The organism is Allobosea sp. NPDC055332 (assembly GCF_053645455.1).
The window spans coordinates 110,918-166,652 of sequence record NZ_JBSHMO010000007.1 but is presented as its reverse complement, the minus strand read 5'-3'; the positions used below and the strand labels follow the sequence as shown (position 1 = coordinate 166,652).

The window sequence follows — 55,735 nt, the reverse complement described above, 5'->3', positions numbered from 1 at the left end:
AGCAGCCCGGTAGCTCGTCAGGCTCATAACCTGAAGGTCGTCAGTTCAAATCTGGCCCCCGCAACCAAATTACCGCAAAATACAACAAAGCCCCGCTTCGCAAAGAAGCGGGGTTTTCGCGTTCAAAGGCGCGCAGCGCGAGGATCCGCGCCAAATCACCGTGCAGCTCAAGCAAGACGCGGCCGCCCCGATGGCTCGCGGGTCGGCGGCTGCGGTGCGTCAGGCCAAGCGCTTGGCCGGCTCAGCCGCATCGAAGCGGCTCGATACCGGGTCCAATCCCAGCCGCTCCCGCAATGTCCCGTCGCGATAGTCGCTGCGGAACAGTCCGCGCTTGCGCAGGAGCGGGATGACCTCGCTCGCGAAAATCTCGAACTGGGCCGACAGGATCGGCGGCATGACGTTGAAGCCGTCCGCTGCGCCGGAGGTGAACCAGTCCTCGATGATGCCGGCGATCTGCTCGGGTGTTCCGGTCGCGGTGAAATGGCCGCGTGCGCCGGCAAGGCTGTGCAGCAGGCCACGCAGTGTCGGCCGCTCGCGCGCGACGAGCGCTGTGATCGACTGGGCTCGGCTGCGGGAGGCCTGCACCTGCGCCGGATCGGGAAAGTCGTCGACGGACAGGACCTGGTCGAGCTTCAGATGCGAGAAGTCATGGCCACCGAACCGGCCCGACAGCCTGGCCAGGCCGACGCTGGGGTGTGAGAGCTCGTTGAGCTCCTCCCAGACCCGCTTGGCCTCGGCTTCGGTCGAGCCGATCGCGGCACTGAGGCCAGGCAGGATGATGATCTGGTCGGGGCTGCGGCCGAGCGTGCGCGCCTGCGTCTTGATGTCGGCATAGAAGGCGATCGCGCTCTCCTTGCTGAGATGCGCGGTGAAGATCGCCTCGGCATAACGGGCGGCAAAGGCGCGGCCATCGGCCGAGGCGCCGGCCTGAACGAAGACCGGCCGCCCCTGCGGCGAGCGCGGGATGTTGAGCGCGCCGGCGACGTTGAAATGGCTGCCGCGATGCTCGGCACGCCGGACGCGCTCGGGAAGCGCATAGATGCCGGCATCGCGGTCGTCGACGATCGCGTCCGCCGCCCAGCTGTCCCAGAGCTTGGACACCGCCTCGACGAAGTCGTGGGCGCGCGCATAGCGCTGGTCGATGCCGACCTGTGTCTCCTGGCCGAAATTGGCGGCGGCGCCCGGCGCCCAGGAGGTCACGATGTTCCAGCCGATGCGTCCGCCGCTGAGGTGGTCGAGCGAAGCGAACTGCCGGGCGAGATTGTAGGGCTCGTTATAGGTCGTGGAGGCCGTGGCGATCAGCCCGATGCGCTCCGTCAGTGCGGCGAGGGCACCAAGCAGGGTCAGTGGCTCGAGTTCGCCGCGGGCGGCGTGGGCGACCTCTTCGCCAAGTGCCAGTGCGTCAGCGAAAAAGATCGAGTCGAGCTTGGCCGCTTCGGCCGCAAGCGCAAGATCGCGATAATAGGCGAGATCGCTCAGGGCTTTCTTGGTCGAGGCGGGATGGCGCCAGGCCGTCTCATGATGACCGCGGCCATGGATGAAGAGATTGAGGTGCAGCTCGCGTGACATGGCAGGTCCAACTGTCGAAGGAAGTCTAGACGGCATCGGAGACGCCGAGCGCTGCGAGCAGATCGCCGCGCAGTACCTCGAAATGCGGATCCTTGAGACGCGGATGCACCAGTGCGACCGGCCGGTCGACGATGATGCGGCCGTCGTCCATCACCAGCACGCGGTCAGCGAGCTTGATCGCCTCGTCCACGTCATGGGTGACCAGCAGGACGGTCGGCCGGTGTTGCCGGATCAGCCGGAAGAGCAATTCGTGCATCTTGATCCGCGTCAACGCGTCGAGCGCGCCGAAGGGCTCGTCGGCCAGGAGCAGACGCGGCTGGCGCACCAGCGAACGCGCAAGGGCGACGCGCTGCTGCTCGCCGCCGGACAGGGCATTCGGCCAGGCATCCTCGCGCCCGGCCAGACCGACATCGGCGAGTGCCGCGCGGCCGCGCTCGTCGGCATCCGACACGCGCAGGCCGAAGACGGCGTTCTGCAGCGCAGTCTTCCAGGGCAACAGGCGGGAGTCCTGGAAAAGGACGGAACGATCGGCCGGAACGCTGATGCGGCCCTCACCCTCGACACCGTCATCGAGCCCGGCCATGGCGCGCAGCAGTGTGCTCTTGCCCGAGCCGCTCTTGCCGATGAGCGCGACGAACTGGCCGGGCGCGAAATCGAGCGAGACATCGCTTAGCACGCTGCGGCCCGAAAAGCGGCGCGTGACGCCGCGCAGGCTAACGGCAGCAGGTTCACCGCCCGGCGGCAGACGTAACGGATGGGCCGAAGCGTTCACGACGCCAGCGCCTTGCGATAGGAGAGCGCCCGGCGCTCCCAGGCCCTGACCGCGAAATCGGAGCCGAGCCCGAGGATGGCATAGATCGCGAGGCCGACGACGATGATGTCGGTCTGACCGAAATCACGGGCGCGATTCATCAGATAGCCGATGCCCTCGGTGGTGTTGATCTGCTCGAGCACGACGAGTGCCGTCCAGCAGGTGGTGACGGCGAGCCGGAGGCCCGTGAAGAAGCCCGGCAGAGCGCCGGGCAGGGCGACCTCGCGCAGGAAGGCGCCGCGGGAAATTCCAACGCTGCGAGCGAGCTCGACATGGCGGATGTCGATGCCACGCAGCGCCGCGTGCGTGTTGATGTAGACCGGCACGAGGACGCTGGAGGCGATCAGCGCGACCTTCATGGTTTCGCCGATGCCGAGCCAGAGGATGGCGAGCGGGATCAGCGCCAGGGTCGGCACCGCCCGCTTGATCTGCACGAGTCCGTCGAGCGAGGCTTCGCCGATCCGGCTGAGGCCGGCGGCTAGCGCCATCACGAGGCCGATCGCAACGCCGATGCCGAGCCCGAGATAGGCTCGCTTGGCCGAGGCGAGGAAATGGTCGGCCAGGGTGCCGTTGCTCAGAAGGTCGAAGCCGGTCAGCACCGCGGTCGAGGGCGCCGCCAGGAACCTGGGCGAGAGCCAGCCGAGGGCGGATGCGAGTTCCCAGATGGCGACGAGCGCGATCGGGCCGAACAGGATAGCGCCTGGCGGCAACCGGCCGGGCGCCAGTTTCGGCAGGCGGCCTGCACGCGCTTCGGCCGAGGCGGTAGCGGCCGGTTCCGTCTGAAGCCCGGGAGCGTAGGTGGTGATGCTCATGGCGGCCCTTCCGTCCGAACCGGGATATCAGTTCGTCTTGGCGGAGATGACGTCGTCGAAGCGCAGGTCGAATTCCTGGCGTGCATCGAGGCGCTTCGGCAGATCGCCGGCCTCGAAGATCACGTCGATCAGCGCTTGCTGCTTGGCGATCAGGCTGGCCAGCACGGGGAACTCGTAAGCTCCCTCCGATCCGACGATCTTGCGCCCGTCTTCCGGCTTCAGGTTCTGGCGCTTGACGTAATAGGCGTCGACCCAGGCTTCGACGTTCGCATGCGACCAGCGGCTGGCATCGATCCAGCCCGCGACGAATTCGCGGATCGCCGCGGCCTTCGCCGGATCATCGAGCGCCTTCTTGCTCGCATAGAGATAAGTCAGGCTCTTGGGCAGGCGATCATTCTGCTCCTTCGGCAGCGCGCTTGCACCACGGTCGGCGAAATCGGCGAGGTAACGCGAGAAATGCGGCTCGTTCAGTGCAGCGACATCGACCTGGCCGGTGCGGATCGCATCGGGAAAGTCGGCCGCCCGCAGAGGGATGAGCTTGACGTCCTTGCGCGTCAGCCCGGCGAGCTTGAGAGCGTTCAGAACGAAAGGCTGGCGCCCGGTGCCTTCACCATAGGCGATGCTCTTGCCCTTCAACTCCTCGAGGCTGTTGATCTTCAGGCCGGGGCGGACGGCGAGGAAGTAATCGGTTTCCGAGGAGACCCGAGCCGCGACGATCGGGATCTGCTCGCCGGCCGCGTGCGCCTGGATCGGCGGCGTGTTGCCGACGGTGGCGAGATCGAGCGCGCCGGCTCGGAACGCTTCCAGGATGGCTGGCCCGCCAAGGAAATTGGCATAGGTCACTGTGCTCGACAGCTTGGCCTGAACGCCGGAGGCTCGGATCAGTGTCTGCAGCGCCTCGTTCTGGTCGGCCGCGACCAGCTTTGTTCCAGCGGGAATCCGTGTCGGCAACGGGCTCTGCGCGTTCGCGACGCTGGCCGCAGCGACCAGCAGCGGCATCAGCAAGGCCGACGCCAAGAACGCGCGGCGGTCGGTCTCGATACGTTTCGAAGGCTCGGCCGCGTCGACCATGGTCGTCCCTTTCACCCAATTCGGCCTCGAACGGCATCGGGCCGCTGAGAAGACCAATTCTGCGAAAGGATCGTTCTTTAAGTCAAACAAACGTTCTTTTTAATATACCACGATATCGCGAAGAATCTTCTGGCCGTTCGGCTTGGCGCTAGAACGAATACATCGGCCATCCAGGATTGCGTGATAGAGGCAACCTGGGATTGGGGGCCGGCCTCTGTTCGCCACGCCAGTCGCTCTCTTCAGCCTCGAGCTAGCGAGCCGCAGCCTTAACACCGCGTTCGTAGAGGGCTTGATCGAACAACCGGTCGAGCGCCGGCGCCTGCGCAAAGTCGCCGAGCTCGACCTGATAAGCGAGCAACTCCTCGGTGGCCTGGCGAATTCGCGCGGGGTCATTGACGAAGCTCACCGCTGGAGAGGTCAGGGCTCGCGCGATCGTCGCCTCGGGCACGAGGTCGCCACCGAGGACGGCGAGAACATGAGGCGCCGCCTTCGCCGGCTCGCTGCGGACCAGCTCCGTCGCGCGATGGAACAGGCCGACGAAGCGCTCGGCCAGCTCGGGCCTGGTCTTGACGAGTTGCCCCGAGGCCGCGACCACGACACCGGGAATATTCGGAAACATCTCCGGCGAGTTGACGATGCGCTTGATGCGCGAGTCGCGCTCGGGCACCAGGGTCGCCGAAGGTTCGAGCAGCGTGCCGCCATCGATGGCGCTAGTCAGCATGGCCTGCTGCACCACCTCGATCCCCATATTGACGATCTCGACATCGGCCCGGTCGACCTTTCCGACCTTCCATAGCCAATGGTGCAGGGCGACAGTCGGTACGCCACCGGGCGGCAGCGTCCCGAGCTTGGCCTTGCGGCCGGTCGCCGCCTTGAAAGCCGCGAACGCCTTGGCCGGGTCGTTGCCGTTTTCAGCGAAGGCCTTGGCGAGGGCCGGTCCCGCCACGAAGGCGGTGCCGCCGATCGCGGCAGCGGCGATGACCGAGGCATCGAGCCCGCGAGATCGCGCGACAGCGACAGGCGCGACGCCGATGGTCAGGATGTCGATCGTGCCGGAGGCGAAGGCCTGGATGGCGTTCGGGCCAGAGTCGAATTTGCTGAGCTTCAGATCGAGGCCGGCTTCGCGCGCCGATCCGCCACCGGCGAGAACGAACAGGGCGCTTGCCCCGATCACCGGGACATAGCCGATCCGCAGGGATGAGGCCTGGGCGAAGCCGGGCCTCATCCCTGCGATGGTGCCGGCCGCCACGGCGAGCAGGCGTCTGCGATCGATCATCTCAGGCTCCAACAGCTCCGCAACCGACTAAAGGACGCGGTCGGCCGGCGTTATGGCACTGCCTCTGTAGGAAATGCTTCCAACCTTCCTGCCCGGTGGAGAGGAATCACCCTGCCGCTGACGGCAGGCTGACGCCTGTCGTCGTGACGTGCAGGCGCGGGACGGCGGCGACCAGCCGCTTCGTGTAGGGGTGACGAGGGCGCAGGAAGACATCGTCAGCCTCCCCGGTCTCGACCGCGACGCCCTCGCTCATCACGAGGACACGGTCGCTGAGATGATGCACCACGCCGAGATCATGCGAGATGAAGAGCATGGCGAGCCCAAGCCGGTGCTGAAGCTCGACCAGCAGGTCGAGCACCTGCGCCTGGGTGGTGACGTCGAGCGCCGAGACCGGCTCGTCGCAGATCAGCAACTTCGGTTCGCAGGCCAGTGCCTGCGCGATCGAGACCCGCTGGCGCTGCCCTCCGGAAAGCGTGGTCGGCCGGCGCGTGAGAATGTCCGATGGCAGGTTCACCAGCCGGACGAGCTCTTCGACGCGCGCCTGGCGCGCCGCCTTTCCGAGGCCGGTGTGGAGACGCAGCGGCTGTTCGATGATGCGCCCGACAGTATAGCGCGGGTCGAAGGAACTGAGCGGGTCCTGGACGATCGTCTGGATATGCCGGCGCAGCGGGCGCCGCGAGCGCTCGGGCAGGCTGCTCCAGGGCTGCCCCCGGAACTGCACCTCTCCGGCATCGGGGTGGCGCAAGGCGAGCGCGACCTTGCCGAGCGTGGTCTTCCCCGAGCCGGACTCGCCGACCACACCGACTGTCTCGCCCGGATCGATCGCAAGCGAGACTCCCGCCACCGCTTGGGTCGTGCTGCCGTCCCGGCCGGTGAAGCGGACGCAAATGTCGGACATCGTCAGGAGCGGCTCTTGCAGCTGGCCGGTGGTCTTTGCCTTGGCGGGCCGCAAACCGGGCGAGGACAGCCAGCGACCGCGTCTCGCCGCGCTGGGGACCGCGGCCAGCAGCCGCTGCGTGTAGCCGTGACGGGCCTGGCCAAGGACCTGGCGTGTCGGGCCGGTTTCGACGAATTCGCCATTCTGGATCACGGCAATCCGATCGGCGAACTGGGCTGCGACCGCCAAATCATGCGTTATCAGCAGGATGGCGTGGCCGGCCTGCGCGAGGGCGCTGAACACGCCTAGGACCTGCTGCTGGATGGTGACGTCTAGCGCGGTGGTCGGTTCGTCCGCGATCAGCAGGCGCGGACGGCCGGCCAAAGCCGAGGCGATCAGGGCTCGCTGTCTGAGGCCGCCAGAGAGCTCATGCGGATATTGCGCGGCCCGCTTCGCCGGATCGGGAATGCCGACGCGCGCGAGCAGGCTCTCGACTTCGCCGGCCACCTCGGCACGCGGCACCAGCTGATGCGTCAGAAGCGGCTCCGCGACCTCCCGCCCGACCGTGCGCAGCGGATCGAGCGAGACCAGCGCATCCTGAAGGACGAAACCGATCTCGCGGCCGCGCACCTTGCCCCAGTCGCGCTCCGAACAGGCGAGGAGGTCGACAACGCCACCGGCGTGACCGGTGAGCCGGAGGCTATCGGCCTCCACCCGCGCACGAGGCCCCGCCAGTCCGACGAGTGCCCGGGCCATCACGGATTTGCCCGAGCCGGACTCGCCGACGACGGCGAGGATTTCGCCGGGAGCGATCGCAAGTGAAATGCCGCGCACGACCTCGGCCCAGCCGCGCTTGCCCGGAAAGGCGACGCGCAGGTTCTCGACCTCGAGAACGGCCGCAGGGCGAGCTGGCGCGAGCCGCAGATCGCCTTCCTTCGGAACGAACTGGACGTTCACGGCACATCTCCCTGTGCGAGCAGGAGCTGGAGCCGGCGGCCGAGAAGCGTGATCGCGATCACCGAGACCGCGACGACCGTTGCCGGCAGCAGACTGATCCAGGGCGCGGTGTCGAGGAAGTTCCGGCCATCGGCCAGCAGCGCGCCCCATTCGGCAGCAGGCGGCACCACACCGAGCCCGATGAAGCTCAGCGCCGATGCCGAGAGCACAGCATTGCCGACGCCGATCGTCGCCAGCACCACCAGCGGCCTCACGGCGTTCGGGATCACATGGCGGGCGATGATCGCCGAGGCCGGCTCACCCAGCGCCACGGCATGCTCGACATAGCCGGATTGCCAGACTCGCAGGACCTGCGAACGCACCAGCCGGGCATAGCCGGCGATGCTGGAGAGCCCGACGGCGAGCAGGGTGTTCGCCGGACCGCGGCCGAGCACGGCGATGATCAGCAAGGCGAGCAGGATCTCCGGGAAGGCGAGCAGGATATCGATCAGCCGGACGAGGATGCGCTGCAGCCAGAGGGGAGCCAGCGCCGCCGCCGTCCCGAGCAGCGTGCCGCCGGCACAGCCGATCAGCGTCGCGCCGATGCCAATGCCCAGGGATTGCGCCGTGCCATGGACGACGCGCGTGAAGACGTCGCGGCCGAGCTGGTCGGTTCCGAACCAGTGGACGAAGCTCGGGGGCAGCAGGATCGCGTCGGTGTCGACTGCATCGGGCGCAAGCGTCGTGAACAAATGCGGCGCGGCGGCTGTGGCAAGCAGAAGCAACACCACGGCCAGGGGAATGAGCAGGCCCGGTGCGCGCCAGGGCCACCTTGCGCCCTTGCCGCCCCGGACCCGGGCAATGACATCGAGGACGTCGCTCATGCCCGAGCCCGCCGCAAGCGCGGGTCGATCAGCAGATAGAGCGCATCGACGAGGAGGTTGATCAGCACAGAGACCAGCGCCGACAGCATCACCAGCCCGAGCAGGAGCGGCATGTCGCGGGTCTTGATCGCCTGCAGCGTGATCTGGCCGATGCCGGCCCGCCCGAACACCGTCTCGGTCAGGATCGAGCCGCTGAGGACACCGGCGAAGAGCGTGCCGGTGAGGGTCGAGACGGCGAGCGCGGCATGGCGCAGCGCATGGCGCAGCCGCAGCGCCGTTTCGCTGACGCCGCGGGTGCGGACGGTCAGGGCAAAGGGCTGCGAGAGCGCCTCCTCCATCCCGTCCCTCAGCACCTGGGACAGCAGCGCCGCCAGCGGCAAGCTGAGCGCGATGGCCGGCAGGATCAACGCCCGGAAGCCCTCGCCCCCGATGATCGGGAACCAGCCGAGCTGGAAGCTGAAAACCGTCAGCAGCAACAGGCCGATCCAGTAGACCGGCGTGCTCAGCACGGCGAGTTCGAGGCCGGAGAGGGCGCTGCGCAGGCCCTGCCGTCGTCCGGCGGTGGCTTGTGCATTGATGAACGCCAGAACCAGCGCGAGGACCATCGCCGTGCCGGCGAGTTGCAAGGTCGGGCCCGCAGCCTCGCCGACGACCTCGATCACCGGCTGCCGGTATTGATAGCTCTGGCCGAAATCGCCAAGCATGGCCTGGCCGAGATAGCGCGCATATTGCACGGGCAGCGGCTGATCGAGACCGAACTGCCGGATCAGCGCTTCGCGCTCGGCGGCGTCGACGACATTCTCGCCGCCGGTGAGCACCGAGACGGGATCGCCCGGAATCGCCTTGACCGCGACGAAGGTGATCGTGGCCGCGCCCCAGAGCACGGCCAGGATGACGCCGAGACGCCGGAGCGCCACGGAGAGCAGGCTACGGAGCGAGCCAGGCATCGTAGAAGTTCGGCTTGGCGTTCGTCGCCCAGCTGATGCCCTTGAGCTTTTTCGACGCCCCCAGCTGATAGGCGGCGACATAGAGCGGCACGGCATAGGCCTGGCCGATGATCTCGGCCTGGACCTGGCCGTAGAGCTGCCTGCGCTGCTCGTCCGATGCGCCGATCGCCTTGGTCAGCGCCTCGTCGAGGCTCTTCACCCGCGCGATATTGGCGCCGTTGGGCGGGATATAGGCCGAATGGAAGACGGTTCGCAGGATGTCGGGCTCGGCGCGGACATAGAACAGCGAGGCGATGTCGTATTCGTTCGCACCGGTGCGGGCGGTGTAGCCGCCGGCATCGACTGGGTCGAGCTGCAGGTCGAAGCCCGCCTTCTTCACCGAGAACTGGACAGCCTGGGCGAGGGTTAGATCGGATGCCCCCCAGGCGGCAGCGTCATAGACGAAGCGGAGGGTAAGCCGCTCGCCATCCTTGGAGCGGATGCCCTCGGCATCCTTCCTGGTCCAGCCGGCCTCGTCGAGCAGCCTTGCGGCCTTCTGCGGATCGAATCCCCAGCTCGCCGCGATCTTGGCGTCATAATAGAGCGTCGACGGCCCCAGGATGTTGTCGGCCGGCTTCAGGCTGCCGAAGAAGGCGGCCTTGACGGCCGACGGAGCATCGACGGCGCTCTGGAAAGCCTGCCGGACGCGCGCATCCGCCAGAGGGCCTCGGGTCACGTTCAGGAAGAGAGAGCGGTTTACGCCCGGATTTTCCCGCGTCACGACCTGCAGGCGACTATCTGCCTGGACGGAGCGGAAATTCGCCGGAGGAATCTCGTCGATCGCCTGCGCCTGCCCACTGCTGAGCGCGCCGAGGCGGACCGAGGCTTCGGGCAGATAGCGGAAGCTGATCGCGTCGAGATAGGCCGGCCCCTGATGCGCGGCATAGCCCGGGCCCCAATTGTAGTCGGCGCGCTTGGTCAGGCGGCTGCCGCTGCCCTTGGTGAAGCTTTCGAGCAGGAAAGCACCGGAGCCAATGACGGTGTTCGTCGTGCTCTTGGCGTTGCGCAGATAGGTCGGCGACTGAATGCCGAGATAGGGCAGGCTCAAGCCCTGCAGCAGCGGCGCGAAGGGTTGACGATAGGAGATCACGACGGTCGCGGTATCGGGCGCCGCGATGTTGTCGACCGGACCGAGCAGCGATTTTGCATAGCTCGACGTCGTCTTCGGATCGAGGATGCGCTCGAAGTTGAACTTCACCGCCGCGGCGTCGAGCGGCGTGCCATCGCTGAACGTCACGCCCTGCCGCAGATGGAAGGTGTAGACGGTGTTGTCGCCGTTCACTTCCCAGCGCTCCGCCAGCCAGGGCGTGAAGTGATTGTCCTCGGCCTGGCCGACCAGGGAATCGACGAGGTTGCGGGTGATCAGGGCCGTGATCGAATTGCCGGTGATCGACGGATCGATGATCGCGGTGTCGCTGGCGAGGCCCACGGTCAGCGTGCCTCCTGCGACCGGCTTGCCCTCGGCCTGATTGTCGGCGGCGAAGCCGGGCCTCCCGACTGTGAGAAGCGAGAGAGCAACGGCCATCGCCAGAGGGCGGCCCGCATGGGCCTGGACGGCCGTTCGCGACTGCTGGGGACGAAACGCCATCGATGACTCCACGGATTGACCAGGCGTCGCTCCGGCGCACCGGCCTGGTGACAAGCGAGTGCGATCTGATCAGCCTTTCGGGGGCGGTCAAGAATAAATTATTTGTTTAGTAGATTATTTTCCTCTCGAATGCACTTGAAGTCGATTCCGATCGCCAGGCCGCCGCGCAGAAGAAATTCATTTAAGCATTGGTGAAGCGCCGTCAAAAATTGACCCTCTAAGGGCCTTTTGCGAAGGCGTTTTGGACCCACGGCAAGGAGATGGCCGCGCAAATCCGCGTCGATATAGTTGACTATTTAGATAAACTAATAGGATGAAAGGAGCCGGATCGGCATCCAGGCGGCCGAAAGCCAGCGCCGCCTCCCTCATTCCCATCCCCGAGACCGAGAAGGCTGTTTCGATGTCGCATATTTCAACCATCTCGCGCCGCATCGCGCTCGGCCTTGTGGCCGCCGCCACGCTCCTGCCGTCGCTCGCGCTGGCGCAGCAGAGCTTCGACCTCACCGCTGCGCAGAAGGACCAGCCGCGCGCCGAGGCCGTCGCCGAGGCGGTCAAGCTGCTCGGCAACGACGTGAAGCTCGTCAAGCCCGGCACGTTCACCATCGCCACCACCGGCCAGCGCCTGCCCCATGGCGTCAATGCGACCGACGATCACAAGACGATCGTCGGCTCGGAGCCTGACATCGCGCGGCTGATCGCCGACGGGCTCGGCCTCAAGCTCGAGGTCGTGCAGGTCGCCTGGGCGGACTGGCCGCTCGGCGTCGCCTCGGGCAAATACGACGCAGCGATCTCCAACATCACTGTCACCGAGCTGCGCAAGGAGAAGTTCGACTTCTCGACCTATCGCAAGGATCAGCTCGGCTTCTACGTCTCGGCCAAGAGCGCCATCAAGGAGATCGCCAAGCCGGAGGACGTCGCGGGCCTCAAGGTGATCGTCGGTGCGGGTACCAATCAGGAGCAGATTCTGCTGCGGTGGATCAAGGCCAACGAGGCCAAGGGCCTGAAGTCTACCGAGGTCCAGTATTTCGACGACGACGTCGTGCTTTACATCGCGCTGGAATCCGGCCGCGCCGATGCGTATTTCGGCCCCAACGGTACGCTCGGCTTCAAGGCGGCGCAGTCGGGCTCCACGCGCCTCGTCGGCTCCTTCTCCGGTGGCTGGCCGGAGATCGCCGAGATCGCGGTGACCACCCGCAAGGGCGGCGGCCTCGCCGAAGCGATCACCGCGGCGCTCAACGCGCAGATCAAGAACGGCAACTACCAGAAGTCGCTGGCACGCTGGGGCCTTGCAGCTGAAGGGCTCGATCTCTCGCGCACCAACCCGCCTGGCCTGCCCAAGAGCTGAGCCAATCGCCCCGTCATAGGATCGGCAATTTGTCTGACCCGCTCCGGCGCTTCATCGCACCGGGGCGGGTCAGCGCTCGCTCGCGCCGAGTGCAGTCCAGGAGTTCGCAGCCATCATGCCCCAGCAAACCGCCGACATCGTCGTCATCGGTCTCGGCGCCATGGGCTCCGCCACCCTGTTCCAGCTTGCGGCGCGCGGTGCTGATGTCCTCGGCATCGATCGGTTCAGCCCGCCGCATGAGCTGGGTTCGAGCCATGGCGAGACGCGCGTCACCCGCCTTGGTGTCGCCGAGGGAACGGCGCTCGCGCCGATGGTGCGACGCTCGCATGAGATCTGGAAGGAGCTGGAGGCCAGGACCGGAGAAGACCTGTTCGGCCAGGTCGGCTTTCTCGCCATCTCCAGCGAGCCGGCGCGATCCGACGCAGCCGGCTTTATCGAGCGCACCCTCGCCGTGGCACAGCGCAGTGGTGTCGCACATGAATTGATCGATCCGGCCGAGGCGCGCCGCCGCTATCCCTGGCTGAACCTTGCGGAAAGCGACCGGCTCTATTTCGAGCCTGAGGGCGGCTATCTCCACCCCGAGCGCTGCGTCGCGGCGCAGTTGCGGCTCGCCACCGAGGCCGGCGCCCGCCTCGCTCTGGAGACACGGGTTGGCGCGATTATTCCACGCGGCGCACATGTCGAGATCGAAACCGACCGGGGCACGATCCTCGCAGGCCGTGTCGTGGTCAGCGCCGGCGCCTGGGCGGGCAAGCTGCTCGGGCCGCAATTTTCAGCGCTGCTGCAGCCGACGCGCGAGATCCTGCACTGGTACGATCTCAAACCATCCGCTCCGAAGGAATGGGCGCAAGCGCCGGCCTATATCTGGTCCTATGGGCCGGGCGCCGAGCAAGGGTTCTACGGTTTCCCCGCCTTCGACGGTGCGGTGAAGGTCGCCCATGGCGAGAAGACGCACATGGTCGATCCGGACAGCTTCGACCGGGGCAGCGAAGAAGCGGAATCGCGTGACTTCTACGCTCGCGCGGTCGAGGGGCGGCTGAAGGGGCTGCGCATCGACGCCTCGCGCCGCAAGACCTGCCTTTACACGGTGTCGCCGGATGGCGGCTTCGTCATCGACCAATGGCTAGACAGCGAGCGCGTGCTCGTGGTCTCGCCCTGCTCGGGCCATGGCTTCAAGCATTCGGCGGCGATCGGCGAGGCGGTCAGCCAGCGTCTTCTCGACGGTGTGAGCCGCATCGATCTGTCGTCCTTCGGGCTCCACAGGTTCGACATGGCCCCGGCATCGGAGCGAGCTGCGGCCCTCAGCGAAGGCTGACGCCGCAGCTCTCCTGGCTCGTGGCCGGATCGCCGCGCGCCAGACCGAACTCGACGAGGATGTCGGGCGGGCACAGGCAGGCCGGGTCGTTCGGAGGTGGGCCGAAACCCTTTTCCCAAGCTCCGTCATCTTGCTGCCACTCAGCGACCAGGCTTCGCCAGGCCGCGCGCACGACCTGCGCCCTCTGCCTGCGCCGAACAGAGCCGGAGTTGCGCTTCGGCCTCGGTATTCTGACGCGCTGCCGCTTCTCGATCATCGGCAGGTCTTGCCAGGCCCCGTCCATCGTCGCGATTCTCCTCCTAGCTCAGGCAGCGGCAATCTGACCGCAAGACTTCATGATGCGATGCGCGCGGCCAACCCGCCTTCCCGTTTCTGAGGGAGCGGCACGGCAGGAGGTAGTCCGAGATTCGTGCGCAGGTCGCCACGCGCATAATCGCGGCGTAACACCTTGCGCTCCTGAAGGATCGGGATGACCTTCGCGGCGAACTCGTCGAAACCACCCGGCGTCAGATACGGCGCGAAGACGAAACCGTCGGCTGCATCCGCCTGAACATATTGGTCGATTTCGCTGGCGACCGCTTCCGGCGTGCCGACGAATTGCTGCCGGGCGGTGACCTTGATGATCAGCTCGCGGATGCTGAGCCCGTCGCGCTCGGCGAGCTCGCGCCAGGCCCGCGCCGTGTCGAGGCGATCATCGTACCGGGTCGCACGGCCCTGGGCCAGTTGCGCGGAGACATCGGGATCGATCGCCGGCAAGGGGCCGTCGGGATCATAGCCGGAGAGGTCGCGATTCCAGACCTGCTCCAGGAAGACGATGGCGTTCCGCGGGCTGACCTGCTGCAGGCGGGTCGCCTTCAGGTTCTCCTGCGCCTCCTCCTGCGTGTTGCCGAGGACGAAGGCGGCTCCTGGCAGGATCTTGAGCGCGTCCCGGCTGCGGCCATGTCTGGCCAGCCGGTTCTTGACGTCGGCATAGAAGGCCTGCCCTGCCTCCAGCGTGCCATGGCGGGAATAGATCAGGTCGGCATGGCTGGCCGCCAGCTCGCGGCCTTCCGCGGAATCGCCTGCCTGGGCGATGACGGGCGTGCCCTGGGGCAACGGTGCGAGACCGGTGCGGCCGGCGATGTCGAAATGCCTGGAGCGGCTGGAGAAATCGCCACCTGCCCAAATGGTCCGCGCAACCTCGATGAACTCCCGCGCCCGCTCATAGCGCTGCGGGAACGGCAGGTGGTCGCCACGCCGGAAATTCGCGCCGGTGAAGGCTCCGGGCGAGGTGACGACGTTCCAGCCAGACCGCCCGCCAGAGAGGATGTCCAGCGTCGCCAGCTGCCGGGCCAGCGGATAGGGCTCGTTGAAGGTCGTCGTCAGCGTGCCGATCAGGCCGACATGACTGGTGATCGACGCCAACGCCGTCAGGATCGCCAGCGTGTTGGGCCGGCCCGCGACATCGAGCTCGTGGAAGCGGCCCTTCTGCTCGCGGACCCGCAAACCCTCGGCCAGGAAGATGAAGTCGAACCTGCCGCGTTCCACCGTATCGGCGAAATGGCGGAAGGAGGCGAAGTCGATCTGGCTCCCTGCCGCAGGATCGCTCCAGACCGTGAAATTGTTTACGCCCGGGAACTGCGCGCCGAGGATGATCTGCTTCTTGGACATGGATCGAGAATCCTTGGCTCAGGCTGCGGCAGTGTAGCGATTGGCCGCGACCGGCAAGCTGAAGCGTTGGCGCAGCGTCCCTTCCGAAGGCTGACGGGCAAAGCCCACCTCGCGCAGGCGCGGCAGAAGTTCGTCCAGGAAGCGGCCGATCTGCACTGAGGGATCGGTGAGGACGATCCGGACGCCACGGGCGCCCAATGCCGCCGCCTGTTCAGCAACAGCGATCAATCCATCGATCGATTGGGCCTCGGGAGAAGGCACAAGGTCCGCGACGACGAGCGGCCCGCCACCGCGGCGCAGATCGGCGATGACGCTTCCGATCTCGGTCGAGCCAGCGGGCAGGAAGACGACATCCGCCTGCCGGATCAGGGACGGGTCATCGCCCTCCGCCCAAGCAAGGGCGACCGGAGGCTGGCCCTGCGGCGGGCGCGGTGTGATCGATGGGCCCAGGACCCGGAAACCGGCACCTTCGAAACCGATGTAGTGCAGCTTCGTCCCGTCGAGGAAACGCTGACTCACCGGGTCGCGGATCACCGCTCCGTCCTCCCAGCTGTCCCAAAGCCGGCGGATGACCTCAATCGCAGCCTCGGCATCCCTGTCCAGCGCCTGCCGGTCGCCTGTGGGAAAGCCGTCGAGGACGCCGATGGCCTGCTGGCCTTCGATAGCCCGCGCGCCACTGAGCCGCTGCACCAGCAACCCGGCCCGGCCCTCGCTGACATAGTCTAGCGTGGCGATCCCGGTCGAGACATGGAAGGGCTCGAGGAGGTTGAGCGGCGCGCCGACGATGATGCCGAGCTGCCGGCTGCGCGGCGCGAGCCAGCTGGCGAGGAGCACGGCATCGGGCCCGTCGGCGTCGGCTCGGGCAAAGCCATCCTCCAGCGTCACGAAATCGACCGCACCATCAAGCCTGGCGATCAGCGAGCTCCAGAAAGGACCCGGGCCGGAGCGGCCGTCAGGCGTCGATACGGCAGCGTCGAGCGCGACGCCGAGCAGCAGGCCGTCATGAGTCATCGTCTGCTTTCTTGGTCTCGACTGGGAGCGGAGACTGCTGGCGCCGGACCGCCAATGACTAGGCGGCCGCGGTGACGCCGAAGCTGGCAAGACGAGCGAGGATCGCGGCCTCCTGCTGCGCCTTGACCGCGGTCACGCGGACGGTGGCCTCTTCGAGCGAGCCTGCCGGCGGATAGACCGGCGACGTGCCGGGCTGCCCGGCTTTCTTGCCGATATGCTTCTCGAACGGCAGGGAGCGGTAACGGGTGAGCTCCGCTCCCGTGTCGAAGAGCGGGCGATAGCCGAGCAGAAGATAGAGCGCGAAGGCCTCCGGCTGGCGAAAGCCGGTGGTGAGATAAGCGCGGGTATAGCCGAGTTCCGCCGCACTCTCCTCGAGCGCGAGGACGATACGCTTGGCCAGTCCCTGGCGGCGCAAATCCGGCCTCGTCCAGATGCGCTTGAGTTCGGCCGTGTCGTCGTCATGGCTCATGAAGGCACCACCGGCGATGGTTTCGCCGTCGCGCTGCAACAGCAGGAAATCGCCAAGTGGAGGCAGGAATGCCCCACCGGGATAGCGCAGGATCTCCGAGCGTGCGCCGCCGGGCCGGCTCGCGGCGCCATATCGCCCGTCATATTCGCTGACGAGTCCCTCCAGAAGCGGCTGTGCCGCCGCATCCAGAAGGGACGATCGGACAATGAGATCGGCCACCGACTTGTCTCCGTGAATTCGGGCGCGCCCTCAGGGGATCGCGGCTTGAAGATATAGACTACTAATTATATGGATTAAAGCAACATACCGATGATCGCGGGGAATGGATGCCTTATGCCCTGAGTTTTCTCGACAAGAGCCCGCTGCATGACGGCGACGACGCCGCCGCGGCGCTGCAGCGCACGCTCGCGCTCGCCAGAAAGGCAGAGGAAGTCGGCTTCGCGCGCTTCTGGGTAGCTGAGCATCACAATGCGCCGAAGCTGGCGAGTTCCTCGCCGGAGGTGCTGATCGGCTTCCTGCTCGCCCGCACCAATCGCATCCGGATCGGCTCCGGCGGCGTGATGCTGCAGCACTACAGCGCCTACAAGGTCGCCGAGAATTTCAACCTGCTCGCCGCCCTCGCGCCGGGCCGCGTCGATCTCGGCATCGGCAAGGCCCCGGGCGGCATGCCGCTTTCGACCCGGGCCCTCCAGGGTGCCCATGATCCTGCGAGGAAGCCCTCATTCGAGACGCAGCTGACCGAGCTCGATGGTTTCCTGCGCCATGATGATAGCCAGAGGAGCGAGGCAGGGCGGGAGGAGACCGATTATCTTGCCGCCTATCCCGCACCTGCGACATCGGCCGAACGTTTCCTCCTCGGCGCGAGCCCGGACAGCGCGCGACTGGCGGCGCGGCTGGGCTGGGATTTCGTCTATGCCGGCCACATCAACGGCGATGAAACCGCCATTGCGGGGGCTGTCGCGGCCTATCGCGAGGCCGGCGGCCGGTCGGTCCTGCTGGCGGTTGGCGTTGTGACGGCCGAGACCGAGGCCGAAGCCAGCCGCCTCGCCGGCTACATTCGTCGCTTCCGGGTGGAGGTCGAGAACGGCCAGGGCGTCAATGTCGGCAGCAGGGAGCAGGCCCTGGAATATGTCCGGCAAGTCGGCGCCAGCCGCTACCGGATCGAGGAACGTACCGCGCTTGTCATCCGCGGAACGCCCGCGCTGGTTCACGCCGAGCTGAGCCGGCTGCACCGGCGGTTCGGAATCGACGAATTCGTCGTCGATTGCCCGGAGACCGAGGGCAATCGGCGGCTGCGAACCATCGAGCTGCTGGCGGCAGCGCACGTCTCGCTCGCGGCCTGAGAGCAGCACCCAGACATCAGCGCGCCGGGCATCCGATGGCCCAGACTCCGCGCCCCTCTATCGACAAGGACACCACCATGGCAGCTCCCCGTTCCCGCCGTCTCAAGACCTTGTTCGGCGCCAGCAACGTCATCGCCGCAGCCAATGACACGGACCCGGCACTCGGTGCCAAACGCGCCGTCGCGCTCGCGCAGAAGGCGGAAGCCGAGAAGATCACCGGCCTGTTCACGGCCGACCTTCTTCAGATCGATCAAGCAGGACTTGCAGGAACCGCAGGCATCCAGGAGCCGCTGATCGCGCTCGCGGCGCTCAGCCAGGCCACGACGCGGATCGGCCTCGTCGCGACCCTCTCCACCACCTTCCACCACCCCTATAATCTCGCCCGCCAGATCGGCACGCTCGACCATGCCAGCGGCGGCCGTGCTGCCTGGAACGCGGTGACATCGTCCGTGGGCGAGGAGAATTTCGGCGAAGCGCTGCTCAGCCCGGAAGAACGCTATGCGCGGGCGGCGGAATTCATCGAGGTCGTCAACGCGCTCTACGATGCGAATGAGCGCGACGCCGCGCAGCGCAAGGCATCGGGCGCGATCGCGATCGATCCTGCGAAATTCCGCCGCATCGACCATCGCGGCCGCTATTTCAGCGTGCAGGGGCCGATTAATATCCCGCCTTCACCGCAGGGCCGACCGGTCCAGTTCCAGGCCGGACAATCCGAAGCCGGCGTCGTTGTCGGCGCCCGCTATGCCGAGGTGGTCTACACCTCGCAGCCGAAGCTCGCGGACGCCATTGCCTTCGTGACCGAGCTTCACCGCCGCGCCGCCAGCTTCGGGCGCGCGCACGGTCTGCCCTTCATCATGAACTCCTTCCACTCGGTCATCGGCTCCTCCGAGGCCGATGTCGCCCGCCGCCTCAAGGACAAGCACGAGCGGATCGACTATGAGCAGGGGCGCCTGAAACTCGCCGACATGCTCGGCGGCGAACTCGACCTTTCCGGCCTACCGCTCGACGAACCGGTGCCGGAGGCCCTCCTGCCGGAGGTCACAAGTATCAACCGCCGGCGCGGGCGGGTGGAGATCTTCCGGCGTTATGCCCGGCAAGGGCTGACCTTGCGGGAGCTCATCATCGAAGCGCAGGAAACCGGCCACTGGTCGGTCGCGGGCACGCCGGAGCAGCTCGCCGACGCCATCGAGGAACGCTTTCGTGCCGGCGTCCTCGACGTCGTCACGCTGCACGGGCTGGGCAATCCCGACCAGGAGGATCTGCTGCTGAACGGCTTGCTACCGGAACTGCGTCGCCGCTCCCTGGTCGATGACGACTATGTCGGAGACAGCTTCCGCTCCAATCTCGAATTGCCACCGTTTTCCGCTGCAGATGAGTGGCTTGCGCACGCGAGGCCTGCGTGACGGCGTGGCACGACTAGTTGCCGCTTCCACCTTGGCGGATGATGGATCCGCACCAGTAGCTGACATGAGCTCGGTGCCAGAGAGCAGACATTCGGCAAAAAGAGGCCAGGGCCAGTGTCGCCTTACTCGCGTCGGGATGGCGACAGCCCGCGCGAACCAAGCCAAGGCTATTGCTGTCAGCCGTCTGTCAAATCCGCTCCACGACATCCTGCTTGAACAGAAGCGACAGCTCCGGTGTCATGCCGTCGAAGACGGGCAGCGTCGCGGCGCCCAGCGCCGGCGTATCAGGCCCCATCTCGGCAGCGATCAGGCGCGGCGTATCGGCCGCCTTGTTGAGGCTGACGCTGCGCGGAAGCGGCTCGATCCGGGCGACGAGTGCGTTCAGCACCGGTCGGGGAAGCACTCCGCCGAGGATCACCGTCTGCGGGTCGAGCATGTTCTCGATCATCACCACGGCCTGGCGCAGACTGGCCGCGGCTTCGTCGAGCCAGGTGACCAGGCGCGCGTCGCCGTCTTCGAGCGCCGTAGCGATACGGTCGAGGTCGCCGTGCCGGACGGTCGCCGCTTGAGCGTCCCCGAGCGCCTTCAGCGCAAGCGAGACCGAGGCGTAGCGTTCGAGGCAGCCGCGATTGCCGCATGGGCAGGGCCGCCCGCCGGTGTCGATGACGAGATGGCCGATCTCACCCGATTTGCCGTAGCCACCGCGATAGGGCTGGCCGCGCAGGAACAGCCCGCCGCCGATACCGGCGCCGATATAGATATAGGCGAAGTCAGTCAGCGTACGGCCAGCACCGTAGAGCCGCTCGCCGATCGCGGCCGCCGTGGCATCGTTCTCAAGCAGCACCGGCAGGCCAAGCTTGTCCTGCAGCGACTGGCGTAGCGGGAAATCCTTCCATCCGGGCAGCGCGACCTCGCCGAGCACAACGAGCCGGTCGTCCTGGAACAGGGCGGGAATGACGAGGCCGATACCCCAGACGCGCTGGCGCGCCACCTGCTGGCGCTCCAGCATCGTCGAAATCGTCGCCGCAATCTGGTCGAGAACAGCCTCGGGCGCATCGGAGGCGAGATCGAGCTCAGCGCGATCGCGCACCGTGCCGGCGACATCGGTCAGGATGACCAGCAGGACACCATGGCCGAATGAGACGCCGAAGGTGAAGCCGCCATCCGGGTTGATGTCGAGGTCTACCGCCGGTTGGCCGCGGGCGCCGCTGCGCCGGCTGACGCTGCGGACCAGCCCGGCCTCGGTGAGCTCGCCGATGATGTTGGAGATAGTCTGCGGCGCCAGGCCAGTGGCGCGGGTGATCTCGGCGCGCGAGAGAGGCGCCTGCAGCCGCACGGTCTCCAGCACGACCCGCCGGTTGAACCGGCGGGCATGATCCATGTTGGCCCCGAACAGCTTCATCTCTGCCTCTGAGTCATAGCCTCTGCCTACACCCGGGCGCTTGCCAGTCGAAGTGCTCTCTGATTAAATCACTTCATTGGAATAAATCGGGTGGCGGCGAAAGACCGCCCGAGAACAGCGGGGAACAGACCATGACGCAGCAGGGCGAATCCAAGACAGGCTTGTCCCGCCGGACGGTTCTGGGCGCGGCCGGCACGATGGCGGCAACGGCCTATGGCTTCGGCGCACGGGCGCAGGAGATGAACGTCCGCTTCGTCGGCGAGCGCTATCCGGCGCTGGAATTCTACGTGAAGAAGCTCCAGAGCGCGCTGCCGAACGTGAAGGTCACCGCCGACCTGATGCCGAATGCGCCATTGAAGGAGTTGCAGACGATCACGCTGTCGTCCGGTGCCGACTCGATCGACATCATGCTCGGCAACGATCTGACGATCGCCAACTTCGCCCAGAATGGCTGGCTAGAGCCGCTCGACGAGTACATCGCCAAGCACAGGGACGAGTACAAGCTCGACGACTTCGCCAAGACGGCCATGAGCTCGGCCTCGTTCGGCGGCAAGGTCTATGGGCTGCCGGTGCTGACCAATACCCAGCTCATGGCCTATCGACAGGATCTGTTCGAGGCCAGGGGCCTGAAGCCGCCGACCTCGTTCGAGGAGTACATCGCTGCCGCCGGTGCGCTGAATTCGCCCTCCGTCGCGGGCACGGTGATGACGCTCAAGGGCGACGGCGTCCTCAACGAGGGGCACTGGTATTTGAATGCGCTCGGCGACGGCTGGTTCGACGCCAACAAGAAGCCGGTGTTCAACAGCCCGAAGGGCATCGCGGCGATCGAGACGATGAAGTCGCTGACGCGCTTCGCTCCGCGCGGCTACACCGCCAACGGCAATGACGAATCGACCATCCTGTTCCAGCAGGGCGCCGCCGCCATGGGCATGCAGTGGCTGACGCGCACTGCCGCCATGGACCGCCAGGACCAGTCCAAGGTGATCGGCAAGATCAATTGGGCGCCGCCGCCGCGCGGCGGCCAGGTCGTCGTCGCCGACACCTTCGCCATCTCCAAGTTCTCCTCGCGCAACAAGGACACGCTGTTCCGCCTGCTTGCCGCCACTTTGTCGCCGGCGAACCAGCGCGAGGGCGCGAGCCTCGCCTGTCCGACGCGCGTCTCGGTGCTGGAGGATCCGGAGCTGCGCCAGCGCTTCCGCTATTACAGCGTGCTGGTCCCGGCACTGGATAAGGGCGCGATCTTCCCGAAATTCGCCGAGTTCAAGGAAGTCAGCGAGACGGTGACGCGTCGTGTCCTGCAGGCCGTCACCGGCGAGATGCCGGTCAAGGAGGCGCTCGACACCGGTGCCAAGGAGGCCGAGGAATTCCTGACGCGCCGCGGCGTCTACAAGTGAGCATTATAGCTCCCGGAACGGTCCGGGCCTGAACCGGGCCGCTCCAACAAGGCATGGATTGATGGCGTCGTCGTCGGCGCGGGCCTACCCCCGCGAAATATCGCTCTGGCTGTTCGTCGTGCCGAGCGCACTCATCGTGCTCGGCGTGCAGCTCTACCCGGTGCTCTACGCCGTTTACCTCAGCTTCTTCGACTACCATATCGGCCAGGCGCAACCGCGCTTCGTCGGCGCCGAGAACTATCTCGCCTTGCTCGGCCAGGACCGTGTCTGGGCCTCGCTCAGGACGACGGTGATCCTGGTCGCCTCGTCGCTCGCGATCGAGTTCGCGCTCGGCCTGCTGCTCGCGCTCGGGCTCTACAAGCTGACGCGCGGGGCGCGCATCTTCTCGACCCTGATCTTCGTGCCCTATCTGATCACGCCGGTGGTCGCGGCGCTGTTCCTGCGCTGGATCTTCGCTGCGCGCTGGGGCTTGGCCGACGCGGTCATCGCTTCCTTCGACATCTTCCCGCCGGACTGGCTGGGCTCGCCGATCTGGGCCTTCGTCACCATCATCGTCGCCGATGTCTGGCAGTTCACGCCCTTCGTCATGCTGATCCTCTATGCCGGTCTGCAGGGCATGGACGAGGCTCTGCTCGAAGCCGGCAAGATCGACGGCGCCTCCGGCCCGCGCCTGGTCTGGCACATCATCCTGCCCTCGCTACGCCCGCAGATCCTGTTCGTGCTGGCGATCCGGCTTATGGATTCCTTCCGCACCTTCGACAGCATCTATGTGCTGACCGGCGGCGGCCCCGGCACCGCGACCGAGACGCTGACCATGTACACCTACGCCATGGCCTTCAAGCAGCTCGACCTCGGCCGCGCCTCGACGCTGGGCGTCCTGACCATGCTGATCGTCACCGGGCTGACGCTGATGATCATTTCGCTGATGTATCGGCGCGAGCGGGGGGCGTTCTGATGCGCCGTTTGCTCGACCAGCCGCTGGTCGTCTTCCTCCTGTCGCTGTTTTCGCTGTTCAGCCTGACGCCGATCATCTGGGCGGTGCTGATCTCGATCAAGCAGCCGGCCGATGCCTTCGCCATCCCGCCGAAGCTGTTCTTCGAGCCGACCTTTCGCTTTCACTACGAGATCTGGGTCGAGCGCCGCTTCGTCGAGTTCTTCCTGAACAGTTCGATCATCGCGCTCGGCACCGTCTTCATCTCGGTGCCGCTCGGCACGCTCGCAGCCTACGGCCTGTCGCGGTTGGAGAGCCGGATGGCTCGCTCCTATCTGATGGGGCTGCTGGTGATGCGGATGTTCCCGCATATCCTGCTCTTGATCCCGTTCTTCATCGTGGCGCGCTCGCTCTCGATGATCGATACTTATCCGGCGATGATCGCGGCGATGGTGGCGATCAACCAGCCTTTCACCGTCTGGCTGATGCGCTCATTCTTCCTGGAGATTCCGCGCGAACTCGACGAAGCCGCGACGATCGACGGCTGCAATGCCTGGACGACCTTCACCAAGGTGATCCTGCCGCTGGCCAAGCCGGGCATCGTCGTCACCTCCCTGTTCAGCCTGCTGCTCGCCTATAACGAATTCCTGTTCGCGTTGATCCTGACCGGCAGCAACACCAAGACGCTGCCGGTCGCGATCGCCGAATATGGCGGCGAGGACCTGAATTATTGGTCGCTCTCGGCTGCCGGTGCGATCGGGATCATGCTGCCGATCCTGCTGTTCATGCTGTTCTTCCAGCGCCATCTCGTGCGCGGCCTGACGATCGGCGCGGTGAAGGGATGACCATGGTCGACGAGAGCATCATCGACGGCTTCATCCGGGCACAGGCGCAAATCGTACCGGCGACGATCGCCGCCGTGCGCCAGCGCTTCCGCGAGCTCGCTTTGCCGCGAGCCAAGCACATCGTCCTCGTCGGCTCGGGCACGTCGCTCAACGCCCTGATGGTGGCGAAGCCCGAGCTGGAGGCCGGCGGCGCCTTCGTCGAGGTGCTGAACCCGGGCGCTTTCCTGCAGCGCGAGCCCAAGCTCGATAAAGAGGCGCTGGTCGTCGCGCTGTCGCAAACCGGGACCAGCGAGACCACGGTCGCGGCGGTCAGGTGCGCGCAGGACAGCCGGCTCACCACCCTCACCATCACCGCCGAGGCCGAAAGCCCTATCGGCCAGGTGGCGACGACCAGGATCGTCATGCCGATCGGGTCCGAGCCGGTCGGTCCGAAGACCAAGGGCTATGGCGGCTCGCTCGCTGCGCTCGCCGAGCTTGCTGCGGCGCTCGCCGGACAGGCTGGCCAGGATGTCGCCGAAGCGACGATCGCTTCTCTGATCGACACGGCAACACCGCCTGCCTTTGCGCTGGCGGCGGAGTTGGACACGGTCGACGGGCTGCTCTTCACTGGCGAGGGCCGTCACGTCGGCACGGCGCTCGAAGCCTCGCTCAAGCTCGCGGAGATGACTGGCGTGCCGGCCGCGGCTTTTCCAACCGAGGAAGCGATGCATGGCCGCCTGCACGGGCTGACGGCGAGAAGCCTGTGCGTGATGATCGCGGCGGACGCAGCCGAGTGCAGACTCGCAGCCCATGCCGCCGGCGTGATGGTTGCCCTCGGCGTCCGCATCCTGGTCCTCAACCTGACCAATGAGCCGACGCCGTTCGACTGGCTACGGCTGGCCTCGCTCCCGCCGCCCTATGATGCGCTCGCCGCGATCATCCCGGTGCAGCGGCTGGCGCAGGCGATGGCGGCGCGGCGCGGGATTCCGCCGCATCTGATGCGTTTTCCGGGGTTGTCCAAGAAGCTCGGCATCAAGATCGACCGCCTGCCATGAAGACCGCCTTCGCCTTCGACATCGGCGGTACTGCCGTCAAATACGGGCTGGTGACCCAGAACGGCACCCTGCTGAAGCAGGGAGAGGTGCCGTTCGAGCGCGATCTATCCTTCGCGGCGCTCTGCGAGCGCCTGGCTCGCCTCTATGAAGATGTGATGGCAGGTACTCGAGCCGACGCCCTGGCAGTCGCAATGCCGGGCTTCGCTGCGCCTGACAGCGGCGTCGTCATCGACGGCGGCGGCAATGTTCCGGCGCTGCGTGACGGCTCGATCACGCAGGCTCTCGAACAGCGCCTCGGCCTGCCGGTCTGGTTCGGTAATGATGGAGTCGCCGCCGCGCTGGGCGAGGTCAGATATGGCGCCGGCCGAAGGTTGAATCGTTTCGTCCTGATCACGATCGGGACGGGGGTCGGAGGCGCTGTCATTATCGATGGCCAACCGATCATCGGCCGAAACGGCCATCCGCCCGAACTGGGTGCGATCGTCGTCGGCAGCGACGATGCGGGGGAACAGCTCTCACTCGAAGCATGCTCCTCGGCGCCAGCCATGCTGCAGGCCTACGCACGTCAGGCTGGCGCTGCAGCTGTCTCGGTGCGACAGCTGTTCGAGCAAGCTGAGGCTGGGGACGCGGCAGCGGAAGCGGCCATCGATGCGACCTGCCGCGGCATCGCCCAGGCGGCGGGTGCCCTCATCAATGCACTGATGCTCGAAGCGATCGTGCTCGGCGGCGGCGTGTCGGGTGCGGGCGAAGCTTTGACGCGCCGGCTTCGCCTGCTGCTGCCGGCCTATGTCTGGCCGTCTCTGGCGGCAAAAGTCGATATTCGCATCGCCGAGCTCGGCAACACGGCGGGGCTGTTGGGCGCCGCCTCGCTCGCTTTCGAGGGGCTGTCCCCATCGAAGCATGCTCGAGGGGGCCGGCAGGCGGCCAAATTCTGAACCATGACCTGGGCGGTCGGTGCTTGCGGATGCTAACGCGCACCATGAGGGGACCCTGGTTGGCTGTCCGGAAGCAGGCATCCGCGGCGGATGATGGAAGCGGTCCGGCTGTCGCGCCGGATCGGACGGACGGCGCCCTTTAGCGAAGGCTTGCGGCAGGGTGATCCCTCCGACTGTCGACTATGACGCCGGCTAGCCCATCAGCGTAGCGATGACGCGATCACGCGTCATCGGCAGGTCAAAAATGCGGGCTCCCAGCGCCGCGGCAACCGCATTTCCGATCGCGCCGGCCGTCGGTCCCAGCGCGATCTCGCCCACTCCGGTCGGTTCATTTCGCGGATCCGAGATGATCTCGACCTCGATATCCGGAATGTCGGCGAAGCCGAGGATCGGATAGTCACGCCAGCTTTCGGCCGTGGGCGTGCCGCCTTCGGTCGGAACCGCTTCCTTGAGAGCCCAGCTCGCGGCCTGAATGATGCCGCCTTCGATCTGAGCGACGATGCCGGCAGGATTGATCGCGAGGCCCGCGTCGACGACGCTCCATAGGCCACGCAGCACGATATGCTCCTCGACCTCGATGAGCGCTACGACCGCGCAGTAGCTGCCGGTGTTCTTGAAGCGTGCGAAGCCGATGCCGCGCCCATAGCCATCCGGCACCGGTTCGTTCCAGGCGGAGATGGTCGCCGCACGCTCGATCACGGCCCGGCCGCGCGGATCCGACAGATGGGCCAGGCGGAATGCGATCGGGTCGATGCCCGAAACCGCAGCCAATCGATCCATCATGCTTTCGACGGCGAAGACGTTGGCGAACGCTCCGAGCGAGCGCAGCGCCGACAGCCGAAAGGGCAATCCCGGCACGAACTGGTGGGCGACGCGCTGGGAGAAATCGTAGAGCGCCACCGCGTTCTTCGTCCCGCCATTGTGAACGGGCAGATCGCGCTGCTCCGTCGGCTGCCAGTCCGGCGAGATCGCTGCCGGTCCGAGCAGGTTGATGCCGCCATTCCACCCGGGTCGCTGGATATGCGTCCCGGAACGCGTCTCGAATTCCCAGCGGACGATGCGACCATCACTGACAGAGGCTGCGACACGCACACTCATCGGCGAGCCGAACGGCTCGCATCTGAGCTCGTCCTGCCGCGACCATTGCACGCGCACCGGACGCCCAGGGACAGAGCGCGCCAGGAGCAGCGCATCCATCGCAGCGTCATCCGCCCCATTATGCCCATAACAGCCGGCTCCGGGTACGTGACGGACCCTGACCTGCTCGACATCGCGGCCGAGCACACGTGCTGCCTGGTCGCGCAATGCAAACACCGTCTGGGAATGGCTCCACAGCTCGGCGCGATCGTCATGAACGATGGCGAGGCCGCAGGACGGCCCGATCGAGCCATGGCCGATCAGCGGTTTGGTGAAGGTCGCCTCGATCAGCTCCGGAGTTTCTCCGGTTTCGGAGGGGAGATCGTTGCGTACCAGCGTTTCGACGCAAGCGAGGCCGCGCAGGATGTCGAGCTGGGCCTCCGGAGGCACGGATTCGGGCAACGTCCACGTAGCCGCACCGGCTGCCTTCTCCATCGCCTTGTCGAGATGATGCTCGCTCGACGCCAGCACGCCGACGAAATCCCTTTCCACCACGACCGCGACGACGCCTGGGCGGCGCCTGATCAGCTCAGCATCGAAATGCTCCAGGCGTGCGCTCGGGTGCGGCTTCCGCAAGACGCGGCCGTGCAGCATGCCGGGCAGCTGGATGTCGTGGATGAACGCGGCCCCGGCGAGTTTCTCCCGCGATCCCAGGGCGGGCACGCTCGTGCCGACGACCGTGTAGCGGTCACGCGGCTTGACCGGAGCGCTGCCGTCGATCCGCGCGTTGAGATCGACATCGGCCAAGACGCTCCAGATTGTGTCCGGCAGCGGCGCTCCGCCGAGGAGAAAGGCGCCATCCTGCAGGACGACGTCCGGAGACTGTGCCCGCATCGACGCCGCCTCGACCAGCCGCTTCCTCAACTCGGCAGCCGCAGCACGCACCAAGGGCCCGGACGTCTCGATCGACATGCTGCCGACGGTGCCCGCCTCGAAAGGCGAGAGGTCGGTGTCGCCCGACAGGGCACCCATCTTCGCCAGGTCGAGATCGAGTTCCTCGGCCGCGATCTGGAGCAGGGCGGTGAGGATGCGCTGGCCGAGCTCGACCTTGCCCGTCCTGAGTCTGATCTGGCCCGGCGTCGACAGGTCGAACCAGTCTCCGAGGCGGGTGCTCGGGCTTGGCAGCGGTGAGGCGGCACGCGTCATCTCACCGCCCCTGCTCGGTGAGCAGCGTAGCGGCTCTCTCGACCCCGCGCAGAATGCTCATATGAGCCCCGCAGCGGCAGAGGTTGCGGGAGAGCGCGGAGCGGATATCCGTGCGAGAGGGGTTGGCGGAGCGGGTCAAGAGGGCATAGGCGCTGACGAATATGCCGCTCAGGCAGTAGCCGCATTGGCCGGCGCCGACTTCGATGAAGGCTTGTCTCAAGGCATCCGCGACCGGTCCGCGCAATCCCTCGACGGTCTCGACGTCCTTTCCGACAGTGTCCTCGACGAATTGCCCGCAGGCATAGTGCAGGTGGCCGTCGATCAGGACCGTGCAGGCCCCGCAATCCTCGGCGCCGCAGCCGAAGCGGGTGCCATGCAGGCAAAGCTCATTGCGCAGGGCCAACAGGAGGGTGGAACCGCCCTCGGCATCGACCGTCACCGGCATGCCATTGACTGTGAAGCTGGCAGCCATCCAGGCCCCTCCCTACCCGCAGCCGGTCTTCAGGTGGCCGTCACGCACTTGGCAGCCTGAGGGCGGCACGCGCCTCCTGCGCTGTCATGACCTGGGTGCCGATCGCCTCGACGATGCCGCGCGCCTTCTCGACCAGCGCGGCATTGGACGGTGCAAGTGTGCCGCGCGAGAGATAGACCGCGTCCTCCATGCCGACGCGCACATGCCCGCCGGCGACGAGGGATTGAGCCGCCATCGGAAAGCTCCAGCGGCCGATGCCGAAAGCCGTCCAGGTCGCTCCTGCGGGCAACAGGTTACGCGCGTAGATCGCGGTCTCCGGCGAAGGCTGGAAGCCGTAGGGAACGCCCATCACGATGGAGCAGAGCGGCGCCGGATCGATGGTGCCGTCCTTCACTAGATCCTGCAGCAACGCGATGTCGCCGGAATCGAACAGCTCGATTTCGGGCCGGACCCCGCTGTCCCGGATGATGCGCGCCATCTTGCGGACATTGCCCGGCGTGTTGATGACCACCTGCGCTCCGGAATTCATCGTGTTGAGGTCAAGCGTACAGATCTCGGGCTTGAGCATGGCGATGTGCTCGACGCGCAGCTCGGGCCGTATCAGGGTCGTGCCAGGTCCGAAGACCTTGGGATCGGCCTCGGAGGGAACGAAGCGCCCGCCCGGCCCGGTGGTGATGTTCAGGATCAGGGCGGGGTTCTTGTCGCGGATCCGGTCGACGACCTCCCGGTAGATGTCGAGCGAAGTCGACGGCTTGCCAGTCTCCGGGTCACGGACATGGATATGGGCGATAGCCGCTCCGGCATCGGCAGCCTCCAGTGCAGAGGTCGCGATCTGGCGCGGTGTGATCGGCAGATGCGGTGTCTGCTCCGGAGTGGTGAGATTGCCGGTGACGGCGCAGGTGATGAAGATCTTGTTCTGCATGCCGGGCTCTTCGCGCTGCTGTTCTGACCGGGCGATCAAGGCGTCAGAGCGCCCGCCCACCATCGACCTGGATGATGTGCCCGGTCGAGAAGCCGAGATGGGTCGCGCAGGCCGTGATCGCCGCCGCGATGTCCTCGACGCCGCCGATGCGTCGCAGCGGTGTCGATCCTGCGACCTTGTCGTTGAAGTCGGCACCGCGCCCCGGCACGAACTGCGTGTCGACCACGCCGGGCGAGACGGCGAGGACTCGAACCTCGGGCGCCATGACGCGGGCCAGCGCCTTGGTCATCACGTCGATACCGGCCTTGGCGGCACAATAGGCGATGCTCGAGCCGACGGCGGTGAAGGAGGCGATCGAGGAGATCGAGACGACGAGGCCGTCGCCTGATGCCTTGAGAAGCGGGGCGAAGGTGCGGATCGCCGCGAATTGCCCGCGCCAGTTGACCTGGAACATCTTGTCGATCAGGGCGTCGTCGAGCGCGTCGAGATCGCCATGCGCCACCGGCTTGGTGAAGCCGGCGGCATTGATCAGGATATCCAGGCGCCCATAACGATCACGAACCGCGTCGCGCACGGCGATCAGCGACGGCGTGTCGATGACATCGGCCGCGAAACAGCCATGGTCCCGGTCCTGCGGCAGCTTTGCGACGACATCGGCCGCGGTTCGGGCGAAGTCGGGCCCGGGCATATGGGTGATGACGATTGTCGCGCCCGCCGAGGCCAGCATGGCCGCTGTCGCCGCGCCGATTGCGCCGGCTCCGCCAATGATCAGCGCTACTTTTCCAGTGAGGTTCTTCGGATAGGTCATGTCGGGCTCACTTGATTGGGGGGACTGGCAGCTTGGCCTCGCCGCGTTCCATGACGAAGGTGTAGTCGAGCGTGTACCAGGGGGCCGTCACGCCGGAGGCGGGCGGAATGCCGGCGTCGTGCCGCTGGTAGTTCCCGATGAGATGGCGGGTGACGCCGAAGACGACATCGGTCTCGAGCCGCTCGTCCTCGGCGACGAACAGCTGCGTGATGAGGGTTTTGAAGCCCTCCCTGAAGCCGAGAAAGTGCAGATGCGCCGGCCGGTAGGGGTGGCGTCGCTGCGCGGCCAGAAGCATGCCGACCGGACCATCGGTCGGCACTGGATAGCCGGCCGGCCGGACCGACCGGAACGAGAAATGCCCGTCCGCACCCGTATGGAATTTGCCGCGCAGGTTCATGTCGGCCTGCTCGGCGTCCTGGTTTTCGTAAAGACCGACGGGAGAAGCCTGCCAGACGTCGACCTCGACGCCGGGGATCGGGGCGCCGTGCACGTCGACGATCCGGCAGTCGACGAAGAGTTCCGGGCCGGGCGTCGGCGAGCGCAGGATTGAGCCGCCGTTTGGGGTCGGCGGTGAATTCATCCGCCAGAACGGGCCGAGCAACGCCGCCGCAGTCTCGGTCGCTCCCTCGTTGCCGTTGTTCAACAGGCAGACCAGCGTCGAGAAACCGAGGGCGTCGGAAAACAGCACGCCTTCATTATGCGTGTCGTTCGTCGCCTGGCCGATCGCATTCAGGAATGCGATGCCCTGCTCGAACTCCTCTTCCGTCAGCTTCACTTCGCGCGCAAAGGCGTGGGCGTGGCGCACCAGGGACGCCATGATCTCGCGCAGCCTGGGATTTTCCGCTCCTGCCATCGCGTCGACGACGGCGGCAGTCACCATTTGCTCGTTTTCGATGATCATCTCGCGCCTCCTGTGGCAGGAGTATTACAATCGATTGCAGAAGGCAATGCGATTGTTAGGTGCTCGCTGCTGCCAACTGGTGGAGTTCCGCGGGCCGAACTTTGCGAGAAGGCTGTCATCCTATGATTCACGCACCTAATGACGCCGATGGTTTGCATTCTCGTCTGCCATGGGTCCCGTGCCAGCAGGCGTGTTCGGTTCCGGTGTCGAAATTGCCCGGAGTCAGGGCGCAACATCAATACGCGCTATTGACCATAATTTGCAATCGATTGTAGAACGGTATCCGAGAAAGACGAGGAGAATTCGATCATGAGCGCGCTCCAGGCCGCAGCGCAGTCCAGCCTGTCACGAGAAAGCCGGCGGTTACGGGTGACGTCCAAAGCCGAGAGCATCGCAACGCTCGAGCTTCTGCAGTCCACCGATCCTGTCGCGTGGAAAGCGGGGCAGGCTGTCATCGAAATCGCGGCCGCGGCCATCAATCCGAGCGACGTCAAGGCGACGTTGGGCATGATGCCTCATGCCAGGTGGCCGCGCACGCCCGGCCGGGATTTTGCGGGGACTGTTGTGGAGGGGCCAGCTGGCCTCATCGGCTTGGAAGTCTGGGGGTCGAGCGGTGATCTTGGCATCTCCCGGGACGGCAGCCACGGCACGCATCTCGTGGTCGAGGCTGACGAGATCCTCGCCAAGCCGAGCAACATGTCGATGGTCGAGGCCGGCGCGGTTGGCGTGCCGTTCGTGACGGCGTGGAAGGGATTCGAGCGTTCCGGTTTTCCCAAGCCGGGGATGAATGTGGTCGTCCTTGGCGCGACAGGAAAGGTCGGTCAGGCCGCTATCCAGATCGCATCGATGTCGGGAGCAAGGACGATCGGCGTCATGCGTGAGGGTGCGACCTTCGACGGCCATCACATCAACAGCATCGAGATCGTCACCGGCAACGGAACCGAGGCGGCGGCCAGGATCCGCGAGCTGACGGGCGGCCACGGTGCTGACATCGTCTTCAACACCGTCGGAAGCCCGTATTTCGACCTGTCGCGCCAGATTCTCGCGCTCCACGCCTGTCAGATCCTGATATCGACGATCGATCGGGCGGTGCCTTTCGACATCCTGCAATTCTATCGGGGCCAGCAGACCTTCGTCGGCATCGACACGCTGGCGCTCGGGACGGCTGACAGCATCGCGGTCCTCAGGCAGATGCTGCCGGGCTTCGAGAGCGGCGCGCTGAAGCCGTTCCCCGTTCTGCCCTCGTCGATCTACACACTGGACCGGGCGAAGGAGGCTTATGAGCGCGTGCTTGGCTCCTCTCGCGACCGGCTGGTTCTCGTTCCGAAAGGACAGTGAACATGAACGTTACCCGCCTGGGCAAGGCCCCGTTCTATCACCCGCCCGCTCACGACGACATGCGCTGCCTGCGGCTGCAGGGCCACGAAGCCGGTCCGTCTTCCATGCTTTGGCTCGGGCTGTCGCACCTGCTGCCTGGCGGCAAGACCTCTCTCGATGCCTCGCCGTTGGAGAAGCTCTATTTCGTCGTCGAGGGCGAGGTCACCGTCTCGACGCCGGACGAGGAGGTGGTTCTGCATCAGTGGGATTCCTGCCGGATCGCGCCGGGCGAGGCGCGGGCTCTGCGCAACGCCTCGAACAGGCCAGCCAGCATCCTGCTGGCGATGCCGCTCCCGCCCGCTGCCCCGGCGAGCGCCTAGATGGCTACGCCGCTTCGCGTCATCGCCTTTCCCGGCGCCTCCAACTGGCCTCTTTTCGCCGGGATCGAACAGGGGTTCTTTGCCCGGCGCGGACTTGCCGTGGAGGTCGGCCTCACGCCGAATTCGCGGCATATGGCGCGCGAACTGCACGAGGGTGGCGTCCAGGTCGCGCTGACCTCGATCGACAACGTCATCGCCTATGTTTCGGGGCACGGCGAGGAGCCGCTTAAGGGGCCTGTCGATTTCTTCGCCTTCATGGGCGTCGATGACGGCCTCCTCAGCGTAATGGCGCAACCCCACGTGAGAACGCTGGCCGAACTGCGCGGCGCGACGCTGGCGGTCGATGCCATGACCACGGGCTTTGCCTTCGTCCTGCGCGAACTGCTGGACCGCGCCGGGGTGCGTGACGCCGACGTCTCCTACACCAGCGTTGGCACCGGGGCGGAACGACTGGCTGCGCTCGCTGCCGGGACCTGCACTGCAACGCTTCTCAATGCGCCGCTCTGCCTTGCTGCCGAAGCGAAAGGCAAGGCCCGGCTGGTCCGGGCCCGCGATGTCCTCGGCAGCTACCAGGGTGTCGTCGGCGGTGCCTGTCGTCGCTGGGCCGAGGCAAATGGCGAGACATTGCAGGCCTTCATCGCGGGCTTTCATGATAGCGTCGGCTGGCTGGCCGATCCCGCCAACAGGCAGCTGGCGTGCGAGATTCTCGCGAGCCGCATGCCGCAGCTCAGTGCGGCGACCGGTCCCGCCTATGACGCGCTCATCACGGCAGGCGGGCTAAGCCGGTCTCTGGAGATCGACATTGCCGGTGTCGCTGAGGTCATCGCCCTGAGAGAGCGCTACAGCCCCCATACCGACAAACCCCTGCGTTCGCCGGAAGCCTATATCGACCCCGCGTTTCGGCTAGCGGCGCTTGCCTGAACTCCGCCTGGAGGCCGCGACGGGCTCTGCCAAGCTCCGTGGACCTGCAGTCGACGCCCGCAGGATCAGCTGAGACGGCAGGACGATGTTGTGGGGAGGTGTATCGTGGCCCTCGATCGCTGCTTGAAGCAGCTGAGCCGCTTGCCTGCCCATCTGCTTATGGCTGATCCGCACGGTGGTCAGGGGCGGGGAGACGAGATCCAGCATCGGCATGTCGTTGTGCCCGATCACGGAGACGTCCTCCGGGCATGCCAGACCGCGCTCGCGCAGGGCATCGTAGGCGCCGAGCGCAAGCAGATCGTTGGCGGAGGCGATCGCCGTGAGATCTGGCCGTGCATCGAGCAATCGGTGCGTGGCGGCGGCACCCTCCTCGCGGCTATAGGCGGATGCCTCTTCGCAGGGCGCGGCCTCGAGGGTGATATCGTGGGACATCACCGCAAGCTGGAAGCCCCGCCGTCTGAGATAGCCGGTCGAGTGTCGGGATGGGCCAGCGAGATGGCCGATCACGCGATGGCCGAGCTCGATCAGGTGGTCGACGGCCAATTGCATGCCCAGCGCGTCGTCGGAAATGATGGCGGGCAGCCGCGCCCGCATCTCGGCACGGTTGACCAGCACTGCCGGCAGCCTCCTGCTGAGGCAATAATCGACCAGAGGGTCGTCTCGGCTGACCGTCGCCAGGATCAGCCCATCGACGCGATGAGCGACGAGGCCCTCCGCGAGTTCGATCTGGCGATGCTCGTCGTTGCCGGCATCGGCGATGATGACCGCAAACCCCTGCGCGGCGAAGACCTCGCTCACGCCGCTGACGATCGGCCCGAAAACCGGGTTGACGATGTCCGGCACAAGTACGCCGATCAGCTTCGAGCGCCCGGTGCGGAGGCTGGCGGCCACGGGATCCCGGCGATAGCCGAGCTCCAATGCAGCCTTTTCGACACGGGCAACCACGTCGGCTACCACCATGGACCGCGTGTCGGCGTTGAGTGCGCGGGATACCGTCGACGCATGCACGCCGGCGCGCTCGGCGACCTGCTTCAGCGTCACATTCGGGCGGCGTGGTTCTTTTCGGGGCGCCATTCGACACCTGGATATCGGGAAACTCGCTTCGAGTAAGCGCATCGCCTGCTTGACCGCAAACATTATTTCTGCAATCGTTTGCAGATCATTACTCGCGCCAACAGGCGCGGCCAGCAGGGTCACAGCCATGAAGAAGACGTTCGTTCGCGGTACCTGGCAGCAGCAGCGCGCCTTTTCTCCCGCAATCGTTACGGAAGGCGGCAGGACCGTCTGGATCGCCGGACACACCGGTCAGAAGAACGATGCTGGGGAATCCCTGGCCGGCAATTTCGAAGCGCAGACCCGCCAGACCTTCAAGAATATCGAGGCGACGCTCAAGGAGGCCGGCGCAACGCTGAGCGACATCGTCACGATGACGGTCTTCCTGACAGACGCCCGCAACACCACGCGGATGACCGAAATCCGCGCCGAGGTTTTCGGCAAGGATTTTCCGGCCAGTGCGGCAGTCACGGTCACCGGCTTCGCCGACCCGAACATGCTGATCGAGATACAGGGCATCGCGCTGATCGACTGAACAGACAAAAAATGCAGGGGAAAAATCATGTCGACGGCAAGTATCGGCGCCCGCCTGGACAGGCTTCCTATCGGAAAATTTCATTGGCGACTGTTCTATATCGTCGCTGTGGGCATGTTTTTCGAAGGCTTTGATATCTACATCGCGGCCAGCGTGTTGGCCGGTACGACCAGTACGGGCTTTTCGACTCTGCCTCAGAACGGCCTATTCATCTCTGCGACGTTCGTGGGCATGACGCTCGGTGCGTTGCTGGCGGGCTTCCTCGGCGACCGATACGGGCGTCGGCGTACTTATCAGTGGAACCTGCTCCTGTTCGGCGCCGCCGCGATTGCTTCCGCTTTCGCGCCAGATATGCAGGTGCTGATCTTCCTGCGCTTCCTGATGGGCGTCGGCCTCGGCGCCGAGACGGTCGTCGGCTATTCGATCATCGCCGAATTCTTCCCAAGCAAGACGCGCGGACGATGGGCCGGAATGATCTGCACGGCCGTGACGCTCGGGCTACCGGCCTCGGCCATTGCAGCCTGGCTGCTGATCCCGATCTTCGGCTGGCGTGTCATGTTCGTGCTCGGCGGCGTCGGCGCCCTGGTCGCCTGGTTGCTGCGGACGCGACTGCCGGAATCACCGCGCTGGCTCGAGATCGTCGGCCGCGGCGCCGAAGCCGAGGCGATGGTCGCCGGCATCGAGCGCGACAGCGAACGTGAACACGGCCCATTGCCGGCCCCGGACCCAACACCGCCGCCTGCGATCTCGCACGATCCCGGCCAGCTCTTCCGCGAACCGCTGCTGTCGCGCGTCATCGTCGGCTCCGTGTCCCTGATGGTGGTCAACACTCTGATCTACGGGTTCATCGTCTGGATGCCGACCTTCTTCGTCAGCCAGGGGCAGACCATCACCAAAAGCACGGGTTTTGCGCTGCTGATGGCTCTGGGCGGGCCGCTGGGCTCGACGATCGGGGCCATGGCCTGCGACGCCTTCGGCCGCAAGACGACCATCGTCGGCTCGGCCATCATCGGCATCCTGTTGAGCCTGGCCTTTGCCCTGTCGAGCAACCTCATCGTCACGGTCTCGCTCGGCTTCCTGCTGACGATCCCGATCTATGTTCTGGTCGCGGCGCTGTTCGCCGTCTACATCCCGGAAATCTTCCCGACCGAGTTCCGCCTGCGCGGCGTCGGACTGTGCAATGCGGTCGGCCGCAGCGCGAGTATCGTCGTGCCGCTCTTCATCGCGCCGGTCTTCGCAGCCTATGGTGTCGTCGGCGTGCTGAGCGTCATGGCGACAGCGCTGCTGCTCATGGCGCTGGTCGTCGCCTTCCTCGGCGTCGAGCCCAAGCGCAGCGTGGCCGAGGACGATCTGCGGGCCGTCGCGCAGGCCTGACGCCTCCCTTTCGAAAGACAGGACGCCTTGCGGTTGCAGGCGGTTGCAGAAGGGGCCGTCGGCGTTCGCTGCCGACGGCCCGAATGAGTCAGGAAATTTGGGGATGAGCAGAATGGCCGATCGAAATGACCTGTGTTCGTGGAGCGCATTGGAGCTGGCGGCGGGAATTCGCAAGAAGCTGATCAGTTCCCGTGAGGCGACCGAAGCGGCACTGGCGCGGATCGATCGGCTGAACCCCGAGATCAACGCGGTCGTGACCGTGACGTCCGAGCTGGCGCGCAAGCAGGCGAAGGCCGCCGACGCGGCGGTGGCTCGCGGCGACGAGCTCCAGCCACTGCACGGGGTGCCCTACACGCTGAAGGACCTGACCGCCACGGCCGGCATCCGTACCTCCATGGGCTCGAAGCTCTTCGACCGCGTTCCGATAAGGGATGACATCGTCGCTGAGCGCCTGCGTGAGCGTGGCGGCGCCGTCCTGCTCGGCAAGACCAATACTCCGGACAACGGCTGCAAGGGCGTCACCGACAACATCATCTTCGGCACGACGCGCAATCCCTGGGATCCGGGCCGCACTCCGGGCGGGTCGAGCGGCGGGGCCGCTGCGGCGGTCGCTGCCGGTATGGGCTCCTTCGCCGAAGGCAGCGACTTTGCTGGTTCCGTCCGCATTCCAGCGGCGTTTTGCGGCCTTGTCGGGCTCAAGCCGTCGGCCGGCCGGATCGCAGCCATGGACCCTCTGCTGTGGCATCCGATCCGGAATAGCCACGGCCCGATCACCCGGACGGTTGCAGATGCGGCGATCGTCCTGCAGCTCATGGCCGGGCCCGATCCGCGCGATCCAAACTCGCTGGCCGATGGGCCGCATGACTTCCTCGCCGCCGCGACCGGCGATTTGTCCATCAAGGGCCTGCGGATCGGCTACAGCCCCAACCTGCACGTGGTTCCCGTCGAAGCCGAGGTCCGAAAGGCTTGTGCCGAAGCCGTGGAGGCCTTCGAGAGCCTCGGAGCCGAGGTCACCGAGATCGATGTCGACTTCAGCGACAGCATCGCGCCCTACGGACTGATCAATGCCTATCTGCGGGCGGCGCTGATCGACCATGTCGATCCGCAGCGCGAGGGCGAGATCGATCCGCTGATGAGACTGCGCGCCGAACTCGCGGCGCGGGCGACGGCGACGCAGGTCGGCCTAGCCGAAATGGCGCAATCCGCGATCTATCAGCGGGTGCGAGAGTTGTTCGAGCAATACGATGTCATCGTCACGCCGACCACGCCGGTCCCGGCCTTTCCGCTCGGCGTGAATTACCCGCCCGAGATCGACGGCGTCGCGATCAGGACGCCGTTCGAACAGCTCGGGCTCACCTCGTTGTTCAACCTGACCGGTCACCCCGCGATCTCCGTGCCTGCCGGCTGGACCGATGCCGGTCTTCCCGTCGGTCTCCAGATCGTCGGGCCCTGGCGCGACGATGAGCGCGTCCTGAAGGTTGCTGCGGCCTATGAGCAGGTGCGCCCCTGGGCCCAGCGTTGGCCTGCCATGGTCGATAACCTCTCCTGATCGCCCTTTCAGCGGGATCGTGCCCGCGCACCGCGACCAACCTCAACCCGTGCACGCATCGTTAGGTCGCGCCGGTACCTTGAGGCTCTGTCGTGCGAAGGCCCGGCAACCTTCGGATGCCGGGCCTGGCAAAGCATGCCGTCGCCTGTTCGCGCGTCTCAGTTGACCGGTGGGATACCCGCAGCCTTCACCAGCTGGCCGATCTCGGCGACCTCGGCGCGCATGCGCTTGTCGAACTGGTCGCGATTCATCGGCATCGGCTCCAGGCCGACGGTCTGGAGCCGCTCCTGCACCGCCGGGAGCTGGAGCGCCTTGTTGGCTTCATCGTAGAGTTTGGCGACGATCTGCGGTGAGGTCTTGGCCGGCGCAAACAGTCCGATCCAGAACTCGTAGGTGGAATCCGGCAAGCCAGCCTCGGTCGTGGTCGGGACATCCGGAAGCGCTGCCGCCCGTTTGGAGGTGCTGACTGCGAGCGCCGTCAGCGACCTTTCCTTCAGATGCGGGATCGCGGCTGACAAGGGCAGGAAGTAGACGTCGATCTCACCGGCGAGCAGGCCGGTGACGGCATCGGCCGGGCCTCGGTAGGGGATGTGCTGCATGTCGATGCCGGCACCGGTCAGCAGCCGCAGCGCCGCGAGATGCGAGGTACTGCCACTGCCGGCCGAAGCATAGTTCAAGGCTCCGGGCTTGGCCTTTGCGGCCGCGACGAGGTCGGCGACGGTCCTGAAGCCCTTCTTCGGCGTCGTCACCAGCACGCTCGGCTGCACGCCGAAGGGAATGACCGGAACGAGATCGCCGAGCGTGTCGTAGGGCAGCTTCGAGTAGAGTGCGGGCGCGATGGCGATTGCGGAGGAGTGTACCAGGATCGTGTAGCCGTCCGGATCGGCCTTGGCGACGGTGGCTGCCCCGATCGTACCGCCCGCGCCGATCCGGTTCTCGACGACGACCGGTTTGCCGAGCTGCTTCGCCATCTGATCGAGCACGATGCGGCCGACGACGTCGATCGCGTTGCCCGCCGTCAGCGGTACGACTGCGGTGATCGGCCGCTCGGGCCAAGCCTGCGCGCCCGCTTCGACTGGCGCTGCGCAGAGGGCAAGCGCGCCGAGGGCCACCGACAGGGCCCGCCGGCGGGAGTGAAAAATCGTGTTCCGGAAACTGCGTTCGCGCATGGAGTGCTCCCCTGTTTCGAGATGATTGGCGTGCAGCCGATCGTTGCGGTGCGCGCGCGGCCGGGCTCCGGGCCTTCAGCCCAGAGATCGTCTTTGCGTCCAATAAGTGCTCTCAAAGCGATTCTACAATCGATTGCATGACGAATAATCGTCGTCAATGACATTCTCTGCGCTAGGTCGGCGATGCCGCATCTGCAGCGGTACAGGCCGTTTCTGATCTGGGGAATCGAGATAGCCAGTGTCTGACGCAGCTGTCGGACGAGCGATACGCTGCGCTTCGTTCGATCAGCTGCATCCATAGGGGTGGGAAGGTGAGGTGGATCCGGCAGCACTGACGAGCCTGCGTGCCGATGTGACGCATTTGGTCGATCAGCTTGCGCTACGCGACCGTTCTCTAACCGATCGTCGTTCCGCCGCGGCTGGCTTGGCAGAGAAGAGTCGGAAGCTTTGGGAACGATGGATCGCCAATTGCTCGCGCCAGATCGCTCGCAAAATCAAAGGCCTCGATCCGCCCTCGCCAAAGGCCTGCCGCTGACGGACGGTCGCCGTATCGGGCGATGCGAAAGCTGCGTGGTCCAGGTCGTCCAAGGGCGCTTCGCCCATCTCGTCCCATTCGACGGCCAGCCCGGCCAGGACCTGATCTGCCAGGCCGTCCCGCTGTCCGACCCTCGTCATCTGCACATGAGCGCGAGAACGCGCCATGGACGACTGCGCAGCAGCGACTGCCCCCGTTTGTCCAAACCTACTTCCGCAGGCACTCCACATTATAGGCGACAATAATTTCTTTCGGACCGATGTGGCCCACGAACTGGAGATCGTTCAGCGCACTTTTCAGCTTCGTGCCAGCCTCCTTCAAGCTGTCCTCCAGTTTCGATTTAGCAGACCGGCAGCGGTCCTCGCTGGAAAATTCCTGAAAGATGACGTTCGGCTGAAGCCGCCATTCAGCGCGGTCAGTCGTGGCGATAGGGCTGACAGAATAAGAAAAGACGTACATCAGTACCCACATCGGCGCCCTCCTATGGCAAGTAAGCGCAGGTTTGCGGTATTGACCGGGCGTCCGAGAAGCGCCGTTCGGCCAGAACGGTGTTTCTGTACTCGTGGCGTCCAGTGATTTCCTCCCCGACCCAGGCAGGGAGCTTCACGATTTGGTCGGGGCTCTCCAACTCGACTTCCGTGAAAACCAACCCGGAATTCACGCCCCGAAACTCGTCGATATTCCAGGTCAAGCCGTCAGCTTCAATGCTATAGCGCAGCTTCTCGATCATCCGGTTCACGCATAGCGTTCGCAGCATCGCTTCAGCGTCAGCCAAGGGCACTTCATACTCGAATTCCGATCTCACGTTTCCTTCGCGCGGGCCTTTGATCGCCAGCGACGCCCTGTCGGCCGAACATCGGACGCGAATGGTTGCCGCATATCCGGCCGGCGTGAAATATCCTTGGCGGAGCAAGCATCCGGGCTTGGCTGCTACGCGCCATTCCTGCCCGGTTACCAGAAATTTCCGCTCAATTTCGATCCCCATCGCCCGATCACCGACATCAGATGCCTCAACATGGCGCCCGACCTGGACCTATCCTGCCCGGGGTATCCAGTTCCGGGCGAAATCCGTCTCTTCATAGCCAGCGGGCTTTTGGCGTTTCGGCAGTTTGATCTTCTCCCGATGCGGTGCCTCATAGGGGACCGACGCCAGGATGTGCGAGATCACGTCGAGGCGTGCGGCGCGCTTGTCGTCGGAGTGGACGGCATACCATCGCGCCCAGGCGGTGTCGGTCTTCTGGAACATCTCGTCCCGTGCACGCGAGTAGTCGTACCAGCGCGAATAGGATTTCAGATCCATCGGCGAGAGCTTCCAGATCTTCCGCGGATCGGTGATCCGCTCCTGCATGCGCTTGGTCTGCTCCTTCTGGCCGACCTCAAGCCAGTATTTCAGCAGGATCGTGCCGGATTCGACGATCGCCTTTTCCACGCTCGGAACGACCTCGAGAAAACTCTTGGCCTGTTCTTCGCTGCAGAAGCCCATCACCCGCTCGACGCCAGCGCGATTGTACCAGCTGCGATCGAAGATCACGATCTCTCCGGCCGCCGGCAGATGCGGCAGATAGCGCTGGACATACATCTGCGATTTTTCGCGCTCGGTCGGCGGCGGCAGCGCCACCACCCGGAAGACCCGGGGGCTGACCCGTTCGGTCAGCGCCTTGATGACGCCCCCTTTTCCGGCGCCATCGCGCCCCTCGAAGACGATGCAGATCTTGGCGCCTGCGTGCTTCACCCATTCCTGGAGTTCCACCAGTTCGGCGTGCAGCTCCCGGAGTTTTCGTTCGTAGCGCTTACGGTTCAGTGGCTCGCCGACATGCGCTTCCATGGCACCCCCCGCCATCAAGACCAGCTCAGGAAGAACGCGACATCTCCCGGCAGGCCGCCCGGCCAGTCGATGATCATCGCGCGCAGTTTGTATTTTGCCGGCTGCAAATGCTCTTTCCAGAATTCATAGGCCTGCCGCGGCCTGCCCGTGAGGGTATCGGGCCAGCCCGGCTCGGCATTGTTGATCGCTCTGCCCTTGTCCGCGCAGAGCGCGCTCGGGAAGCGCATGACGAGGACTTCCTGCTCGCCGCGCTCGGCTGCCGCCCGCGTCTTCGTTGCGAGACTCTGCTTGATCTCGGCGATCTTGGCAGGTGTGACGGCGATTTCCTGCTGCAGGGAAGCGACGAGCTTCTTCCTCGCCTCCTCGGCCTTGTCCATGCTTGCCAGCATCTTGGACGCCTTGGCCATCTCCAGTTCGGTCATGTAGGAGCGGAGATCATCCGCCGACATGAAGCTCTCGTCGGCGAGGGTGCTCGCCTTGGCCGGATCGCTGACTGTCGACATGGCCCACGCCTCCTTCACTGTTCACGATCGCAATCGTCGGTTCGGCCGCCCGGCTGCGGCCTGGTGACCGGGCTCCGCACCTGTCAGTTGAGCACGATGTGGAAGGCCTCGGCGAAGGTGAGGTCGACCATGTCGCCGCGCCCGAAGGTCTGCAGTTCCGCCTTGACTGCGGGATCGACGACGGTAAGCGAGCGCGGGCCAAAGGGGCCGACATAGCTCACGACGCTGCTGACTGGGTCGAAGCGCTCGAACCGGGCCGTCAGGGTCGCCGCCCGCACGACGTATTTGTCGGGCAGATTCTGGAAGGGCGGGCCGCTCACCGCCTCCGTATAGGTGATGCCGGGTCGGTCGCCGCGCCGGCTGCGCCGGACATCCACGGCAGCCCCCTCGATCCGGCTGATCTCCACCATGTCCCCTGCACGAACCCGGCGCAGATCGCCGAAGACCGGCGGAACGCTGACCAGCCATTCGTGGCGTCCCTGCGCGACCACCACCGAGCGAGCTGCCCGATTGACCGACACCACCCTTACATTGAGGCGCTCGACCTCAACCGGGCCGACGCCGGCGACGACCACGGTCTCGCTGCTGACGAGCGGGTACGGCGCGCAGCCGGAAGCCGCCGTCATCACAGCCAGGGCGAAGATCCAGTTCACGTGTTTCGACATGGCGAGAATCTCCAATTCGCAAATCTCACGCAGAAAACGCTTCAGACCGGTGTCGAATTCCCAAGCTCAGAGACTATCGATCGTGGATCGTTTGCCGGATTTCAGCTTCAAGTCCGACGATGATGAGCCTGTATTCCGCGCAATGCGCCTCCTTTTCTGGCAGCGCCGAATTTTCCCAGCGCTCAAGCGCAAATTCTGCTTCGGCAAGGTCCCTGCACAAGGCGCGGAAATCCTCGTTCCGAAGCATCAATTCCTGGATCGACTTCTTGTGGTTCGGCAGAAGCCGAATGGCAGCCAGAATGCCTCGATCCATGGGAAGGCACCCCCTTCAAAGAGGCACAATTATGTGGCGTGGCGAGCTGGACGGGAGTAAATAACAGGATGTTACGCGCCGTTACCTTTCGAAAAGAAGGCTAATTACGTGGATTTTCGACCGGGGGGTCGGTTCCATGAGGCAGTTCAAGGCAGGGTTTAGCGTAAATGAAGTGCCCGGAAATTTGCCAGTGCTTAGGCCTAGCGAAGCAGATATTCGAGCTCAACTGGATCGTATTTTATGCAACGTCGAGTTCAGCGTACCTGAACGCTTGCGGCGGTTTTTGTCGTACGTGGTCGAACAGGCGCTCGCAGGCCATGCGGACCGCATTAAGGCCTACTCCATTGCGGTCGAGGTTTTTGGCAGGGGCATCAACTTCGACATTCAGAACGATCCCGTCGTGCGTATTGAAGCCGGCCGGCTGAGGCGCGCGCTGGAGCGCTACTATCTGTTGGCGGGCAGCCTCGATCCGGTCCTGATCGAGATTCCGAAGGGTGGCTACGTGCCCCGCTTCTGCCGGCAGATCGATCATCGGGACGATGCGGAGTTGCCGCCGCCGTCGAACCAGCTAGAGCCGGCTGCGCAATTCCTCGCCTCCGCCGTCGGCTGGCTGAAGCACCGTTGGCTCGTCGGCGCTGCAATCACGCTGATGATCGGCATGGGCTTGAACTTCGCCCGGACATCAGACCTGACGATTTTGCCGGCAGCTCGCAAGGAACGGGTAGCCGTGACCGGGCCGTCAATCATCGTCAGGCCCTTCATCAACCTCTCCGGTGATCCGGAAGGGGATGTCTATGCGGCCGGCCTTTCCGAAGAGATCCTCGCGCAGCTGGCTCGCTTCAAGGAGTTGACTGTTTTCGGGCGCGAGACCTCCGGCGCGGTGCCTGCGGGTGTGTCCGCGCCGGAGATCCAGCGCAGGTTCGGCAACCGCTTCACCCTGGAAGGCAGTGTCCGCGTTTCCGACGGCAGGCTTAGAATCACGACCCGCGTCCTGGACGGTGAGACCGCAACAGTCATCTGGTCCGATGCCTATGATGCCGATCCGCGGACCAGCAGCAGCGTCGATATCGAAATGAACGTGGCCTCCAAGGTCGCCACCGCCATCGCGCAGCCCTACGGTATCCTCTTCAAACAGGCGGTTTCCTCGCGCGAAAGCCGCCTGCCGGGCTTCGAAGCCTACCAATGCTCGCTCCGCTTCTATCGCTATCGCAACACACTGGACCCACGCGAACATCTGCCGACGCGCGAGTGCCTCGAGCGGATGACTGCGCTCTATCCCGATTATGCCACGGGCTGGGCGATGCTATCCTACCTATATCTCGACGAGGATCGCTTCGAGCTGAACCGACGCCCTGGCTCGCCCGCGCCGGTCGAGCGGGCCCGTGAGGCGGCGCAGCACGCCATACGCCTGGAGCCCCAGAACGTCCGCGCTTTGCAGGCGCTGATGACGGTCCTGTTTTTCCTCAAGGAACCCGCCGCGGCGCTTCGTATCGGCAATCAGGCGCTTGCGATCAATCCGAACGATACCGAACTGCTCGGCGAATTCGGTAGCCGCGTCGCCCAGGCCGGAGAGTGGCAACGCGGCGCCGCACTGCTTGCGGAGGCCATGGCGCGCAATCCCGGCCACGCCGACTACTATGTCGGGATTCTGGCCTTCGCAGCCTATATGCAGAATGACGACAAGCAGGCGGCCGACCTGATCCGCCGGGCCGATCTGCGGCGCTTTCCCATTTACTATCTGGTCGCCGCGCTGATTTTTGCCCGTGCCGGGCTGAACAATGAGGCAGAGGAGAACCGCATGCGGTTTCTCAAGCTGCGCCCGACCTTCTTCGATAACTTCGAGGGCGAGCTCGACAAGCGCAACTTCAACCCGAGGGACCGCGCCATTCTGGTCAGAGCCGCCATCCTCGCCGGCTTTCCGGTCAAGCCGCGCATTGCCGATGTCAAAAAATAGCCCGCGGCAGTGGCCTCCAGCTTGTCATTGGGACCGAGCTTCGGCCGCGTAGCGTACCGTAAGATACTACCTGCAAGGGGCGATGCGGCTTTGATTGCTGCCGAACGCACCAGTCGGGGGAACGGCCGGTCATGTGTGATCGGATGCGGCGCGACGATGTTTAACGGAAGCCCGACGCGCATTGAGGAGATGCTCGCCGATGCGGGTGCATCGCAAGCGGGCGATGCCGCAGCCGGCGCGGAGGGGGCCATGATCGCACGACTTCGCCGAGCGGCGCTGTACCTGCTTCCCATCGCCATGCTTGCGCCAATGCCTGATGCCCTGTCGCAGACACGCGATCTTCAGGGAGCCTGGCTCGACGGTGACCTCGCCTGCGCCAGCGTTTTCGCCTCCACACGCAATGGCATCGGCTTCAAGCGGCCCGCGAATGCCTTCATCCCGGCCTTCATCATCACCGGCCGGCGACTGTCGACCTCGCTCGCGACTTGCCGGATTGTCAAGGTCCTGGCGACCAGCGACCGGCAGACCTTGACCCTGCACTGCACGACCTCGATCACCAGCGACACCGCCCGGGCCATTCTCGCGCCGGCGCCGGATGGCGGCCTTCATCGCTACTTCGCTTCCGACGGCAGCATCGCTGCGACGTACAAGCGCTGTACTCTGCAGGATCTGACCACCGCCGACCGTAGCAGGGGCACGGATCAGCAGATCTCGCTTGGGCGCGCGCCATGATGGCGACGGCAGTTTGGCGCTCTGCAACCAGCACGAGGAATAAGGGGGGATGTGATGGCCCTTGTACATCTCGTCGACAATGATGCGGCCTTCCAGGCGAGCATCGGCCCGGTTCTTGAGGCGTCGGGATATCGGATCCAGGCTTATCGCAGCGCAGATGAGATTCTGAGCCATCTTCCCGACAGCAGCATAGAGAGCTGCATCGTCATCGACGTGCAGATCCCGGGTGTTGGCGGTCCCGGTCTCCGTGATCGCCTGATCGCGGCCGGCTCGAGCCTGCCGGTGATCTTCCTGGCGGGCGACAGCGATATCCGCACGACCGTCCGGGCGATCCGGGCCGGTGCCGAAGACTTCCTGCCGAAGCCGGTGGAGCGTGACGAGTTCATCGAGGCTATCGACCGGGTCATCACGCGCCACCGCCTCGTCAGCGAGCAGGAATGCTGGGCCAGGCAGCGTCTCGCGCGGCTGAGCCAGCTGACGCCGCGGGAACGCGAGGTCTTCGAACTCGTGGTCCGCGGCAAGATGAACAAGCAAATCGCCTTCGAGCTCGGCACGACCGAGCGGACCGTGAAGGCCCATCGCCACAAGGTGATGGAGAAGATGGAGGTCCGTTCCGTGGCCGAGCTGGTGTCCTGTGCCGAACGGCTCGGCTTGCTGCGAACCATGGGCGCCTGACGCAGGAGCCCGCGGGCGGTGGAGCTGACAGGAGCGCGCCGTGTCGTTTCAGAGCGCACCCGCTGGACTGAAGACGCCGCGAGCCGCCGCGGTAGCCGGAATCCTGTTTTCAGTCCTGCTGCTGACGTCGATCTTTCTGATCCTGCAGACCTTGCGGGTACATCCGCGCGATCCTGGCGACTGGCTCAGAGCGCAGGCTTGGAAAGTCGCGCTGGCATTGAATCTGATCCCCTTCGCCGGCGTCGCCTTTCTGTGGTTCATGGGGGTGCTGCGCGACAAGCTGGGCGCGCAGGAGCACAAGCTGTTCGCCACGGTCTTTCTCGGCAGTGGGCTTCTCTTCGTCGCACTGATCTTCACCGCAGCCTCAGCCATCGGGGCGATCCTGGTCGCCCATTCGGCGCTGCCTCGCGAGCTCACCGGCTCTGTGACCTTCATCTGGGCGCGGTCATTCGCCTATAACCTCGCCAGCATCTATGCGCTGAAAATGGCCGGGGTTTTCCTGCTGACGGCCTCGACGATCCTGTTGCGCACCGGGATCACCGCGCGCTGGACGGCGTTGGCCGGATACGTCGCTGCGGCCTTCATCCTGTTCGGCAGCCACGTCGTGGACTGGAGTTTCCTGATTTTTCCGCTGTGGGCGCTGATCGTGAGCGCTGATATTCTCGTCAGTGAGCGAGACGCGCAGGTGGATTGAGCCGCGCTGAAATCGTCAAGGCACCCTGACCTCGAATGCGCGGCAGGCGTCCTCCAGATCCTCGAAGACCATGTCGGCCCGCCGCGGTTCGAGCGCGCCGGCGCGCGCGAGAATATTGCGAGGATCGGCATGGAGCTCGGCGAAGCTCAACAACAGGCCCTTCTCGGCCAGGGCGCGGTTCAATTCCCGGAGCATCACGGCGCCGGTGGAGTCGATCCTCGCGATCGCACTCGCATCGAGCACGAGCCATTTCGTGCCCGGAGGCGCTTGATCCGCGATGCTCTGGATCCGCGACCTGACATAGTCGGCGTTGAAGAAGAGTACGCTCCCCTGAACCATGTAGAGGACCAGGCCCGGTATCGGGCGGGCATCCTTCGACCGGTGCAGCTTGTAGAAGCCGCTTCGGCCGGGAATTCGCCCTAGCATGGCTTCGCGAGGGCGCATTTCGTTCAGCAGGACATAGAGCAAGGTGCCGGCGATCGCGATGACGACACCGCTGAGCACGCCGAGGCTGATCGCCCCCCACATGCTGATGATCGCGAAGACGAATTCCATGCGGCTGATGCGCCAGGTTTCGCGCAGCCCTTGGATGTCGATCAGGCTGAGTGCAGCAAAGGCCAGGATCGCCCCCAGAGCAGGGGTCGGCAGCAGGCGCAGCGCGTTGCCGAGATAGAGCAGCAGTATCGTCAGTGCGGCGGCGGCGACCAACGCCGAGAGTTGCGAGCGGCCTCCTGCGGACATGTTGATGGCGGTGCGTGAATCGGTGACCGTCACGGGAAAGCCGCTGAACAGGCCGGACAGGACATTCGCCGCTCCGATGCCGTCGAGCTCCCGGTTCGCGTTGACGTGGAACCGGTCGCGGGCGCCAAAGCTGCGCGCTGCGACGAGGCCGGAGCTGACGCCGACCAGCCAGATCGCTCCAGCCCCGAGGAGAAGCTCCTTGAACGGCAGTTGCGAGAAATCGGGGAAGCTCAGGCTCGGGAGCGTTTCCGGTAGGCTGCCGATGACCTTCATCCCCCGGCCTTCGAGGTCGAACAGAGCCGATGCCAGCCCTGCGACCGCGACCACCACCAGGGGACCGGGGATCGGCGAGCGCAGCTGCGCCAGCACTGCGAGAAGCACGACCATGGCTACGGCGAAACCAACGGAGAGCCAGTGGATCTGCGCCGCCTTGCGGATAATCTCCAGTATCGGCGGCAGCAGGCCGTCGGATTCGATCCGCACGCCAGTGAAGCGTCCGATCTGCCCGACCAGAATCGAGATCGAAATGCCGCTGATGAAGCCGATCAGGATGGGGCGCGACAGGAATGCCGCAACGACGCCGAGGCTGAGCTTGCTGGCGACAAGGCAAAACAGGCCGACGAGCAGCGCCAGCGCTGCCGCCGCACCGACGCGCTCGGCTGAATCGTGCAGCGGTAGGCTCGCCAGCGCCGCGGCAAGGACGGTCATGGTCGCGGCGTCCGGGCCGACGATCAGTTTGCGCGACGGGCCGAGCAAAGCGTAGCCGACGAGCGGCAGGATGCTCGCATAGAGACCGGTTTCGGCCGGAAGTCCCGCGATCGCCGGATAGGCGACGGCGCTGGGAATGGCCACCGCGGCGACGGCGAGGCCGGCGGTGATGTCGAACCGCAGCCATCTCCGCTGATAGCCCGCCAGTCCGGCGAGGATCGGAATGCCACCAATCACCGGAGCCTCCAATGAAGGAGCACGATACGTGCACGCCGCCGTTTGCGGTGCGTGGCCGCTTTACGACTGGCGCGCGGGTGCTAGCGGGCGTTCTTCTCGACCGCCGTCATCAAGGTCTCGTTCCGGTGGGATTTGCAGTAGCTCGTTATCTTCTTCACGTTCCGCTCGATATAGCGGAAGTCGACCATGTTGATATCCTTCGACGCGCTGAAGTAACCGCTCATCCAGGCTCCGAGGAGCTCGGCCTGGTCGCGACTGGCGGTGGTGTACTGCTTGCAGGTCACGACGCTCATATCGAAGATGACCTGAGCACTCGCGGGCAGGCTGAGGCCGACAACCAGGGCGGCTGCCGTGAGAGGCGTCTTGAGCATGGCCGGTCTCCTCATCGCGTTCAGGGCAGGGATTTTTCGATCGCGGACATCAGCGTCGCGCCCGAATTGAAGTTGCAGTACCGTTCCACCGCGGCGACGTTCTGCGGATGTGCCGTCAGATCGACCTTGTTGAAGCCGCGCTTCTGATTAGCCCAGCCGCTCATCCAGGCCGTCACGACCTTTGCCGTGCTGGGCGGGAGCTTGCGGTAATCGCCGCATGTCATCTTGGACATGTCGACCATGACCTGCGCCTCGACGACGCTCGCTCCGCAGCAGAGAGCAATTGCCAGAGCCAGAGATGCCATTTTCATCTTCATTCTCCTGCGCTGATGACTGGATGAGTTGAGAATTAGGGGCGATTGCCCGTCGTGCCGGCGCTGCTCGGCTTGAGGTCGTCCGGCGAGATCTTGTCCCAGCCCTTGCCGGGGTCGAAGCGGGTCATGCGCGCTGCCGTGTATCCGGTGCTCATGCCGAGATCCTTCTGGTAGATCGTGCCGGCGTGGCTGGTGATGAAGCTCATCACCCCGGACCTGCCGTATTCGGCCGGATAGGCAAGCAGCGCGAAGCCGCCGATCATCTTGCCGCCGACGACGTAGTCGATTGCGCCGCCGGGGGCCGCACTCCCCTGGCGCTTGAGAATCTTGTAGAAATAGCCGTGGAAGGGCTGAGGCCGCTGGCTCACCCGATAGCCTTCGGTGGCAGCATCTGCCGCGAGCCTGCCGAGCGGGCTTTCCTCCTCGCCGGGAGCCGTTTCCCAGTACAGGCCGTCCTTCGCCTTTTCGCTGCTGACGATCCGTTGCGCATAGGTACCGGTGCCTTGGCCGCGGTCCTTCGCGGCATAGTCCTGTTGGGCGTCGATGAGGGCGAGGGAGGTCTGGATCGCGTTGAGCTCGTTTCGGCCGATCCGTCGCAGCCTGACCTCGCGGTATCCCGCCTGCGTGTCGAACTTCCAGTGGCCGAAGGCGCGCACCAGCGGGATCGCGAACGGGAAATCGTCCTGGCCGATGAGGAGCGTCGCGGAATTGCCCTGTTGGTTGATCGCGTGGCGGCTGTCATAGGCCGAGGCGAAGCGCTGGCGGTCTGCGGCGTCCGCCACATGGTCACCGGAGGACACGATCTTCGGGCCACTGGCTCCGAGAATCGAATACAGGCGCCGCAGATTGCTGTCGCGTGCGGCGGCGACCAGAGCGGAGGCTGCGTCCTCGGGCGTCTTGAAGAGCTCCTGCGCCTCGGCGGTCGCGATCGAGGCGAGAAGGCTCACCAGCGTCGAGCATAAGAGGCGCTTGGCGGAGCGGGCTGCAAACCTCGGCATGTGATCGCCTCCGTCCTTCGTTCATGAGTCCGTCCCGGCAGCCTGCGATCAGTGCGATGTCGTCGCGGCTGGCAGAGGGGCGCCTGACGCCCGCCATGTCTCGAATGTCTGAAACCGCACTCCGATCCGGCGATAGTCGACGCGCAGATAGCCGTCCGCCCCGCGCCACACCGCTTGCGGCACCACGCTTTGGACCTCCTGGGCGATGACGCCGACATAGATCCTGTCGGAACCGTGATAGGCGAAGCGATACAGGCCGATCCCGTTCGCAAACCGGCCGAGCAGCTCGATATCGGTTTTCAGCGCGAGGTCGGACCGGCGGCCTCCGCCCCGTGCCCCGCCGCCCGCTCTTGCGCCGCCTCCCATGCGCGCTCCACCGCCCATATGTCCTCCGCCCATGCGGGCTCCGCCGCCACTGAAGCCTCCGCGCCCGCCCGATGGCCTGGGGCCGGCCATGCCGCGGGCGGCGCCGGAATTGGCGTAGCTCGCCCGCCCGCGCTGCGATTGCAGGTTCGCGGCGCGGCCGGACTGAACATTGCCGAAGGCGCCGTCACGCCTGGGCTGGGCGGGGCGCGCGGTGGCCGGGCGTTGCGCAGGCCGCCCCGCTGCGCCGCCGCCAGGACGGGATTGGCCGGGACCGGCGCGGTCGCCGCCTCGCCGGTCGCCGACATTGGCGCCGCCGCCCGGGCGCCCGCCGGCATCGGCACGCCCGCCTGCCCGTTGTTCCGGGCGCGGGCCGGACCGGATGTCGCTCGGGCCGCGGTCACCACCGCCGGGCCGCAGGACCTGGTCGCCGCCACGGCCTCGGAAGTCCATCCGCCCCTCGCTGCCCGCGCGGATGTTGTTGTTGCCGAAGCGCTGCTGGACGGCGTTGTTGCGATATTGGACGCCATGGCGATGCTGCGGATTATGCTGCCAATGCGTCACCCGGTTGCGGTCGATATTGATGTTGTTGTTGTTCCAGTTGATGTTTCCGCCCCAGTAGTTGCCGTTCGAGGCCCAGCGGCCCAAGCCGTAGGCGGCGCCGAAGGCAAGTCCCGTCGCGATCACACCGGCGGCAATGTAGCCGGGGGCAGGAAAGTAATAGGGTTGCGTGTCGACATAGGGCCATGTGCCGTAGACGACGGCCGGATCGTATTGGGGCACATAGATCGTCTCGGATGATGTCGGCTCGATCGCGATGACCTGTCTGTCGTTCTCCTGGCGGACCACCACCGTCTGCTGCGAGCCGGAAGATAGTTTCTTGCCTTCGTGCGCGCGGACGCGCAGGCGCTGGATGCCGTCCATCAGATCAGCCTGCTGGGCCAGGACTGCGTCGCCGAGCTTCTGGGTCCAGTCGAGATTCCTGCTCAGCCTTTCGAGCACCTCGGGGGTCGCGACGAGCGCCTTGACGCTGGTGTCCCATGGTTGCTGCTCGGCCGCGGCGGTGAGCTGATCCCCCTTGAGCTGTTTGTTGGCGGCAACCCAGCGCTCGGCCTGCACCACTTCGAGTGGGTAGGTCGAGGCCATCAGGATCTGGGCCACCAGCACGTCGGGATAGAGCGCGATCGGAGCGACGAGAGCGTCAAGCTGGGCCTTGCTCAACACCTGCTCGCTCGGCACGGCGGTTGCCGTGGCTGCAGTCGCGGGAGCGGGCTGAGGCGCTTGTGCTTGGGCAAGCGCGCGAGGGCTCAATCCGGTCGCGACGAGACAAGCCAGAGCTATGCGAAGGTACATCGCGTCTCTCCGTCGGATACATACAGAGCGTCGAGAATGGGCGGGCAGAAAGCAATTAAATAGAATCCGACAGTATTAGATCAAATCCTCTTTGTTTCACCGCCTTGGTGCACCGGCGCCCGAGGCGCGCGCTCGCTCAGCCTCCTGCAGCCGACGGAACGCATCGATATTATCTTTGCCCGCGGCCATCGCGTCATTCATCTTGCCGTTGTGCATCATCGTGTAGTCTTCCAGCAGAGTATCCATGGCGCAACCGGCAGTTCTATTGCAGGCTGAGGCTGATTGGAGGCTGATCAAGCCAGCCACGACGTTCAAGCCAACGAAAAAAGCTGATCCGAGAACGATGCTTTTGATCATGACTTGGACCCCCTGGAACAAGGTCAACTCGACAGGGTAAGCGGCGGCGACATCCGGAAGGCCCGCTAGGGCTTTGCTGCCGGAGTCATTGCTGTCGAAACTAGGGGGTAATACTAACCAATCCGGCGCAACGAGAACCTGTACCTAAGGACAATACGCCGGCGGCGGTTCTTATGTTGAGTTTTCCTGAGAATTAACTGCGTGAGGCGGCCCAGGTGTTGGGGCCGCTCTCTCGACGCGATGCGCAGTGGCTCGCAATTTTGCCGGTCAAGGAAAGGGCTCGAAATGGCCTCCACCCTCGAGGACGCGCGCTCCATCGATCACTTCTTCTCTGCCCCTTCGGGCCGCACCGACCGCTGGCGCGATCTGCACGCGATCGCGCGGTCGTGGGCGAAGGGCGCCCAGCCGAAGCAAGCCGTGGCGGCAGCGCTGGACGAGCTCGGCGCGATCGAGGAGTTCCACGCTTTTCCCGGCGGCGACCTGATCGCTGCGCTGCGCGAGCGGCTGAAGAACGAGGACGCAAACGGCTTTCTCGCGCTCGCCAAGCGGATATCGCTGGCGATCATCACCGGCAACTACAAGCATGACTCCAAGGAGTGGCAGGCGATCGACCTGTCTCTCGCCGAGCCGGTCGATGTGCTGCCGGCGACGCTGGGGGAAGGCGCCACCCACCGTCCCTATTTCGAGATGCTGACCGTGACGCCGGCTCCGGCCGCGCGCTGGCCGAGCATGGCCGCTGAATTTCGCCGGCTGCGGCGCGTCGAGGATGCTTTCGTCTATGAGGCGATTCTGGTCGGCAGCCTCGAGGACGCGATCTGCGCGGCCGTGCTGAACCCGGACATTGCCGCTGTCGCAATCTATGAAGGCTTTGCCCTGCGCTCGCGCCATGATGCGCCCGTGCTGCGGAGCGTGCTCGCGGCGCAGCAGCCGCTGCTCGACAAGGTCGACGAAGCCGATCTGGCCCTGCGGCTGGCAGCAGGTCTGAAGGCGATCCGGCCGGAACTCGATATCTACCTGCTCTCGGACCGGCGCGTCGAGAAGCTCGCCGGTGATCCGCGAGCCGCGATGATCCGTCGCGTGATGTACCAGATCGAGGAGCCGCTCGAGCTGCACCTCTCGGTGCTGGAAGGCATCAAGGCCCGCTTCGAGACGCCGTTCTTCGACAATCTGAAACTCTATGCGCAAAGGCCGATCGGCACTTTCCACGCGCTGCCGATCGCGCGCGGCAAATCGGTGTTCCGCTCGCCATGGATCCGCGACATGGGGCAGTTCTACGGCATCAACCTCTTCCTGGCGGAAAGCAGCGCCACCACGGGCGGCCTCGACAGCCTTCTGGAGCCGACCGGCAACATCAAGCGGGCGCAGGATATGGCGGCGCGTGCCTTTGGCGCCGAGCACGTGTTCTTCGTCACCAATGGCACCAGCACCTCGAACAAGATGGTGCTGCAGGCGCTGATCGCGCCCGGCGACATCGTGATCCTCGACCGCAACTGCCACAAATCGCACCATTACGGGCTGGTGCTGAGCGGGGCTCAGCCCTTCTACGTCGAGGCTTTCCCGATGGTGGAATTCTCGATGTACGGCGCCGTGCCGCTGCGCACGATCAAGAAGGCTCTGCTCGACCTCGAGGCCGAAGGCCGGCTCGACCGGGTCAAGATGGTCGACCTGACCAACTGCACTTTCGATGGCCACATCTACAACACCCGGCGCGTGATGGAGGAATGCCTCGCCATCAAGCCCGACCTGATCTTCCTCTGGGACGAGGCCTGGTTCGGCTTCGCACGCTGGTCGCCCTTCCTGCGGCCTCGCACCGCGATGGGCGCGGCCGCCGATATCGAGGCCTGGATCCGGGATCCCGCTTCGGTCGTCCAATACGAGCGGCAGCGCAAGGAACTCGGCGGCAAGCCGTCGATCGACAAGTTGCTGGACACCCGCCTCGTGCCCGATCCGCGCGCGGTGCGCTTGCGCGTCTACCAGACCAACTCCACCCACAAGTCGATGTCGGCGATCCGGCAGGGCTCGATGGTCCTGGTCAAGGATGTCGACTTTCACAAGATCGAGGCGCAGTTCCACGAGGCGGTGTTCACCCATGCCTCGACGAGCCCGAACCAGCAACTTATCGCCAGCCTCGATGTCGCCCGGCGCCAGATGGAGCTTGAGGGCTATGGCCTGGTCATGAACGCGATCGAGGTGGCGCTCGACATCCGGCGCGAGGTTGCGACCCACCCGCTGATCTCGAAATATTTCCGGATCGTCGGCGCCGACGGGATGGTGCCGAAGGACTATCGCAGCAGCGGCTTCGTCGACTTCCTCGCGCCCGACACACGCTGGGACGATCAATTGCGCAGCATGCGGGAGGACGAGTTCTGCCTCGATCCGACCCGCATGACCCTGGTCTGCGGCACCGCCGGGTTCGATGGTACGAGCTTCAAGGGGTTGCTCGCTGCCCAATACAACATCCAGGTCAACAAGACCTCGCGAAACTCGGTCCTGCTGCAGTCGAACATCAACAACACGCGCAGCGACGTCGCCCTGCTGATCAGCGTCCTGCTCAAGATCAGCAATGAGATCGAGGCGAGGCTGCAGCGCGGCGGGGAGGCCGAGCAGAAGGCGTTCGCGGCTCGCGTGCACGCCCTGATGAACGAAGTGCCGGATCTGCCGGACTTCAGTCACTTCCACGATGCCTTCCGCGCCGATGCCGGCGAGACGACGCCTGAAGGCGATATCCGAAGCGCCTTCTTCGCCGCCTATGCCGAGGAGCAGTGCGAATATCTGCGCATCGACAGCCCGGACTGCGACCGCCGGATCGACAAGGGGCCGGCGCTG

53 protein-coding genes (1 of these 53 only partly in view) are annotated in these 55,735 nt (G+C 65.4%); 20 read left to right on the top strand and 33 right to left on the bottom strand.

The annotated features are described in order from the left end of the window. Nucleotides 1-219: 219 nt before the first annotated feature. The 9 genes from ACWIGM_RS30960 to ACWIGM_RS30920 all read right to left on the bottom strand — a co-directional run bounded on the left by ACWIGM_RS30960 (nucleotide 220) and on the right by ACWIGM_RS30920 (nucleotide 10,810). On the bottom strand, nucleotides 220-1,569 hold the full coding sequence (locus tag ACWIGM_RS30960) for an LLM class flavin-dependent oxidoreductase (protein WP_454029828.1): 1,350 nt from the start codon (nucleotides 1,567-1,569) through the stop codon (nucleotides 220-222). Between the two features lie 25 nt (nucleotides 1,570-1,594). Next, nucleotides 1,595-2,341 carry an ABC transporter ATP-binding protein gene (locus tag ACWIGM_RS30955; RefSeq protein ID WP_454029827.1) on the bottom strand — a complete coding sequence of 249 codons (747 nt, stop codon included), beginning with the start codon at nucleotides 2,339-2,341 and terminating at the stop codon, nucleotides 1,595-1,597. Further along, nucleotides 2,338-3,192 carry an ABC transporter permease gene (locus ACWIGM_RS30950; RefSeq protein ID WP_454029826.1) on the bottom strand — a complete coding sequence of 285 codons (855 nt, stop codon included), beginning with the start codon at nucleotides 3,190-3,192 and terminating at the stop codon, nucleotides 2,338-2,340. Before ACWIGM_RS30950 ends, ACWIGM_RS30955 begins: the two co-directional genes overlap by 4 nt. A 27-nt stretch (nucleotides 3,193-3,219) precedes the next feature. Continuing rightward, nucleotides 3,220-4,278 (bottom strand): ABC transporter substrate-binding protein, encoded by a 1,059-nt coding sequence (locus ACWIGM_RS30945; protein WP_454029825.1) that lies wholly within the window; start codon nucleotides 4,276-4,278, stop codon nucleotides 3,220-3,222. 235 nt (nucleotides 4,279-4,513) lie between these two features. Next, on the bottom strand, nucleotides 4,514-5,539 hold the full coding sequence (locus tag ACWIGM_RS30940) for an ABC transporter substrate-binding protein (RefSeq protein ID WP_454029824.1): 1,026 nt from the start codon (nucleotides 5,537-5,539) through the stop codon (nucleotides 4,514-4,516). 106 nt (nucleotides 5,540-5,645) lie between these two features. Further along, nucleotides 5,646-7,373, bottom strand: coding sequence for a dipeptide ABC transporter ATP-binding protein (locus ACWIGM_RS30935; protein ID WP_454029823.1), 1,728 nt, complete (start codon nucleotides 7,371-7,373; stop codon nucleotides 5,646-5,648). Further along, nucleotides 7,370-8,236: an ABC transporter permease gene (locus tag ACWIGM_RS30930; RefSeq protein ID WP_454029822.1), complete on the bottom strand. Its 867-nt coding sequence runs from the start codon at nucleotides 8,234-8,236 to the stop codon at nucleotides 7,370-7,372. The genes ACWIGM_RS30935 and ACWIGM_RS30930 overlap by 4 nt, the downstream gene beginning before the upstream one ends. Continuing rightward, complete coding sequence (locus ACWIGM_RS30925) at nucleotides 8,233-9,183, bottom strand: ABC transporter permease (protein ID WP_454029821.1); 951 nt, start codon at nucleotides 9,181-9,183, stop codon at nucleotides 8,233-8,235. The genes ACWIGM_RS30930 and ACWIGM_RS30925 overlap by 4 nt, the downstream gene beginning before the upstream one ends. Then, complete coding sequence (locus tag ACWIGM_RS30920; protein ID WP_454029820.1) at nucleotides 9,164-10,810, bottom strand: ABC transporter substrate-binding protein; 1,647 nt, start codon at nucleotides 10,808-10,810, stop codon at nucleotides 9,164-9,166. The genes ACWIGM_RS30925 and ACWIGM_RS30920 overlap by 20 nt, the downstream gene beginning before the upstream one ends. Nucleotides 10,811-11,210: 400 nt before the next feature. On the opposite strand from ACWIGM_RS30920, the gene ACWIGM_RS30915 reads away from it, so the two are divergent. Beyond that, nucleotides 11,211-12,155, top strand: coding sequence for an ABC transporter substrate-binding protein (locus ACWIGM_RS30915; RefSeq protein WP_454029819.1), 945 nt, complete (start codon nucleotides 11,211-11,213; stop codon nucleotides 12,153-12,155). Between the two features lie 115 nt (nucleotides 12,156-12,270). After that, a complete protein-coding gene (gene solA, locus ACWIGM_RS30910; protein WP_454029818.1) occupies nucleotides 12,271-13,470 on the top strand; it encodes an N-methyl-L-tryptophan oxidase in 1,200 nt (399 codons plus the stop codon). On the opposite strand, the gene ACWIGM_RS30905 is transcribed toward solA, so the two are convergent. From ACWIGM_RS30905 to ACWIGM_RS30890, 4 genes are read right to left on the bottom strand one after another with little or no spacing between them, the layout of a single operon-like run. Beyond that, a complete protein-coding gene (locus ACWIGM_RS30905; RefSeq protein WP_454029817.1) occupies nucleotides 13,457-13,753 on the bottom strand; it encodes a hypothetical protein in 297 nt (98 codons plus the stop codon). The genes solA and ACWIGM_RS30905 overlap by 14 nt on opposite strands. A gap of 50 nt (nucleotides 13,754-13,803) precedes the next feature. Further along, the gene (locus tag ACWIGM_RS30900) at nucleotides 13,804-15,120 is read right to left on the bottom strand and encodes an LLM class flavin-dependent oxidoreductase (RefSeq protein WP_454029816.1); all 1,317 of its coding nucleotides are present in this window, start codon (nucleotides 15,118-15,120) and stop codon (nucleotides 13,804-13,806) included. A gap of 18 nt (nucleotides 15,121-15,138) precedes the next feature. Further along, nucleotides 15,139-16,131 carry an LLM class flavin-dependent oxidoreductase gene (locus tag ACWIGM_RS30895; RefSeq protein ID WP_454029815.1) on the bottom strand — a complete coding sequence of 331 codons (993 nt, stop codon included), beginning with the start codon at nucleotides 16,129-16,131 and terminating at the stop codon, nucleotides 15,139-15,141. A gap of 58 nt (nucleotides 16,132-16,189) precedes the next feature. Further along, nucleotides 16,190-16,819: a GNAT family N-acetyltransferase gene (locus ACWIGM_RS30890; protein ID WP_454029814.1), complete on the bottom strand. Its 630-nt coding sequence runs from the start codon at nucleotides 16,817-16,819 to the stop codon at nucleotides 16,190-16,192. Nucleotides 16,820-16,926: 107 nt separating this feature from the next. Between ACWIGM_RS30890 and ACWIGM_RS30885 the strand changes: the two genes are divergently transcribed. Continuing rightward, a complete protein-coding gene (locus ACWIGM_RS30885) occupies nucleotides 16,927-17,943 on the top strand; it encodes an LLM class flavin-dependent oxidoreductase (RefSeq protein WP_454029813.1) in 1,017 nt (338 codons plus the stop codon). Nucleotides 17,944-18,020: 77 nt separating this feature from the next. Next, nucleotides 18,021-19,346: an NtaA/DmoA family FMN-dependent monooxygenase gene (locus tag ACWIGM_RS30880; RefSeq protein ID WP_454029812.1), complete on the top strand. Its 1,326-nt coding sequence runs from the start codon at nucleotides 18,021-18,023 to the stop codon at nucleotides 19,344-19,346. Between the two features lie 187 nt (nucleotides 19,347-19,533). On the opposite strand, the gene ACWIGM_RS30875 is transcribed toward ACWIGM_RS30880, so the two are convergent. After that, the gene (locus ACWIGM_RS30875; RefSeq protein ID WP_454029811.1) at nucleotides 19,534-20,748 is read right to left on the bottom strand and encodes an ROK family transcriptional regulator; all 1,215 of its coding nucleotides are present in this window, start codon (nucleotides 20,746-20,748) and stop codon (nucleotides 19,534-19,536) included. Nucleotides 20,749-20,879: 131 nt separating this feature from the next. Between ACWIGM_RS30875 and ACWIGM_RS30870 the strand changes: the two genes are divergently transcribed. The 5 genes from ACWIGM_RS30870 to ACWIGM_RS30850 all read left to right on the top strand — a co-directional run bounded on the left by ACWIGM_RS30870 (nucleotide 20,880) and on the right by ACWIGM_RS30850 (nucleotide 25,887). Then, nucleotides 20,880-22,142, top strand: coding sequence for an extracellular solute-binding protein (locus ACWIGM_RS30870; protein ID WP_454029810.1), 1,263 nt, complete (start codon nucleotides 20,880-20,882; stop codon nucleotides 22,140-22,142). 61 nt (nucleotides 22,143-22,203) lie between these two features. Further along, nucleotides 22,204-23,097, top strand: a complete 894-nt coding sequence (locus tag ACWIGM_RS30865; protein ID WP_454029809.1) for a carbohydrate ABC transporter permease — start codon at nucleotides 22,204-22,206, stop codon at nucleotides 23,095-23,097. Continuing rightward, entirely contained in the window at nucleotides 23,097-23,918 is an 822-nt protein-coding gene (locus tag ACWIGM_RS30860) for a carbohydrate ABC transporter permease (RefSeq protein ID WP_454029808.1), read from the top strand. Before ACWIGM_RS30865 ends, ACWIGM_RS30860 begins: the two co-directional genes overlap by 1 nt. Beyond that, the gene (locus tag ACWIGM_RS30855; protein ID WP_454029807.1) at nucleotides 23,915-24,952 is read left to right on the top strand and encodes an SIS domain-containing protein; all 1,038 of its coding nucleotides are present in this window, start codon (nucleotides 23,915-23,917) and stop codon (nucleotides 24,950-24,952) included. Before ACWIGM_RS30860 ends, ACWIGM_RS30855 begins: the two co-directional genes overlap by 4 nt. Beyond that, the gene (locus ACWIGM_RS30850) at nucleotides 24,949-25,887 is read left to right on the top strand and encodes an ROK family protein (RefSeq protein ID WP_454029806.1); all 939 of its coding nucleotides are present in this window, start codon (nucleotides 24,949-24,951) and stop codon (nucleotides 25,885-25,887) included. The genes ACWIGM_RS30855 and ACWIGM_RS30850 overlap by 4 nt, the downstream gene beginning before the upstream one ends. A gap of 192 nt (nucleotides 25,888-26,079) precedes the next feature. Here ACWIGM_RS30850 and ACWIGM_RS30845 read toward each other — a convergent pair whose 3' ends face one another. Genes ACWIGM_RS30845 through ACWIGM_RS30825 form a run of 5 tightly spaced genes read right to left on the bottom strand, consistent with a single transcriptional unit; the run spans nucleotide 26,080 to nucleotide 31,273 of the window. Further along, nucleotides 26,080-28,170 (bottom strand): xanthine dehydrogenase family protein molybdopterin-binding subunit, encoded by a 2,091-nt coding sequence (locus ACWIGM_RS30845; protein WP_454029805.1) that lies wholly within the window; start codon nucleotides 28,168-28,170, stop codon nucleotides 26,080-26,082. Between the two features lies 1 nt (nucleotide 28,171). After that, complete coding sequence (locus tag ACWIGM_RS30840) at nucleotides 28,172-28,642, bottom strand: (2Fe-2S)-binding protein (protein WP_454029804.1); 471 nt, start codon at nucleotides 28,640-28,642, stop codon at nucleotides 28,172-28,174. Nucleotides 28,643-28,682: 40 nt separating this feature from the next. Next, nucleotides 28,683-29,564: a beta-keto acid cleavage family enzyme gene (locus tag ACWIGM_RS30835; RefSeq protein WP_454029803.1), complete on the bottom strand. Its 882-nt coding sequence runs from the start codon at nucleotides 29,562-29,564 to the stop codon at nucleotides 28,683-28,685. A 43-nt stretch (nucleotides 29,565-29,607) separates the two neighbouring features. Next, nucleotides 29,608-30,372 carry an SDR family NAD(P)-dependent oxidoreductase gene (locus tag ACWIGM_RS30830; RefSeq protein WP_454029802.1) on the bottom strand — a complete coding sequence of 255 codons (765 nt, stop codon included), beginning with the start codon at nucleotides 30,370-30,372 and terminating at the stop codon, nucleotides 29,608-29,610. A 7-nt stretch (nucleotides 30,373-30,379) separates the two neighbouring features. Beyond that, nucleotides 30,380-31,273, bottom strand: a complete 894-nt coding sequence (locus tag ACWIGM_RS30825) for a dioxygenase family protein (protein WP_454029801.1) — start codon at nucleotides 31,271-31,273, stop codon at nucleotides 30,380-30,382. A gap of 309 nt (nucleotides 31,274-31,582) precedes the next feature. Between ACWIGM_RS30825 and ACWIGM_RS30820 the strand changes: the two genes are divergently transcribed. From ACWIGM_RS30820 to ACWIGM_RS30810, 3 genes are read left to right on the top strand one after another with little or no spacing between them, the layout of a single operon-like run. Continuing rightward, on the top strand, nucleotides 31,583-32,611 hold the full coding sequence (locus ACWIGM_RS30820; protein WP_454029800.1) for a quinone oxidoreductase family protein: 1,029 nt from the start codon (nucleotides 31,583-31,585) through the stop codon (nucleotides 32,609-32,611). A gap of 2 nt (nucleotides 32,612-32,613) precedes the next feature. Beyond that, on the top strand, nucleotides 32,614-32,970 hold the full coding sequence (locus tag ACWIGM_RS30815) for a cupin domain-containing protein (protein ID WP_454029799.1): 357 nt from the start codon (nucleotides 32,614-32,616) through the stop codon (nucleotides 32,968-32,970). Then, nucleotides 32,971-33,891 carry an ABC transporter substrate-binding protein gene (locus ACWIGM_RS30810; RefSeq protein ID WP_454029798.1) on the top strand — a complete coding sequence of 307 codons (921 nt, stop codon included), beginning with the start codon at nucleotides 32,971-32,973 and terminating at the stop codon, nucleotides 33,889-33,891. On the opposite strand, the gene ACWIGM_RS30805 is transcribed toward ACWIGM_RS30810, so the two are convergent. Continuing rightward, nucleotides 33,874-35,094, bottom strand: coding sequence for a LacI family DNA-binding transcriptional regulator (locus tag ACWIGM_RS30805; RefSeq protein ID WP_454029797.1), 1,221 nt, complete (start codon nucleotides 35,092-35,094; stop codon nucleotides 33,874-33,876). The two genes, ACWIGM_RS30810 and ACWIGM_RS30805, sit on opposite strands and share 18 nt — an antisense overlap. On the opposite strand from ACWIGM_RS30805, the gene ACWIGM_RS30800 reads away from it, so the two are divergent. The 3 genes from ACWIGM_RS30800 (at nucleotide 35,093) to ACWIGM_RS30790 (ending at nucleotide 38,402) form a co-directional block, all read left to right on the top strand. Next, complete coding sequence (locus ACWIGM_RS30800) at nucleotides 35,093-35,479, top strand: RidA family protein (protein ID WP_454029796.1); 387 nt, start codon at nucleotides 35,093-35,095, stop codon at nucleotides 35,477-35,479. The two genes, ACWIGM_RS30805 and ACWIGM_RS30800, sit on opposite strands and share 2 nt — an antisense overlap. Before the next feature lie 27 nt (nucleotides 35,480-35,506). Further along, nucleotides 35,507-36,853 (top strand): MFS transporter, encoded by a 1,347-nt coding sequence (locus ACWIGM_RS30795; protein WP_454029795.1) that lies wholly within the window; start codon nucleotides 35,507-35,509, stop codon nucleotides 36,851-36,853. Nucleotides 36,854-36,965: 112 nt separating this feature from the next. After that, nucleotides 36,966-38,402, top strand: coding sequence for an amidase (locus ACWIGM_RS30790; protein WP_454029794.1), 1,437 nt, complete (start codon nucleotides 36,966-36,968; stop codon nucleotides 38,400-38,402). 158 nt (nucleotides 38,403-38,560) lie between these two features. On the opposite strand, the gene ACWIGM_RS30785 is transcribed toward ACWIGM_RS30790, so the two are convergent. The 7 genes from ACWIGM_RS30785 to ACWIGM_RS30755 all read right to left on the bottom strand — a co-directional run bounded on the left by ACWIGM_RS30785 (nucleotide 38,561) and on the right by ACWIGM_RS30755 (nucleotide 43,412). Further along, nucleotides 38,561-39,571, bottom strand: a complete 1,011-nt coding sequence (locus tag ACWIGM_RS30785) for a Bug family tripartite tricarboxylate transporter substrate binding protein (RefSeq protein ID WP_454029793.1) — start codon at nucleotides 39,569-39,571, stop codon at nucleotides 38,561-38,563. A gap of 742 nt (nucleotides 39,572-40,313) precedes the next feature. Further along, the gene (locus ACWIGM_RS30780; RefSeq protein ID WP_454029792.1) at nucleotides 40,314-40,577 is read right to left on the bottom strand and encodes a hypothetical protein; all 264 of its coding nucleotides are present in this window, start codon (nucleotides 40,575-40,577) and stop codon (nucleotides 40,314-40,316) included. Nucleotides 40,578-40,587: 10 nt separating this feature from the next. Continuing rightward, entirely contained in the window at nucleotides 40,588-41,091 is a 504-nt protein-coding gene (locus tag ACWIGM_RS30775; protein ID WP_454029791.1) for a CYTH domain-containing protein, read from the bottom strand. 48 nt (nucleotides 41,092-41,139) lie between these two features. Next, nucleotides 41,140-41,931: a polyphosphate kinase 2 gene (ppk2, locus tag ACWIGM_RS30770; protein WP_454029790.1), complete on the bottom strand. Its 792-nt coding sequence runs from the start codon at nucleotides 41,929-41,931 to the stop codon at nucleotides 41,140-41,142. 14 nt (nucleotides 41,932-41,945) lie between these two features. Beyond that, a complete protein-coding gene (locus tag ACWIGM_RS30765) occupies nucleotides 41,946-42,380 on the bottom strand; it encodes a hypothetical protein (protein ID WP_454029789.1) in 435 nt (144 codons plus the stop codon). Nucleotides 42,381-42,517: 137 nt separating this feature from the next. Further along, a complete protein-coding gene (locus ACWIGM_RS30760) occupies nucleotides 42,518-43,099 on the bottom strand; it encodes a hypothetical protein (protein WP_454029788.1) in 582 nt (193 codons plus the stop codon). Between the two features lie 73 nt (nucleotides 43,100-43,172). Further along, complete coding sequence (locus ACWIGM_RS30755; RefSeq protein WP_454029787.1) at nucleotides 43,173-43,412, bottom strand: hypothetical protein; 240 nt, start codon at nucleotides 43,410-43,412, stop codon at nucleotides 43,173-43,175. A gap of 136 nt (nucleotides 43,413-43,548) precedes the next feature. Between ACWIGM_RS30755 and ACWIGM_RS30750 the strand changes: the two genes are divergently transcribed. The 4 genes from ACWIGM_RS30750 (at nucleotide 43,549) to ACWIGM_RS30735 (ending at nucleotide 47,467) form a co-directional block, all read left to right on the top strand. Further along, nucleotides 43,549-45,366, top strand: a complete 1,818-nt coding sequence (locus ACWIGM_RS30750) for an adenylate cyclase (protein ID WP_454029786.1) — start codon at nucleotides 43,549-43,551, stop codon at nucleotides 45,364-45,366. Between the two features lie 156 nt (nucleotides 45,367-45,522). Next, the gene (locus ACWIGM_RS30745) at nucleotides 45,523-46,098 is read left to right on the top strand and encodes a hypothetical protein (protein WP_454029785.1); all 576 of its coding nucleotides are present in this window, start codon (nucleotides 45,523-45,525) and stop codon (nucleotides 46,096-46,098) included. Between the two features lie 54 nt (nucleotides 46,099-46,152). Further along, on the top strand, nucleotides 46,153-46,773 hold the full coding sequence (locus tag ACWIGM_RS30740) for a response regulator transcription factor (protein WP_454029784.1): 621 nt from the start codon (nucleotides 46,153-46,155) through the stop codon (nucleotides 46,771-46,773). 40 nt (nucleotides 46,774-46,813) lie between these two features. Next, a complete protein-coding gene (locus ACWIGM_RS30735) occupies nucleotides 46,814-47,467 on the top strand; it encodes a hypothetical protein (RefSeq protein WP_454029783.1) in 654 nt (217 codons plus the stop codon). 15 nt (nucleotides 47,468-47,482) lie between these two features. On the opposite strand, the gene ACWIGM_RS30730 is transcribed toward ACWIGM_RS30735, so the two are convergent. The 6 genes from ACWIGM_RS30730 to ACWIGM_RS30705 form a co-directional block, all read right to left on the bottom strand. Continuing rightward, entirely contained in the window at nucleotides 47,483-49,153 is a 1,671-nt protein-coding gene (locus ACWIGM_RS30730; RefSeq protein ID WP_454029782.1) for a SulP family inorganic anion transporter, read from the bottom strand. An 80-nt stretch (nucleotides 49,154-49,233) separates the two neighbouring features. Next, the gene (locus ACWIGM_RS30725) at nucleotides 49,234-49,524 is read right to left on the bottom strand and encodes an HdeA/HdeB family chaperone (RefSeq protein WP_454029781.1); all 291 of its coding nucleotides are present in this window, start codon (nucleotides 49,522-49,524) and stop codon (nucleotides 49,234-49,236) included. A gap of 20 nt (nucleotides 49,525-49,544) precedes the next feature. Further along, a complete protein-coding gene (locus ACWIGM_RS30720; RefSeq protein ID WP_454029780.1) occupies nucleotides 49,545-49,841 on the bottom strand; it encodes an HdeA/HdeB family chaperone in 297 nt (98 codons plus the stop codon). Between the two features lie 32 nt (nucleotides 49,842-49,873). Beyond that, nucleotides 49,874-50,836 (bottom strand): DUF2950 domain-containing protein, encoded by a 963-nt coding sequence (locus tag ACWIGM_RS30715; protein WP_454029779.1) that lies wholly within the window; start codon nucleotides 50,834-50,836, stop codon nucleotides 49,874-49,876. 48 nt (nucleotides 50,837-50,884) lie between these two features. Further along, entirely contained in the window at nucleotides 50,885-52,423 is a 1,539-nt protein-coding gene (locus tag ACWIGM_RS30710; protein WP_454029778.1) for a DUF3300 domain-containing protein, read from the bottom strand. A 225-nt stretch (nucleotides 52,424-52,648) separates the two neighbouring features. Next, entirely contained in the window at nucleotides 52,649-52,909 is a 261-nt protein-coding gene (locus ACWIGM_RS30705; RefSeq protein WP_454029777.1) for a hypothetical protein, read from the bottom strand. 285 nt (nucleotides 52,910-53,194) lie between these two features. Between ACWIGM_RS30705 and ACWIGM_RS30700 the strand changes: the two genes are divergently transcribed. Next, on the top strand, nucleotides 53,195-55,735 hold the 5' portion of the coding sequence (locus tag ACWIGM_RS30700; RefSeq protein ID WP_454029776.1) for a decarboxylase. Its footprint extends 222 nt past the window's final position; 2,541 of the gene's 2,763 nt are visible here — the first part of the coding sequence; its start codon is at nucleotides 53,195-53,197; the stop codon falls past the right edge of the window.

Bases quoted from the DNA above. Each gene is read 5' to 3' on its own strand.
- ACWIGM_RS30960 (WP_454029828.1), bottom strand. From the start codon at position 1,569: ATGTCACGCGAGCTGCACCTCAATCTCTTCATCCATGGCCGCGGTCAT.
- ACWIGM_RS30950 (WP_454029826.1), bottom strand. From the start codon at position 3,192: ATGAGCATCACCACCTACGCTCCCGGGCTTCAGACGGAACCGGCCGCT.
- ACWIGM_RS30940 (WP_454029824.1), bottom strand. From the start codon at position 5,539: ATGATCGATCGCAGACGCCTGCTCGCCGTGGCGGCCGGCACCATCGCA.
- ACWIGM_RS30930 (WP_454029822.1), bottom strand. From the start codon at position 8,236: ATGAGCGACGTCCTCGATGTCATTGCCCGGGTCCGGGGCGGCAAGGGC.
- ACWIGM_RS30925 (WP_454029821.1), bottom strand. From the start codon at position 9,183: ATGCCTGGCTCGCTCCGTAGCCTGCTCTCCGTGGCGCTCCGGCGTCTC.
- ACWIGM_RS30920 (WP_454029820.1), bottom strand. From the start codon at position 10,810: ATGGCGTTTCGTCCCCAGCAGTCGCGAACGGCCGTCCAGGCCCATGCG.
- ACWIGM_RS30915 (WP_454029819.1), top strand. From the start codon at position 11,211: ATGTCGCATATTTCAACCATCTCGCGCCGCATCGCGCTCGGCCTTGTG.
- solA (WP_454029818.1), top strand. From the start codon at position 12,271: ATGCCCCAGCAAACCGCCGACATCGTCGTCATCGGTCTCGGCGCCATG.
- ACWIGM_RS30905 (WP_454029817.1), bottom strand. From the start codon at position 13,753: ATGGACGGGGCCTGGCAAGACCTGCCGATGATCGAGAAGCGGCAGCGC.
- ACWIGM_RS30900 (WP_454029816.1), bottom strand. From the start codon at position 15,120: ATGTCCAAGAAGCAGATCATCCTCGGCGCGCAGTTCCCGGGCGTAAAC.
- ACWIGM_RS30895 (WP_454029815.1), bottom strand. From the start codon at position 16,131: ATGACTCATGACGGCCTGCTGCTCGGCGTCGCGCTCGACGCTGCCGTA.
- ACWIGM_RS30885 (WP_454029813.1), top strand. From the start codon at position 16,927: ATGCCTTATGCCCTGAGTTTTCTCGACAAGAGCCCGCTGCATGACGGC.
- ACWIGM_RS30880 (WP_454029812.1), top strand. From the start codon at position 18,021: ATGGCAGCTCCCCGTTCCCGCCGTCTCAAGACCTTGTTCGGCGCCAGC.
- ACWIGM_RS30875 (WP_454029811.1), bottom strand. From the start codon at position 20,748: ATGAAGCTGTTCGGGGCCAACATGGATCATGCCCGCCGGTTCAACCGG.
- ACWIGM_RS30870 (WP_454029810.1), top strand. From the start codon at position 20,880: ATGACGCAGCAGGGCGAATCCAAGACAGGCTTGTCCCGCCGGACGGTT.
- ACWIGM_RS30865 (WP_454029809.1), top strand. From the start codon at position 22,204: ATGGCGTCGTCGTCGGCGCGGGCCTACCCCCGCGAAATATCGCTCTGG.
- ACWIGM_RS30860 (WP_454029808.1), top strand. From the start codon at position 23,097: ATGCGCCGTTTGCTCGACCAGCCGCTGGTCGTCTTCCTCCTGTCGCTG.
- ACWIGM_RS30855 (WP_454029807.1), top strand. From the start codon at position 23,915: ATGACCATGGTCGACGAGAGCATCATCGACGGCTTCATCCGGGCACAG.
- ACWIGM_RS30850 (WP_454029806.1), top strand. From the start codon at position 24,949: ATGAAGACCGCCTTCGCCTTCGACATCGGCGGTACTGCCGTCAAATAC.
- ACWIGM_RS30845 (WP_454029805.1), bottom strand. From the start codon at position 28,170: ATGACGCGTGCCGCCTCACCGCTGCCAAGCCCGAGCACCCGCCTCGGA.
- ACWIGM_RS30840 (WP_454029804.1), bottom strand. From the start codon at position 28,642: ATGGCTGCCAGCTTCACAGTCAATGGCATGCCGGTGACGGTCGATGCC.
- ACWIGM_RS30835 (WP_454029803.1), bottom strand. From the start codon at position 29,564: ATGCAGAACAAGATCTTCATCACCTGCGCCGTCACCGGCAATCTCACC.
- ACWIGM_RS30830 (WP_454029802.1), bottom strand. From the start codon at position 30,372: ATGACCTATCCGAAGAACCTCACTGGAAAAGTAGCGCTGATCATTGGC.
- ACWIGM_RS30825 (WP_454029801.1), bottom strand. From the start codon at position 31,273: ATGATCATCGAAAACGAGCAAATGGTGACTGCCGCCGTCGTCGACGCG.
- ACWIGM_RS30820 (WP_454029800.1), top strand. From the start codon at position 31,583: ATGAGCGCGCTCCAGGCCGCAGCGCAGTCCAGCCTGTCACGAGAAAGC.
- ACWIGM_RS30815 (WP_454029799.1), top strand. From the start codon at position 32,614: ATGAACGTTACCCGCCTGGGCAAGGCCCCGTTCTATCACCCGCCCGCT.
- ACWIGM_RS30810 (WP_454029798.1), top strand. From the start codon at position 32,971: ATGGCTACGCCGCTTCGCGTCATCGCCTTTCCCGGCGCCTCCAACTGG.
- ACWIGM_RS30800 (WP_454029796.1), top strand. From the start codon at position 35,093: ATGAAGAAGACGTTCGTTCGCGGTACCTGGCAGCAGCAGCGCGCCTTT.
- ACWIGM_RS30805 (WP_454029797.1), bottom strand. From the start codon at position 35,094: ATGGCTGTGACCCTGCTGGCCGCGCCTGTTGGCGCGAGTAATGATCTG.
- ACWIGM_RS30795 (WP_454029795.1), top strand. From the start codon at position 35,507: ATGTCGACGGCAAGTATCGGCGCCCGCCTGGACAGGCTTCCTATCGGA.
- ACWIGM_RS30790 (WP_454029794.1), top strand. From the start codon at position 36,966: ATGGCCGATCGAAATGACCTGTGTTCGTGGAGCGCATTGGAGCTGGCG.
- ACWIGM_RS30785 (WP_454029793.1), bottom strand. From the start codon at position 39,571: ATGCGCGAACGCAGTTTCCGGAACACGATTTTTCACTCCCGCCGGCGG.
- ACWIGM_RS30780 (WP_454029792.1), bottom strand. From the start codon at position 40,577: ATGTGGGTACTGATGTACGTCTTTTCTTATTCTGTCAGCCCTATCGCC.
- ACWIGM_RS30775 (WP_454029791.1), bottom strand. From the start codon at position 41,091: ATGGGGATCGAAATTGAGCGGAAATTTCTGGTAACCGGGCAGGAATGG.
- ppk2 (WP_454029790.1), bottom strand. From the start codon at position 41,931: ATGGAAGCGCATGTCGGCGAGCCACTGAACCGTAAGCGCTACGAACGA.
- ACWIGM_RS30765 (WP_454029789.1), bottom strand. From the start codon at position 42,380: ATGTCGGCGGATGATCTCCGCTCCTACATGACCGAACTGGAGATGGCC.
- ACWIGM_RS30760 (WP_454029788.1), bottom strand. From the start codon at position 43,099: ATGTCGAAACACGTGAACTGGATCTTCGCCCTGGCTGTGATGACGGCG.
- ACWIGM_RS30755 (WP_454029787.1), bottom strand. From the start codon at position 43,412: ATGGATCGAGGCATTCTGGCTGCCATTCGGCTTCTGCCGAACCACAAG.
- ACWIGM_RS30750 (WP_454029786.1), top strand. From the start codon at position 43,549: ATGAGGCAGTTCAAGGCAGGGTTTAGCGTAAATGAAGTGCCCGGAAAT.
- ACWIGM_RS30745 (WP_454029785.1), top strand. From the start codon at position 45,523: ATGTTTAACGGAAGCCCGACGCGCATTGAGGAGATGCTCGCCGATGCG.
- ACWIGM_RS30740 (WP_454029784.1), top strand. From the start codon at position 46,153: ATGGCCCTTGTACATCTCGTCGACAATGATGCGGCCTTCCAGGCGAGC.
- ACWIGM_RS30725 (WP_454029781.1), bottom strand. From the start codon at position 49,524: ATGCTCAAGACGCCTCTCACGGCAGCCGCCCTGGTTGTCGGCCTCAGC.
- ACWIGM_RS30720 (WP_454029780.1), bottom strand. From the start codon at position 49,841: ATGAAGATGAAAATGGCATCTCTGGCTCTGGCAATTGCTCTCTGCTGC.
- ACWIGM_RS30715 (WP_454029779.1), bottom strand. From the start codon at position 50,836: ATGCCGAGGTTTGCAGCCCGCTCCGCCAAGCGCCTCTTATGCTCGACG.
- ACWIGM_RS30705 (WP_454029777.1), bottom strand. From the start codon at position 52,909: ATGATCAAAAGCATCGTTCTCGGATCAGCTTTTTTCGTTGGCTTGAAC.